At 69.2% G+C, this 57,042-nt stretch carries 51 protein-coding genes (1 of these 51 only partly in view); 19 read left to right on the plus strand and 32 right to left on the minus strand.

The window, feature by feature from the left end; genetic code table 11:
• Positions 1–115: 115 nt before the first annotated feature.
• Positions 116–1,063 carry an EamA family transporter gene (locus ASD30_RS23995; RefSeq protein ID WP_056688283.1) on the minus strand — a complete coding sequence of 316 codons (948 nt, stop codon included), beginning with the start codon at positions 1,061–1,063 and terminating at the stop codon, positions 116–118.
• Positions 1,064–1,087: 24 nt separating this feature from the next.
• Positions 1,088–1,864, minus strand: coding sequence for an enoyl-CoA hydratase/isomerase family protein (locus tag ASD30_RS24000; protein ID WP_056688287.1), 777 nt, complete (start codon positions 1,862–1,864; stop codon positions 1,088–1,090).
• 195 nt (positions 1,865–2,059) lie between these two features.
• Here ASD30_RS24000 and ASD30_RS24005 point away from each other — a divergent pair, with 195 nt between their 5' ends.
• Genes ASD30_RS24005 through ASD30_RS24015 form a run of 3 tightly spaced genes read left to right on the plus strand, consistent with a single transcriptional unit; the run spans position 2,060 to position 4,127 of the window.
• Positions 2,060–2,581, plus strand: a complete 522-nt coding sequence (locus ASD30_RS24005) for an aromatic-ring-hydroxylating dioxygenase subunit beta (protein ID WP_235532668.1) — start codon at positions 2,060–2,062, stop codon at positions 2,579–2,581.
• Positions 2,578–3,381 (plus strand): SDR family NAD(P)-dependent oxidoreductase, encoded by an 804-nt coding sequence (locus ASD30_RS24010; RefSeq protein ID WP_056688290.1) that lies wholly within the window; start codon positions 2,578–2,580, stop codon positions 3,379–3,381. Before ASD30_RS24005 ends, ASD30_RS24010 begins: the two co-directional genes overlap by 4 nt.
• Positions 3,382–3,407: 26 nt before the next feature.
• Positions 3,408–4,127 carry a dienelactone hydrolase family protein gene (locus ASD30_RS24015; protein WP_056688293.1) on the plus strand — a complete coding sequence of 240 codons (720 nt, stop codon included), beginning with the start codon at positions 3,408–3,410 and terminating at the stop codon, positions 4,125–4,127.
• Between the two features lie 73 nt (positions 4,128–4,200).
• On the opposite strand, the gene ASD30_RS24020 is transcribed toward ASD30_RS24015, so the two are convergent.
• Positions 4,201–5,520, minus strand: coding sequence for an aromatic ring-hydroxylating oxygenase subunit alpha (locus tag ASD30_RS24020; protein WP_056688296.1), 1,320 nt, complete (start codon positions 5,518–5,520; stop codon positions 4,201–4,203).
• Positions 5,521–5,717: 197 nt separating this feature from the next.
• On the opposite strand from ASD30_RS24020, the gene ASD30_RS24025 reads away from it, so the two are divergent.
• Genes ASD30_RS24025 through ASD30_RS24035 form a run of 3 tightly spaced genes read left to right on the plus strand, consistent with a single transcriptional unit; the run spans position 5,718 to position 8,357 of the window.
• Positions 5,718–6,044 carry a non-heme iron oxygenase ferredoxin subunit gene (locus ASD30_RS24025; RefSeq protein ID WP_056688299.1) on the plus strand — a complete coding sequence of 109 codons (327 nt, stop codon included), beginning with the start codon at positions 5,718–5,720 and terminating at the stop codon, positions 6,042–6,044.
• Positions 6,031–7,269: an NAD(P)/FAD-dependent oxidoreductase gene (locus tag ASD30_RS24030; protein ID WP_056688302.1), complete on the plus strand. Its 1,239-nt coding sequence runs from the start codon at positions 6,031–6,033 to the stop codon at positions 7,267–7,269. Before ASD30_RS24025 ends, ASD30_RS24030 begins: the two co-directional genes overlap by 14 nt.
• Before the next feature lie 26 nt (positions 7,270–7,295).
• The gene (locus ASD30_RS24035; RefSeq protein ID WP_056688305.1) at positions 7,296–8,357 is read left to right on the plus strand and encodes an extradiol ring-cleavage dioxygenase; all 1,062 of its coding nucleotides are present in this window, start codon (positions 7,296–7,298) and stop codon (positions 8,355–8,357) included.
• Here ASD30_RS24035 and ASD30_RS24040 read toward each other — a convergent pair.
• Complete coding sequence (locus tag ASD30_RS24040) at positions 8,354–9,163, minus strand: IclR family transcriptional regulator (RefSeq protein WP_056688307.1); 810 nt, start codon at positions 9,161–9,163, stop codon at positions 8,354–8,356. The genes ASD30_RS24035 and ASD30_RS24040 overlap by 4 nt on opposite strands.
• A 136-nt stretch (positions 9,164–9,299) precedes the next feature.
• Between ASD30_RS24040 and ASD30_RS24045 the strand changes: the two genes are divergently transcribed.
• From ASD30_RS24045 to ASD30_RS24055, 3 genes are all read left to right on the plus strand, one after another.
• The gene (locus ASD30_RS24045; RefSeq protein ID WP_056688310.1) at positions 9,300–10,349 is read left to right on the plus strand and encodes an amidohydrolase family protein; all 1,050 of its coding nucleotides are present in this window, start codon (positions 9,300–9,302) and stop codon (positions 10,347–10,349) included.
• A complete protein-coding gene (locus ASD30_RS24050; RefSeq protein WP_056688313.1) occupies positions 10,346–11,518 on the plus strand; it encodes an FAD-dependent oxidoreductase in 1,173 nt (390 codons plus the stop codon). The genes ASD30_RS24045 and ASD30_RS24050 overlap by 4 nt, the downstream gene beginning before the upstream one ends.
• Positions 11,519–11,605: 87 nt before the next feature.
• Positions 11,606–12,448, plus strand: coding sequence for an alpha/beta fold hydrolase (locus ASD30_RS24055; RefSeq protein WP_056688316.1), 843 nt, complete (start codon positions 11,606–11,608; stop codon positions 12,446–12,448).
• Positions 12,449–12,564: 116 nt separating this feature from the next.
• Here the strand turns inward: ASD30_RS24055 and menB are convergent, their stop codons facing one another.
• The 8 genes from menB to ASD30_RS24095 all read right to left on the minus strand — a co-directional run bounded on the left by menB (position 12,565) and on the right by ASD30_RS24095 (position 22,023).
• The gene (menB, locus tag ASD30_RS24060; protein WP_056688318.1) at positions 12,565–13,395 is read right to left on the minus strand and encodes a 1,4-dihydroxy-2-naphthoyl-CoA synthase; all 831 of its coding nucleotides are present in this window, start codon (positions 13,393–13,395) and stop codon (positions 12,565–12,567) included.
• 69 nt (positions 13,396–13,464) lie between these two features.
• Positions 13,465–14,580, minus strand: coding sequence for a hypothetical protein (locus tag ASD30_RS24065; protein WP_056688320.1), 1,116 nt, complete (start codon positions 14,578–14,580; stop codon positions 13,465–13,467).
• Positions 14,581–14,608: 28 nt separating this feature from the next.
• Positions 14,609–15,664 (minus strand): phosphotransferase family protein, encoded by a 1,056-nt coding sequence (locus ASD30_RS24070; RefSeq protein ID WP_056688323.1) that lies wholly within the window; start codon positions 15,662–15,664, stop codon positions 14,609–14,611.
• Between the two features lie 4 nt (positions 15,665–15,668).
• Positions 15,669–17,390, minus strand: a complete 1,722-nt coding sequence (locus ASD30_RS24075; RefSeq protein ID WP_056688326.1) for a PEP-utilizing enzyme — start codon at positions 17,388–17,390, stop codon at positions 15,669–15,671.
• Between the two features lie 11 nt (positions 17,391–17,401).
• On the minus strand, positions 17,402–18,223 hold the full coding sequence (locus tag ASD30_RS24080; protein WP_162251052.1) for a tyrosine-protein phosphatase: 822 nt from the start codon (positions 18,221–18,223) through the stop codon (positions 17,402–17,404).
• An 11-nt stretch (positions 18,224–18,234) separates the two neighbouring features.
• A complete protein-coding gene (locus tag ASD30_RS24085; protein WP_056688331.1) occupies positions 18,235–19,311 on the minus strand; it encodes an alcohol dehydrogenase catalytic domain-containing protein in 1,077 nt (358 codons plus the stop codon).
• Positions 19,312–19,342: 31 nt separating this feature from the next.
• Entirely contained in the window at positions 19,343–20,851 is a 1,509-nt protein-coding gene (locus tag ASD30_RS24090) for an aldehyde dehydrogenase family protein (RefSeq protein WP_200951241.1), read from the minus strand.
• Complete coding sequence (locus ASD30_RS24095; RefSeq protein ID WP_056688333.1) at positions 20,809–22,023, minus strand: cytochrome P450; 1,215 nt, start codon at positions 22,021–22,023, stop codon at positions 20,809–20,811. Before ASD30_RS24095 ends, ASD30_RS24090 begins: the two co-directional genes overlap by 43 nt.
• 164 nt (positions 22,024–22,187) lie before the next feature.
• On the opposite strand from ASD30_RS24095, the gene ASD30_RS24100 reads away from it, so the two are divergent.
• Positions 22,188–22,382, plus strand: coding sequence for a ferredoxin (locus ASD30_RS24100; RefSeq protein WP_056688336.1), 195 nt, complete (start codon positions 22,188–22,190; stop codon positions 22,380–22,382).
• Between the two features lie 65 nt (positions 22,383–22,447).
• Here ASD30_RS24100 and ASD30_RS24105 read toward each other — a convergent pair whose 3' ends face one another.
• The gene (locus tag ASD30_RS24105) at positions 22,448–24,847 is read right to left on the minus strand and encodes a PEP-utilizing enzyme (RefSeq protein ID WP_056688339.1); all 2,400 of its coding nucleotides are present in this window, start codon (positions 24,845–24,847) and stop codon (positions 22,448–22,450) included.
• Positions 24,848–25,099: 252 nt separating this feature from the next.
• Between ASD30_RS24105 and ASD30_RS24110 the strand changes: the two genes are divergently transcribed.
• Positions 25,100–25,810: a FadR/GntR family transcriptional regulator gene (locus ASD30_RS24110; RefSeq protein ID WP_056688342.1), complete on the plus strand. Its 711-nt coding sequence runs from the start codon at positions 25,100–25,102 to the stop codon at positions 25,808–25,810.
• A 3-nt stretch (positions 25,811–25,813) separates the two neighbouring features.
• On the opposite strand, the gene ASD30_RS24115 is transcribed toward ASD30_RS24110, so the two are convergent.
• From ASD30_RS24115 to ASD30_RS24150, 8 genes are all read right to left on the minus strand, one after another.
• Entirely contained in the window at positions 25,814–26,878 is a 1,065-nt protein-coding gene (locus tag ASD30_RS24115; RefSeq protein WP_200951242.1) for a phosphotransferase family protein, read from the minus strand.
• 7 nt (positions 26,879–26,885) lie between these two features.
• Positions 26,886–27,647 (minus strand): SDR family NAD(P)-dependent oxidoreductase, encoded by a 762-nt coding sequence (locus ASD30_RS24120; protein WP_056688344.1) that lies wholly within the window; start codon positions 27,645–27,647, stop codon positions 26,886–26,888.
• Between the two features lie 42 nt (positions 27,648–27,689).
• A complete protein-coding gene (locus tag ASD30_RS24125; RefSeq protein ID WP_056688347.1) occupies positions 27,690–28,652 on the minus strand; it encodes a hydroxymethylglutaryl-CoA lyase in 963 nt (320 codons plus the stop codon).
• 3 nt (positions 28,653–28,655) lie between these two features.
• Positions 28,656–29,900 carry an acetyl-CoA hydrolase/transferase family protein gene (locus tag ASD30_RS24130; protein ID WP_056688350.1) on the minus strand — a complete coding sequence of 415 codons (1,245 nt, stop codon included), beginning with the start codon at positions 29,898–29,900 and terminating at the stop codon, positions 28,656–28,658.
• Positions 29,901–29,911: 11 nt separating this feature from the next.
• A complete protein-coding gene (locus ASD30_RS24135) occupies positions 29,912–31,090 on the minus strand; it encodes a thiolase family protein (RefSeq protein WP_056688353.1) in 1,179 nt (392 codons plus the stop codon).
• A 158-nt stretch (positions 31,091–31,248) separates the two neighbouring features.
• Positions 31,249–31,998, minus strand: a complete 750-nt coding sequence (locus ASD30_RS24140) for an SDR family NAD(P)-dependent oxidoreductase (RefSeq protein ID WP_056688356.1) — start codon at positions 31,996–31,998, stop codon at positions 31,249–31,251.
• Positions 31,998–33,164, minus strand: a complete 1,167-nt coding sequence (locus tag ASD30_RS24145) for an acyl-CoA dehydrogenase family protein (RefSeq protein WP_056688358.1) — start codon at positions 33,162–33,164, stop codon at positions 31,998–32,000. Before ASD30_RS24145 ends, ASD30_RS24140 begins: the two co-directional genes overlap by 1 nt.
• A gap of 87 nt (positions 33,165–33,251) precedes the next feature.
• The gene (locus tag ASD30_RS24150) at positions 33,252–34,331 is read right to left on the minus strand and encodes an acyl-CoA dehydrogenase family protein (protein ID WP_056688362.1); all 1,080 of its coding nucleotides are present in this window, start codon (positions 34,329–34,331) and stop codon (positions 33,252–33,254) included.
• Between the two features lie 122 nt (positions 34,332–34,453).
• Here ASD30_RS24150 and ASD30_RS24155 point away from each other — a divergent pair, with 122 nt between their 5' ends.
• On the plus strand, positions 34,454–35,227 hold the full coding sequence (locus ASD30_RS24155) for a FadR/GntR family transcriptional regulator (RefSeq protein WP_056688913.1): 774 nt from the start codon (positions 34,454–34,456) through the stop codon (positions 35,225–35,227).
• A 16-nt stretch (positions 35,228–35,243) separates the two neighbouring features.
• Here ASD30_RS24155 and ASD30_RS24160 read toward each other — a convergent pair whose 3' ends face one another.
• From ASD30_RS24160 to ASD30_RS24175, 4 genes are all read right to left on the minus strand, one after another.
• Positions 35,244–37,184, minus strand: a complete 1,941-nt coding sequence (locus ASD30_RS24160) for an AMP-binding protein (RefSeq protein ID WP_056688365.1) — start codon at positions 37,182–37,184, stop codon at positions 35,244–35,246.
• 10 nt (positions 37,185–37,194) lie between these two features.
• On the minus strand, positions 37,195–38,394 hold the full coding sequence (locus tag ASD30_RS24165) for an acyl-CoA dehydrogenase family protein (RefSeq protein ID WP_056688367.1): 1,200 nt from the start codon (positions 38,392–38,394) through the stop codon (positions 37,195–37,197).
• Positions 38,394–40,106: an AMP-binding protein gene (locus ASD30_RS24170; RefSeq protein WP_056688369.1), complete on the minus strand. Its 1,713-nt coding sequence runs from the start codon at positions 40,104–40,106 to the stop codon at positions 38,394–38,396. The genes ASD30_RS24165 and ASD30_RS24170 overlap by 1 nt, the downstream gene beginning before the upstream one ends.
• A 130-nt stretch (positions 40,107–40,236) precedes the next feature.
• Positions 40,237–41,445, minus strand: coding sequence for a LuxR C-terminal-related transcriptional regulator (locus ASD30_RS24175; RefSeq protein ID WP_056688371.1), 1,209 nt, complete (start codon positions 41,443–41,445; stop codon positions 40,237–40,239).
• Positions 41,446–41,531: 86 nt separating this feature from the next.
• Between ASD30_RS24175 and ASD30_RS24180 the strand changes: the two genes are divergently transcribed.
• Positions 41,532–42,092: a TetR/AcrR family transcriptional regulator gene (locus ASD30_RS24180; protein ID WP_056688374.1), complete on the plus strand. Its 561-nt coding sequence runs from the start codon at positions 41,532–41,534 to the stop codon at positions 42,090–42,092.
• Here ASD30_RS24180 and ASD30_RS24185 read toward each other — a convergent pair.
• Complete coding sequence (locus ASD30_RS24185; protein ID WP_056688378.1) at positions 42,081–43,337, minus strand: acyl-CoA dehydrogenase family protein; 1,257 nt, start codon at positions 43,335–43,337, stop codon at positions 42,081–42,083. The two genes, ASD30_RS24180 and ASD30_RS24185, sit on opposite strands and share 12 nt — an antisense overlap.
• 149 nt (positions 43,338–43,486) lie before the next feature.
• On the opposite strand from ASD30_RS24185, the gene ASD30_RS24190 reads away from it, so the two are divergent.
• Both ASD30_RS24190 and ASD30_RS24195 read left to right on the plus strand, forming a co-directional pair.
• Entirely contained in the window at positions 43,487–43,951 is a 465-nt protein-coding gene (locus ASD30_RS24190; protein WP_056688379.1) for a MaoC family dehydratase, read from the plus strand.
• Between the two features lie 41 nt (positions 43,952–43,992).
• Entirely contained in the window at positions 43,993–44,973 is a 981-nt protein-coding gene (locus tag ASD30_RS24195) for an NADPH:quinone oxidoreductase family protein (protein ID WP_056688380.1), read from the plus strand.
• Positions 44,974–45,152: 179 nt separating this feature from the next.
• On the opposite strand, the gene ASD30_RS24200 is transcribed toward ASD30_RS24195, so the two are convergent.
• Positions 45,153–46,241 (minus strand): phosphotransferase family protein, encoded by a 1,089-nt coding sequence (locus ASD30_RS24200; protein ID WP_056688383.1) that lies wholly within the window; start codon positions 46,239–46,241, stop codon positions 45,153–45,155.
• Positions 46,242–46,364: 123 nt separating this feature from the next.
• Here ASD30_RS24200 and ASD30_RS24205 point away from each other — a divergent pair, with 123 nt between their 5' ends.
• Complete coding sequence (locus ASD30_RS24205) at positions 46,365–47,162, plus strand: SDR family NAD(P)-dependent oxidoreductase (RefSeq protein WP_056688388.1); 798 nt, start codon at positions 46,365–46,367, stop codon at positions 47,160–47,162.
• A 15-nt stretch (positions 47,163–47,177) separates the two neighbouring features.
• Here the strand turns inward: ASD30_RS24205 and ASD30_RS24210 are convergent, their stop codons facing one another.
• From ASD30_RS24210 to ASD30_RS24225, 4 genes are all read right to left on the minus strand, one after another.
• Positions 47,178–48,161, minus strand: coding sequence for an NADPH:quinone oxidoreductase family protein (locus tag ASD30_RS24210; protein WP_056688391.1), 984 nt, complete (start codon positions 48,159–48,161; stop codon positions 47,178–47,180).
• Positions 48,162–48,201: 40 nt separating this feature from the next.
• Positions 48,202–49,536, minus strand: a complete 1,335-nt coding sequence (locus ASD30_RS24215) for a PucR family transcriptional regulator (RefSeq protein ID WP_056688396.1) — start codon at positions 49,534–49,536, stop codon at positions 48,202–48,204.
• Entirely contained in the window at positions 49,533–51,188 is a 1,656-nt protein-coding gene (locus ASD30_RS24220; protein ID WP_056688399.1) for an AMP-binding protein, read from the minus strand. The genes ASD30_RS24215 and ASD30_RS24220 overlap by 4 nt, the downstream gene beginning before the upstream one ends.
• Before the next feature lie 70 nt (positions 51,189–51,258).
• Positions 51,259–51,996: a tyrosine-protein phosphatase gene (locus ASD30_RS24225; RefSeq protein WP_057295007.1), complete on the minus strand. Its 738-nt coding sequence runs from the start codon at positions 51,994–51,996 to the stop codon at positions 51,259–51,261.
• A gap of 223 nt (positions 51,997–52,219) precedes the next feature.
• Between ASD30_RS24225 and ASD30_RS24230 the strand changes: the two genes are divergently transcribed.
• The 3 genes from ASD30_RS24230 to cysN all read left to right on the plus strand — a co-directional run bounded on the left by ASD30_RS24230 (position 52,220) and on the right by cysN (position 55,471).
• Positions 52,220–53,185, plus strand: coding sequence for a sulfite exporter TauE/SafE family protein (locus ASD30_RS24230; protein WP_056688404.1), 966 nt, complete (start codon positions 52,220–52,222; stop codon positions 53,183–53,185).
• 67 nt (positions 53,186–53,252) lie between these two features.
• Complete coding sequence (gene cysD / locus ASD30_RS24235; protein ID WP_056688407.1) at positions 53,253–54,182, plus strand: sulfate adenylyltransferase subunit CysD; 930 nt, start codon at positions 53,253–53,255, stop codon at positions 54,180–54,182.
• Positions 54,182–55,471: a sulfate adenylyltransferase subunit CysN gene (gene cysN / locus ASD30_RS24240; RefSeq protein ID WP_082564150.1), complete on the plus strand. Its 1,290-nt coding sequence runs from the start codon at positions 54,182–54,184 to the stop codon at positions 55,469–55,471. Before cysD ends, cysN begins: the two co-directional genes overlap by 1 nt.
• A gap of 284 nt (positions 55,472–55,755) precedes the next feature.
• Here the strand turns inward: cysN and mftF are convergent, their stop codons facing one another.
• Positions 55,756–57,042, minus strand: the 3' portion of a protein-coding gene (mftF, locus tag ASD30_RS24245; protein WP_056688410.1) for a mycofactocin biosynthesis glycosyltransferase MftF. 111 nt of this gene lie beyond the right edge of the window; 1,287 of the gene's 1,398 nt are visible here — the last part of the coding sequence; its start codon lies beyond the right edge, outside the window; its stop codon occupies positions 55,756–55,758.

Genomic DNA, 57,042 nt, shown 5'->3' on the forward strand with positions numbered 1-57,042 from the left:
TCACCACCAACACCTCGACGAAACCAGAGGCGCCCGCCCCGGGACCACCGGGACGGGCGCCTCACCCTGCCTCTTGACAGGAAGCAGCTACATATCAGGTGATAGAGAGACCCACTCAGGCCGGCGGCAGCGCCTCGACCGACTCCCGGGACTTCGCCACCGGGCGGCGTTCGGCGCTGACGATCAGAACCACGGAGGCGACCACGATGCCGCCGCCGACGAGCACCGGCGGTCCGATCGGTTCGGCGAGCACCAGCCAGCCGAGGCCCACCGCCACGACCGGATTGACGTACGCGTGCGTCGCGGTGAGGGAGAGCGGCACGTGGGTCAGCAGCCAGGTGAAGGCGAGGAAGCCGACGATCGAGACCGCCACGACGAGATAGCCGAGCGCGAACCAGGCCCGGGGCGAGTAGTCGATGCTGAACCGCTCCCCCGTGCCGATCGCCAGCGCACACGAGCAGGCAGCGGCGACGAGCTGCTGGTAGGCGGCGATGGTGAAGACATCCCGTGGCACCTTGAGCACCCCCTGCAGGTATGAGCCGACCGCCCACGCAACGCTCGAGCCCAGGCAGAGCACGACGCCGATCAGCGGCATCTCGCCCGTGACGCCCCGGCCGAGCGCCACCATCAGCACGAGCCCGGCGAAGCCGATGCCGACCCCGACCAGTGTCAGGCGTGCGGGACGGTCACCCGTCACCAGGCGGAGCAGCACCGCCCACGCGGGTACGGCGGCGACGATCAGGGCAGCCACTCCGGAAGGCAGGCCCTTGACCTGGGCCAGCGCCTGGAACCCGTTGCCGAGTCCGAGCAGCAGAACGCCGGTGACAACGAGCGCACCGAGCTGCGCCTTGGTGACGCGCAGCCCGGACCAGCCGCGGCGTACGGCGACGATGGCAACCAGGATCGTGCCCGCGAGGAGGAACCGCTGCGCCATGGCCTGGAACGGGTCCACCTCGTTGACCACGAGGCGGATCGCCAGGTAGACCGATCCCCACAGGATCCACACCGCCGCAAGGCAGAGGGCGAGGGTGGTCCGGTTGGTCCCGGGCGCCAGCTCAGGCACGGCGGCGCTGCCGGGCCGGGGAGCTCACGCGAAGTTCGGTGGACGCTTCGCGATGAACGCCGCGATGCCTTCCGCCGCCTCTCCGTCCTCGAAGAGTCCCTGCTCCTGCTTCGCCTCATAGGCGAAGCCCTGCTCCAGGGGCATCTCGAACGCGGCGTCGACGGTGCGTACGACGGCCAGCTGGGCCGGCAGCGAGGCGGTCACCAGCTCGGCGGCCAGCTCGAGAGCAGCCTTCTCGACGTCGCCGTCAGCGAGGCGGTCGACCAGGCCGATGGCGAGCGCCTCGTCGGCGCGCACCTGGCGGGCGGTGAGCATGATGTCGAGCGCACGGCCGCGCCCGACCAGTTGCGGCAGGCGTTGCGTCCCACCGGCTCCGGGGATCAGCCCGAGCTTCACCTCGGGAAGTCCCAGCTTTGCCTTGGGGCCGGCCACCCGCAGCGTGCAGGCCATCGCGAGCTCGAGTCCGCCACCGAGGGCCAGTCCGTCGACCGCGGCGATGGAGATCCAGGGAGAAGCCGCCAGCCGGTCGTTGACCGCACGCATCGTGTCGCCGTACGCCATGAACGACTCGGCGGTGATGGTCGACATGTGCTTGATGTCCGCGCCGGCAGCGAAGAACCCGTCGAGCGCAGAGGTGATCACCATGGCCTTGACGTCTCCGGCCGCCTGCGCGGCATCGATCGCCGCGTCCAGGCCCTCGAGGATCGGCAGCCCCAGCGCATTGGCCGGAGGCCTGGCCAGCGTCACGACAGTGATGCCGGGTGCCTCGGTTCGCCAGGTGACAACAGGTGCGTCGGACATGGGCCCTCACTTCGCCTTCGGATGCAGTGTGATGAATTTGGTCTGACCTTAACCGAGGACGCTCACCTGTGTCACGGGTCGACAAGAGCCCACTGTGGAGACTCCCACCGGTTCCGGAGCCCGGAACAGCCTGTTCTCCCGACGCTTCCGGCCTCCGACAGTGGGACCACGTCAGTCCAGCCTGAGGAGACCGTGGTGGAGACACAGACCGTGCAGAGGCCGACCTCTGCGGATTCGCTCGCGTTGCATCATGAGGTGGAGCAGTTCCTCTACCGGGAGGCGGACCTGCTCGACACCTGGCGCCTGCCCGAGTGGCTCGAGCTCTTCCTGCCCGAGGGCGTCTACCTCGTGCCCGCCACCGACAAGCCGGACGGCGACCCGGGGCGTGACCTCTTCATGGTCCAGGACGACAGGTTCCTGCTCGAGCAGCGGCTCAACTCCTTGATGAAGCGGTCGGCGCACGCGGAGTACCCGCACTCCCGCACGCGACGCATGGTCACCAACGTGCGCGCCACCGACCTCGGGGACGGCACTCTCGACATCCGCGCCAACTTCACCGTGCAGCGGATCCGCAACGGAGTGCTCGACACCTACGTCGGCCACTACGAGCACGTCGTGGTGCGCGATGACGACAAGGGATTCCTGTTCCGCACCCGACGGTGCGTGCTCGATCTCGACGCCCTCCGTCCCCACGGCAAGGTCAGCATCATCCTGTGAACCGGCTCGCAGGGAAGGTGGCGATCGTCACGGGAGCCAGCCCCAACATCGGCGGGACCCTCGCCGCTGGCCTGGCCGCGGAAGGGGCCCGGGTGCTGTGCGCCGACCTCGACCCCGACGTCGCCAAGGCCAGTGCAGCCCGCATCGAGGAAGCCGGCGGCGAGGCCGTGGCGATGTCGGGAGACGTCACCGACCCGGCCCATGCCGAGGAAGTGGTGGCCCGCGCCGTCGAGACCTGGGGTCGCGTCGACATCCTCGTCAACAATGCGGTGTTCTTCCAGCAACAGGGCCTGATGGACATGCCGTACGACGACTACCGGCGCCAGCTCGACGTGATCCTGGGTGGCTCGTTCCTGTTCTCCAGGGCGGCGGCCGCAGTCATGATCGAGGCCGGCACGGCGGGAAGCATCATCAACGTGCTCTCCACAGCGGCCTGGCAGGGCCAGCCCGGCAACATCGGCTACACCACCGGCAAGAGCGGGCTGATCAACTTCACCCGCTCGACCGCGATGGACCTGGCCCGGTACGGCGTCCGCGTGAACAGCTTCACCCCGACCGCCACGATGCCCACCGACCCCGAGGCGCGGGCCCAGCTGGAGGAGCTTCTGAGCCGCCCGGGCACGCGGTCGATGGACTTCAAGGCACAGTTGCCGCTCAACCGGCTGCCCACCCCCGAGGACTACGTGGGAGCCGTCGTCTATCTCGCCTCCGACGAGGCTTCGATGGTGACCGGCACGAACATCACGGTGGACGGCGGGGCCACGGCGAAGTACTGGCCCTGGCGCCCCCACGACTCCTGACCGCTTCAACACTGAATGAGGACGAGATGAACGACGTCATCATGATCGACCCGACGCGGTCGGCACTCGACACCGCGACGAGTCCGCTCCCGGTCCTCGAGATCTCCCTCCCGGGCACCCCGCACGGCGTCGTCCTGCTGTTCTGCGACATGGGAACCCTGGATCGCGATGCCGCGACCCGGATGAACCATCTGGCCGAGGACGGCTACGACACCCTCGCGGTGGAGGTGGGCGACGGTGTCCTCGAGGTCCTGCCCGTGCTGCTGCGGCGCGCAGCCGAGCGCGGTTGGTCGGCCGAGCAGGTGGCCGTGGTCGGCATCGGCACCGGTGGACGAGCCGCCCTCACGGTCGCCGCGCACGCCGAGCTCGCCGCGGCGATCAGCTTCTCTGCGCCCCTGCACGGATCAACACCGCACAAATCAACACCGCACGGATCACCACCGCACTCATCACCCCTGCCTGACCGGCCGGCGCGGACGCCGTGGTTGGGCCTCTTCGGCGCCGAGGACACCGCAGCGCCGGCAGACCGCGTGCGCACCCTTGCCGCCACGATGAGCTCTTCCGACGTCTTCACCAAGGTCGTCCGCTATCCCGGGGTCGGCCCGGACTTCCACGCCAGGCTGGACGACGGGCTGAACTACGCAGCGTCGTACGACGGGTGGCAGCGCACCGTCGAATGGCTCAATGCCCGCGTGGCGCCTCGCCTCTCGCCGCTGGCAATGGCGTGGCGCAGTCGCACGAGCTGAACGCCAACGACAAGGCGGAACATCGCAGTCATCAGGTGACTGCGATGTTCCGCCATGTGGGGAATCCGGTCGGTCAGGCCGGTGAGGCAGTTGCTGCCTCGGGCGCCTTGCGCGGTGCCTGGAACAGCTCTCCGAGGGGTTCCTTGTCCTCGGGCGGCAGCTTCTCGCCGGTGATGATCTCGTTCCAACGCCGCCACCAGGTGCGCATCTGCAGCTCGTCGGTGGTGTTGTTGACGGGCTTGTTCATGCCACGGGAGATGTCCGACCAGGGCAGCTCCTGGCGCCCGCCGTACCCGATCTGGCAGGTCTCGAGGGCCTCCACGTCGTCCGGGGAGGCGAGACCGCCCGGCCCCCAGAAGGTGAGGAAGTTGTCGAGGCGCTGCTTGCGGAGCTCGTCGCCCTCCTCGGGCGGTGCCAGCTCCCAGGCGGTGACCTCCATGTAGTCCGGGGAGATCGGGTCGATCTTGCGGACCACGACACCCATCACCAGGTCGATGATGACCAGGTTCGGGAAGATCACCAGGTTGCGGTTGCCCTTCATCCGGTCGACCCAGCCTTCGCCGTACAGCTCGCGGAACCGCTCGAACCTGGCGTCCCGCTCGACGGCGCCGGCCTCCGACAGGGGCCGTCCGAACAGGCCCTCGGTGGCCGGTGCCCCGGCGACCACGGCGTGGCCGTTGCCGAGGTCGATGCCGCGCGAGTCGCCCAGGGCTGACGGGTCCAGGCTGCCACGGGCGGCGAGGACCATCTCGAAGTAGCGCTGGTGCGTGGAGACCGCGTGGTAGCCGTCGTAGCTGTTCTCGACGAGCAGCTTCCAGTTCGCCTTCACCGAGTACTCATGGGTGCCCTCGAGGATCTCCATGCCCTGTTCGGACTGATCGCAGACGAGGTCGATGTAGTCCGTCGCTCCGGCCAGGTGGGTCTTCAGGTCCACGATGTCGGGATCGAAGCTGATGAAGACGAAACCGCGGTAGGAGTCGACCTTGGGTGGCGAGGCGAGGCCGGGCCGCTCGAAGTCCTCGCCGTACGACGCATCGCTGGGCATCGAGACCATCTCGCCGGCCGTGCTGAACGTCCAGCCGTGGTAGAAGCAGGTCAGGAACCTGGCGTTGCCGGAGGGCTCGCGGCAGAGCATCGCGCCACGGTGCGGACACGAGTTGATCCACACCTTGATCGCCCCCGACTTGTCGCGGGCGAAGATCAGCGGACGGCCGGCGACGTTGCGGGTCTTGAAGTCGTTCTTCTTCTTCAACTCGGTCTCGTGGCCGAGGTAGAGCCAGGTGTGGTTGAAGATCTTGTCCCGTTCCTGGGCGAAGACCTCCGGATCCACCATGACGTTGCGGTTCACTCGGAACCGCGGCATCTCCCGGTCGTCAATCACGTATTCGGACACCGCGCGACCCTCTCAATCTCTTGCACAGACTCTTTGGCTGGTTCCTTGAAGGTGCCCGAAGTCGCAGTTGGTGGCATCGCCACGTTCCGATCCCCGGAACTGCCGGTCTCGAGGTTCCAATGGCTGAAACCAGGCCTGTGTCGCAGTCGATGCGCCGCTGAGACTGAGGGTCCCCCGAACACCTGGAGAGGACGGACATGGAAGGCACCACGACGATGAACCGGCGCTTCGCCTGCACCACCGGAGACCTCGACCCGGGTGAGTCCATGACTGTCCCGGGCGAGGTCAAGATCGCTCTCCATCGCACCGAGGACGGCGAGTTCTTCGCCACCGCGGACACCTGCAGCCACGAGGAGTGGTCGCTCGGCGAGGACAGCGACCTGGAGGACGACGAGCTGATCTGCCCGCTGCACATGGCGCGCTTCAACCTGCGCACCGGGGAGCCCACGTGCTTCCCGGCCACGATCGCCTTGAAGACGTACGCCGTCGAGGTCGAGGGGGACGACGTCTATGTCGTCGCCTGACCCGACACTCGACACGGCGAACGACACCCGGAAGGTGCTCGTCGTCGGCGCTTCCGTCGCCGGCGTACGTACCGTCCAGGCACTGCGCAGCGCCGGCTTCACCGGAGTGATCACGGTGCTCGGGGCGGAGCGGCACTTCCCCTACGACAAGCCGCCCATCTCCAAGGAGATGCTGTCGTCCGAGAGCACCGGCGAACCTGTCCCGCTGCTCACCGAGGACGACGTGGCGAAGCTCGACGTCGAGCTGCGACTGGGCGCGGCCGCCGTACGGCTCGACCCCGCGGCGAAGGTCGTCACCACCGAGGACGGCGAGGCGCACGCGTACGACGTTCTGGTGATCGCCACCGGGGCGAGTGCCCGGAACCTGCCCAGTGGCGAGGGCCTGGCCGGCGTGCACACCCTGCGCAACGCCGAGGACGCCGTACAACTGAGGAGCGAGCTCGCCCCCGGACGGAAGGCCGTGGTCGTCGGAGCCGGCTTCATCGGTGCCGAGTTCGCCGCGGCGGCACGCGCCTGGGACGTCGACGTCACGGTCGTGGAGGCCCAGCCGATCCCCCTGGCCCACATCCTCGGCGACCGCATCGGCGCCGAGCTCGGGGGCCTGCACGAGCTCCACGGCGCAACCCTGATGACCGGTGTGACCACCAAGCGCCTCGTCGGTGAGACCAGGGTGGAGGCGGTCGAGCTCTCGGACGGCCGCACCCTGCCCGCGGACATCGTGGTCGTCGGTATCGGTGCCGAGCCGGCCACCGCCTGGCTCAAGGGATCCGGGCTCCCCGTCAGCAACGGCATCGACTGCGAGGCGTCCCTCGAGGTGACCGGCTTCCCGGACGTGTACGCCGCCGGGGACGTGGCACGGCCGCTGCACTTCCTCTACGGCGAGCCTGTGCGCATCGAGCACTGGACCAACGCCAACGACCACGCCGCCCTCGTGGCCTCGAGCATCCTCGGCACCCCCGTGCCGCGCCCCGCACTCCCCTACGTGTGGTCCGACCAGTACGGGCACCGCATCCAGATCATCGGCCTGCCCTCCCGGGGCGAGCTCGTGCTCACCCGGGGAAGCGCCGCGACCGGCAACCTCGTGGCGGCGTACGCCGGTCCGGACGGCGTCCTGGTGGGCGCACTGGTGCTCGGGAACCCACGGATGTTGATGAAGTGCCGCAAGGCCGTCATGAAGTCGGTGCACCACGCCGACTTCGAGCGCGACCTTCCCGCGGCTTCCTGACAGACCCAGACACGAGGAGAAGTGAGATGGCAGAGGTACTCGGAGTGGGCATCACCCACTACCCGCTGCTGGCCGGCGCGGACACGCACATGGCGAGCCTGCTCAAGACGGCACTGAAGGACCCCGACATTCCCGCCGAGAGGAAGGACCCGGCGAACTGGAACGACCTCGCCCGTCGGGAGTGGGGCGACGACGGCGGTGTCACCGCAGCTGCCGGCCACCGGGCCGCGCTGATGGAGGACCTCAAGGTCTGCCGCGAGGCGATCGACGAGTTCCAGCCCGACCTGCTCCTGGTGTGGGGCGACGACCAGTACGAGAACTTCCGCGAGGAGGTGATCCCGTCGTTCTGCGTGCTCGCCTACCCCGACACCGAGGTCGAGCCGTTCGGCGTGCTGGGCAAGATCATGGTGCCCAACTACTGGGGCCTGCCGGACGACACAAGCTTCACCATGCGCGGCAACCAGGACTACGCGAAGAAGCTGACCAGCGACGTTCTCAACTCAGGCGTCGACGTCGCCTACAGCTACGAGCAGCGCAAGGGCATCCATTTCCCGCATGCCTTCGCCAACACCCAGGTGTTCCTCGACTTCGACAACATCGGCAGGGAGTTCCCCTACCCGATCGTGCCGATGGCGGTGAACTGCTACGGCGAGCACGTGATCGCCCGCCGCGGCGGGATCGCCCGCTTTGCCGACATCGTCGACGAGGTCCTCGACCCGCCCGGCCCGACGCCGAAGCGCTGCTTCGAGTTCGGCAAGGCCGTGGGACGCTCGGTCATGGACAGCGACCTGAGGGTCGCCCTGGTCGCCTCCTCGAGCTGGTCGCACGCGTTCCTGCACGACAAGGGCTGGCACCTGCGCCCTGACACAGAGTCGGACCAGAAGTTCTACGACGCGATGCTCGCCGGTGACTACGACTACTGGGTCTCCCACACCAGCCGGCAGATCATCGACGCCGGGCAGCACGAGATGCTCAACTGGTTCTGCCTGCTCGGTGCGGTCTCCGAGCTCGGGATGGAGCTGGACTGGTCGGACTTCGTGCCCACCGAGATCTTCAACTCCAACAAGGCCTTCGCCCTGTTCCGTTAGATCTCCTTGGGGAACCAGTGCCCGCGGCCCTTGGCCAACCCGGCCTCCACGTCCTTGACCACCTTGGACGCGGTGTCCCTCAACGCCGACTCCAGCTGGGCCGGCATCGCGGTGCCGGTAGGGAAGCCCACCGACACCGCACCGATCGCGAACCCGTTCATGACGAGCCCCGTGGCGACACAGGAGAGGCCGAGCTGGGCCTCGTCGGTCTCGCGGGCGACGCCCTCGCCACGAGCGGTGCGCAGCTGGTCGACGAGGGTCGCCACGTCGGTGACCGACTGCGGTGTCATGCCCGGCATCGGGGAAGGCAGGAAGTCCGCCAGGTCGTCCAGGTTCTCGTGGGCCAACAGGATCTTGCCGATGGCCGTGCAGTTGGCCGGCAACCGTGACCCCACCTGGGCGATGGAGGACGGCGAGTCCGTGGGCGCCAGCTTTTCCAGGTAGACCACGTCGAACTCGCGCAGCACGGCGAACGCGACCGTCTGCCCGGTCCAGCGGTGCAGGTTGGCCAGGTAGGGCATCGCGAGGTCGCGCATGTATCCCGCCGGGGTCGACGCTCCGAGCTGGAGCAGGCCGACGCCGATCTTGTAGCCGGAACGATGGTGCTCCACCGCACCGAGGTCGACCAGCCGGGCCAGCAGTCGGTGAACCGTCGACTTGGGCAGGCCGGAGGCGCGGGAGAGCTCGCTGAGCGTCATCACCCGCTCGTGCGGGTTGAAGGCGTGCAGCAGGTCGAACGCCTTGGTCAGGATCGAAGGTGTCTCGGCGCCCTGGGGTCCCGATCCGTCAGCGCTGGAGCGGGTCATGGAGCCACCTCGGACGGGACACAGACGGGATTGTCAGAAGGTAAGCCTGCCGCGTCCCCTGCCACCACCCCATGCGAAGTTCCGACTGTCGGAACCTCCACTGTCACGTGGGCTGGCCAGTGCCTAGCGTCTCCACGTGCATCCTGTTCACGAGAACGGTGCCGCCCCGGCCGGGGTCGACATCCACGCCCACCACTTTGGTGCGGACGTCGCTGCTGCCGGGCTTCCCGACGACCCCCGCTGGCCACGCCTCGTCACGCACGGCGACGGCGCAGGTCAGATCATGCTGGGTGACCGCGTCTTCCGCCAGGTGCACGCCCCGTTGTGGGACACGGCCCAGCGGATCGCCGAGCTCGACGCGGCCGGGATCGGCGTACAGCTCATCTCGCCGACTCCGGTGATGCTCGCCTACTGGGCCGACGCGGAGCCGGCCGACGCCTACGCGCGGGCCACCAACGACTCCGTCGCCTCAGCCCTGGGCGAGTCCGGCGGGCGACTTGCCGGCCTCGGCACCGTCCCGCTCCCGTACGTCGACCGCGCCGTCGCCGAGCTGCGACGCTGTGTCGCCGACCTCGGGCTGGTCGGCGTCCAGATCGGTTCCCGGATCGCGGGGATGGAGCTCGACGACCCGGTGCTCCGGCCGTTCTTCCGGGCCGCGGACGAGCTGGACGCCGTGGTGTTCGTCCACCCGACCGACGGTGGCGGTGGTGTGATCCGGCGCGGGGGCCAGCCCTACGACTTCGGCCTCGGAATGACCACGGACACGGCGATCGCAGCCTCCGCCCTGGTCTTCGGCGGGGTGCTGCGTGAGTGTGTCGACCTGCGCGTGGTCCTGGCCCACGGATGTGGCACGTTCGCCTGGGCCTGGCCCCGCCTGCGCCTGGGCGCCGGCATCTTCACCGACGCCGCACCCGGCGAGCACGACGACCTCGTCGGCCGGCTGTGGGTCGACTCGCTGGTCTTCGACCCGGAGCACCTGCGCCTGCTGACCGAACGCTTCGGTGCCGGTCACGTGGTGCTCGGCACCGACTACCCCTTTGTCGCCGGCCAGCTCGACGGCGCCCGACGCTTCCTCGCCTCCGCCGTCGCCCGGGGAGCGCTGACCGGCACACAGGCCGCCGGCGTGCTGGGCGGGAACGGGCGCGAGCTCCTCAGGACCCGCACCAGACAAGGAGCCTGCCGATGAACGAGACCGACGTGGTGGTGGTCGGCGGGGGTCCGATCGGACTGATGACGGCTCTCGGCCTCGCTCGCGCGGGGGTCGAGGTGATGGTGGTCGACCCCGCCACCGAGCCCGAGGGATTCGGCTGGAGCGGCGTGCTGCACAACGCAGTGCTCCCCCACCTGGACTCTCTGGGCGTCCTCCCGGACGTCATCGTTGCGGGCTTCGCCGACCCGCTCTGGTCCCTGTCTGTCCTGCGCACCGGCGAGCAGATCGTCTTCGACCTCGGCGATCTCGCAGACCGCCTGGCCCACCCGTTCAACGTGTACGTCGAGTCGGCGCCGCTGATCGGGGTGCTCGAGTCGCATCTCGCCGTACAGCCCGGGGTCACCTGGCGACGTGGAGAGCAGGTGCTCGACGTACGGCAGGACGCCTCGGGTGTGGAGGTGGTCCTCGGAGCGGACGAGGCCCGGGTGCGCGCTGCGTGGATGGTAGGCGCGGACGGGGCCAACAGCGCCGTACGCCGTGCGGTGGGCCTCGGCTTCCCCGGCAGCACGTGGCCGGAGCGCTCCGTGGCCGCGCTGGTCGAGTACGACTTCGCCGAACTCGGCTACACCGCCTCGACCTTCCAGGTCGACGAGGTCAACGGGGCCGTGGTCCAGCGCGTCCGCGACGGCTTGTGGCGCTACACCTACGCCGAGGCACTGTTGCTTCCCGAGGCGGGCATCCGGGAACGCATGGAGAGGACACTCGGTGTCGTCATCCCCGGCTCTCGAGCCATGGTCGTCGACTGGACCTGGGCCCGAATGCACCAACGCACCGCATCGCGGTTCCGCGCCGGCCACGTGCTGCTGGCGGGAGAGTCCGCCCATGTCGCCAACCGGTTGACCGGCCACCGGTCCGTCAGCGGGTTCCTCGACTCCCGCGACGTGGTGGTGGCCCTGGCCGCGGTGCTGCGCGGCGATGCCGACGAGAGCATCCTCGACGGCTACGCGGAGAACCGGCGGCGACTGTTCCTCGACCACGCCTCACCGGCGAGCAAGAGGCGCATGCACCTGGTCACCGACCTCGCCGAAGGAACGTCGTACGCCGACGAGCTGGACGCGTTCCGAATGGCCAGGACTGACGCCGATTCGCACGAGGAGCTGGTGATGTTCGGTGTGGACGACCCGGAATCCGGCCACTCTTTCTAGCCGTTGGAACTCTCCGTTGTCGGTCCCTCCCCGCCTTCCTACGCTCGCAAGAGCACGCCAAGTCGTCCCGACGTCAGGAGAATCGCCGTGAGCACCGCCACCGCCCCGCTCGACCTTGCCGCCCTGGAGGCGGGTCAGTTCATCGACGCGAAGGGCACCTCGACCCACTACCACGACGTGGGAGAGGGCAAGCCGCTGCTGCTCCTGCACGGTTCCGGTCCCGGCGTCTCGGCCTGGGCCAACTGGCGGCACGCCATCCCCGCCCTGGCCGAGAGCCACCGCGTCATCGCCATGGACAGCGTCGGTTTCGGGCTGACCGAGCGTCCCGACTCAGTGCGCTACTCGCTGCGCACGTGGACCGACCACGTGTGGGACCTGCTCGACGCCCTCGGCATCGACCAGGTGTCGGTGGTCGGCAACTCACTCGGCGGACGGCTCGCACTGCAGATGGCCGAGGACCACCCCGAGCGCCTCGACCGCATCGTGCTGATGGGTGCGCCCGGGGTCGGCATGACCATGACCGAGGGCCTCAAGGCGCTGCGTGCCTACGAGCCCTCGCCGGAGGCGATGGAGTCCCTGCTCAAGAACCACTTCGCGGTGGACAAGTCGATCATCACCGACGACCTCGTGCAGATCAGGTACGAGGCGAGCGCCGCGCCCGGCGCGCACGAGGCCTATCGAAAGATGTTCTTCGACCCCGAGCACGCCGGCGGCGAGCTCGGCATCACCGAGGAGCAGGTGGCGAAGGTGACCATGCCGACCCTGCTCGTGCACGGCCTCGAGGACGCCGTCGTCCCCGTCGACGTGGCCTGGACGATGCTGCGCCTGCTCCCCGACGCGGACCTGCACGTCTTCGCGCGCTGCGGGCACTGGACCCAGATCGAGCGCTCAGCGGAGTTCAACGAGCTCGTGGCCGGTTTCGTGGGCTGAGAGCCCGGCCACCGCCCGGCGGGAGAACGACGTCGCGGAGCAGATTCCCCCGAGTGGCGCGACGACGTGTTCCCCGACCTCAGCGCAGCTGAACGCGACCCCGACGACGGACCGTCTCAGGGACGACGCGGGAACTGCGTGAAGTCAGGGGTGCGCCCCTCCTTGAACGCCTCCCGCCCCTCCTTGGCCTCCGCGTTGCCGTAGAACAGCAGGTTCGTGTCGTGGGCGAGCTGCTGGATGCCGGCGTAGCCGTCCTCGTGCGCATGGAAGCTGGCCTTCGACAACCGCAGGGCGTACGGCGAGAGGGCGAGCATCTCGCGACACCACTTCAGGGTCTCGGCCTCCAGCTCCTCGAGCGGTACGACGGTGTTGACCAAGCCCATGTCGAGCGCGGTCCGTGCGTCGTACTGCCGGCAGAGGAACCAGATCTCCTTGGCCTTCTTGGGCCCGACCAGGTCGGAGAGGATGCTCGACCCGAAGCCGCCGTCGAAGGAGCCCACCTTCGGACCGACCTGCCCGAAGCGGGCATTGTCGGCCGCGATCGTGAGATCACACACGAGATGCAGCACGTGGCCGCCACCGATCGCCCAGCCGGCCACCATCGCCACGATCGGCTTGGGGCAACGCCGCATGGCGACGTGCAGGTCGGTGACGTGGAAGCGGCCGGTGGCGCCGGGATCCAGTTGGTAGCCGCTGTCGCCGCGGACCCGCTGGTCCCCGCCCGAGCAGAAGGCCTTCTCCCCCGCGCCGGTCAGGATGATCACCCCGACCGACTCGTCCTCCCGGGCCCGCATCAGCGCGCGGTCGACCTCGACCAGCGTCTGGGGCCGGAAGGCGTTGTGGACCTCAGGCCGGTCGATCGTGATCTTGGCGATCCCGTCGTCGGTGGTCTCGTAGCGGATGTCCTCCCAGGTGCCCTGGGCCCGCCACACGGTGGTTTCACTCATGGCGTCATCATCCCTGAGCCCGGGGCACAGGACCGCCTCCGATCGAGGCCGTCACAGGAGAAGTCCACATCACCCCCGCGGCTCGAGCCCCTCGCCGAGTCCGGAGGGCAGGTGCGGCCCGATCGCGATGTGCTCGAAGAGTCCGAGCCCGACCGCGCCGTCGGAACGCACACCACGGCAGATCTGGTGCACGTGCACGTTCTCCCGGGCGGTGGGATGGAGGTCGGCGAGGTTCCAGTGGTCTGACCCGACGGCCGGGCCACCGTGGTCGGCACCGTGCGTCCAGGTCGGGTGCGAGTAGCCGAGCCCCTGCATCAGGAACGTCAGCGTGGGCTCGATCCGGATCCTCCGGTCGACAGCGCCACGCGGCCCCACGGTGAGGTCGACGAGGTGGGGTCGGCGGGTGCCGGCCACGTAGTCGATCTCGAAGTTGAACACGTCGCTGCGCGCGATGGCCTCCTCGACGCCGTACGCAGGGTCGTCGGGCCCGATGAACGGGAGTACGGCGACCGTGCGGGCCTCGCTGCGACCGTCCGGCATCTCGTTCACGGCCACCAGCAGGCACTCGTCCTCGAAGCGGAGCAGGGTCCACGCGAAGTAGATGTTGGACTTGGAGGCGGCCATGGTGTGCTCCCTCTTGGTGCCGGTCGTGCGACTACCCCACGAACGGTCGCGGAAGCCCCACCACTGGTCGCGGGTGACGTCGATGGTCTCCCCGTTGACAGTGAACTGGCCTTCGCAGTCGTTGAACTGCACCGTGCGGGTGCGTTCTGAGATGAGGGTGCCTTGGGAGTAGCGCTCCATCCGGCCGTCCTCGATCGTCTGGGTGACGCCGTGCCAGGTGAGGTCGGCGGCGACCCCGTCGTGTTCCTCGAGGACCACACGGAGTGTGCGCATCGGCTCGATCACCTCAATGCGCAGCGGACCGACCTGGGTGGTGCGGTCGCGCGGCATCGGCGCCGAGGCATAGACCGAATGCTGCTGGCCGCCCCGGGAGACGCTGAGTGCACCGTCGATGATGCCGCGGTTCGGATAGACACAGAGACCGACACCCAACTGCGTGGTGAGGTCGGTGTCGTGCATGGCCAGCCAGTGGCGGTCATAGCGCCCGGCATCCGCACCGATGGGATAGGCAATCGGATAGGAGGTCTGGTGGATCGGGAAGTCATCCCAGGGAGACAGCACGGTCAGTTCCTTCTGTTGGACGGACGGGTCAGGTGAATGCCAGGACGTCGTGGTCGATGGCGTGTTGGGCGCCGCGCTGCACCAGCGAGGCGAACATCTCGAAGCCGCGCTCTGTGGGTTGCACGAAGCCGAGGGCGGCGACCATGGCGAGCAAGACGGAGCCGCTGAGCCGGCGGTGCTCCTGCCAGGCCGTGTCGTGGTCCCAGCCGGTGACGCCGCGCTCGTGCAGCGCGTCGACGTGTCGGCCGACGAGTTCGCGCTCCACCGCGCGCCGCGGCTCCGGTTCGAGCGCCGAGCCGAGATAGAAGGCCAAGTCCCAGGCGGGCGTGGTCCAGGCCAGTGTCTGCCAGTCGACGAGCCAGGCGCCGTCGTCGCCCCACAACAGGTTGTCCAGACGGAGATCCTGGTGCACGAGCGTGCGGGGTCCGCCGACTGTGGCAGCCCAGTCGAGGACCTGCGCGCCGAAGCGCTGCACCATCTCCCGCTGCGCGGGATCCAGGCCGGCTCCGACCACGTCCCCGTGGCGCTGCCACGAGATCGCATAACGCTCGGACAGTCCCTCAATGTGGTCGTCGAGCCGGTTGTAGAACAGGTGCGCTCCACCCACCGAGTCGGCGTCGTCCCAGAACGGTGCCTGCAGCCCGGCGAGTTGCGAGGCCACCGAACGGGCCTGCTCGACGCTGCCGTCGCGCATCTGGTCGAGGGGTCTGGTGCGACCGCTGAGGTCCTCGAGCACGAGCCCGGGGTCGCCGGCTCCGTCCTGGACCAGGCCGAGCAGGCGCGGTGTGCGGACGTCGAGGTGCGGCAACAGGTCGCGATAGAAGCGCGATTCCCGTTCGTAGGCACCGATGCGAGCAGCGGTCGCGGCCGAGTCGGCGTCCGAGGACGGCATCTTGACGAAGACCGACCCCGGGCCCGGTTGCCCGTCGTACCGCAGTTCGACGCGGAAGCTGTCGGCGAGCTGGCCCGCGCCCAGCGGGACGGCCGCGACCTGCCGGATCCGTGACGCCTCGCCGAGGATGCCTCCCGCACGGAGGGCGGCATCCAGGTCGCGCGCCGTCGGCGCGGTGATGAGCGCGGTCAACGGGTCATCCCTCCAGGACGGTCACGGTGCCGGCGGTGCCGTCGACCTCGATCAGCGCGCCGTCGGGGATCTTGCGGGTGGCGTCCTCCAGTGCGACCACGCAGGGCGTGCCGAGTTCGCGGCAGACGATCGGGCCGTGCGAGAAGATGCCGCCGACCTCGGTGACCACACCCGCCGAGGTCAGGAACAACGGCGTCCACGCCGGGTCCGTCGTGGCCGCGACGAGGATGTCCTCGGCGTCGAGCTCGTCGACCTCGGTGGGACTGCTGATGATGCGTGCCCGCCCGCGGACGACGCCCGGGCTGCCGGCCGCTCCCCGCAGGACGGCGTCGTCGCGCGTCGCGACCTGCGCCCGGTCCGAGACCCGCTGCCAGGTCTCCCGGTCGGGCACGTCGCCGGTGACCATGAACGGTGGGATGTAGTCGTAGAGGGAGAGGTAGATCTTCTCCCGTTGGGCGATGAGGGAGGTCCAGGCGGACGGGTCCGCGACGAATTCGTCGAGCTCGGACTCGAGCAGCTGGAAGACCTGGAGGGGCGCCTCGAGGTGACCGGCCTCGTGGGCACGACGGCCCAGCTCCCGGGCGGTCATCCGCTGCTCGTGCAGCAGCATGGCCGCGGTGGTGCGCGTGCGCTCCCGGCCACGCACCCAGGTGCGTGCTGCGGCCACGGTCGCGTCCCAGCCGGCCACGTCGGCTTCGGCAAGCGAGTCGCGGACCTTGCTCGCCGCTGCGTCACGGGTCTCACCGGATGCGGCCATCCGGCCGCGCGCGTCGGCCTGCACTGCGCCGCGCCGCAGCCGGTCGACCAGGGCAAGGGGCAGGCGTACGTCGGTCTCCCAGGTCTCGCAGCGCAGCTCCCACTCCCCCTGGCCGCGGAAGCCCCAGTCGGCGCGCACCGCATCCAGCGCGGCCAGGACCTCGGCGGCCTCGGAGCCCAATTGCTGAAGGCGTTCGTGGAGTCCGTCGAGGCCCTCGTCGAAGGCGGCAACCACGGCCGGCGAGCGGCGTACGGCGGCAGCCACGTCGGCCAGCGCGACGGTCGGACCGGTCGAGTCGACCTCGCCCACACCACCGACCACCTCGAACGCGATGTCACTGTGTCCGGCCTGCGCAGCCAGTGCCATCACGGCACCCAGCGTGAAGCCGGTCTTGGAGGTGACCAGGGCATGCTGGCGGAACAGGTGGCGGAGCTCGGGGTTGAAGGAGCGGATCCGGTCCACCAGTTCGGTGTCGGTGAGCGCGGTCAGGTCCGGTCGGGCCGCGCGTGTCTCGAGGACCTTCTGGCGATCGGCGTCGAGGTCGCCCAGGCCGACGTCGCCGAGGACCTCCTTGTCCAGCCACTGCTGGACCTCGGCAGTGCGTTCCGGATCAACGTGCCAGTCCTCCTCGACGTACGGGAACGCCTTCGAGTCGACGCCGTAGGACAGGTCGAGCAGCTCGGGCGTGTAGCCGGGGACCCGGACGGCGAAGACCCGCAGGTAGGACATGTTGATGTAGACGTAGCCGCCCAGGAGACCCAGGAGCGCGAAGCGCACCTCGCCGTCGTAGATGTCGGGGCCCCACACCTTCGAGGCCACGAAGGCATCGCGGTAGCCGTCCTCGAAGTTCTGCAGGAAGCCGGTGGTGGCGTTCAGCGGGGTGATCGGGTCAGGGAAGACCTCACTGACGTTGCCCCTGGTGTGCACAGGAAAGCGTGGCGACGGATCGAAGTCCAGGATCCAGTCCATGGTGTCCTCTTTCAGTGGGTGACGGTCCCGAGAAGGTTGCGTTCGAGTGCTTCGAGGTCGGCCGGGTCCAGCCCGCCCGCCTCCAGGAGATAGCTGCGGGACCCGCCGTACTCCTCGTCGGCATGGGCCAGGGTTGCCTCCATCGCCTCGGGCGGTGACTCGAAGAGGACCCGCACGTCGTCGAGTGCGACGCCGAGCCCGTCGAAGACCTCGGCATGGAGTTCGACGCGGTTCGGCCGGAACTGCTGGGTCAACGCATAGTCCTGGACCACCAGCTCACGTGGCACGCCCAGCGCGTCGAGGACCAGGGCGATGGTGACCCCGGTCCGGTCCTTGCCCGCCGAGCAGTGCACCAGAATGGGCCCCTTCGCGGGGTCGGCCAGGACCCGGACCACTTCGCCGAGCACCGTGCCCTGGCGACGCAGGATGTCCTTGTAGAACGAAACCATGTCCGGGACCAGGAACGATGTGCTCGTCCCCGACAGCAGGTCGCCGAAGAAGTAGTTGTCGGTGCCCTCCCCGCCCTCGAGGATGGGCAGTGAGAGGACCTCGGCTCCCGTGGCCTCATGCCAGGCAGACGGGTCCTGCTCGTTCTCCTCGACGGAACGCAGGTCGATCACGGTGCGCAGCCCGAGCCCGACGAAATGCTCGGCGTGCACCTTCTCGAAGACACCGAGCGCCTCCTGCGCGCCGGGCCGGGAGAGTGCCTCGGAGCGGAAGACCCGGCCCGGCAGGATCATCCGTCCGTCCGTCGTCGGGTAGCCGCCGAGGTCCCGCAGGTTCGCCGTACCCGGGATCACGAGCCTGGTCGACGCGGGGTCGAAGGCAGTCACGCCGGACGACCTCACGGAGCCACCATCACCCTCAGTGCCTCGCCGGCCGCCTGTCGTCGGGCCACCTCGTTGATCTCGGCCAGCGGCACGACGCCGTCGACCATCCGGTCGAGCTGCAACTGTCCGGAGCGCCACAGCTCCACCATGCGCGGCAGCTCGAAGCGCATGTCGGAGGAGCCGTAGTAGGAGCCGAGCAGCGACTTCTGGTCGTGGAACAGCTCGGCAGCACTGAACTCCAGCATGTCGTCCGCACCACCGGCACCGACGACCACCACGCGGCCGCCACGGCGTACGGCGTCCCAGGCCTGGCGGATCGTCGTGGAGTGGGCGACGGCATCGATCGCGACGTCGTGGCCGACCCCGGACGGACTCTCTGCGAGCTGGGGATCGTCGGGAGCGAAGGCGCGCGTGGCACCGAGTTCGAGCGCGAGCTTGCGGCGGGACTCCTGTGGATCGACCGCCACCACGGTCCCGCCGGCAGCACGGGCACCTTGTACGGCGCTCATGCCGACCGCACCACAACCGATGACCAGGACCGTCTCGCCGGGCCGGACCCGGCCGGTGTTGATCGCCGCACCGAGGCCAGTGGGCACCGCGCAGCCCAGGAGGGCGGCGTACTCGAACGGGAGGTCGTCGGGGATCGGGATGACCGCATGCGCCGGGACCACCGACTCCTCGGCGAAGGTCGCCGTGCCGAGCCCCTGCATGATCGGGCGCCCCTGGGCGCTCAACGGCGCATCCGACTGGTCGAGCTCGCTGGAGCGCTTGCGGGTCGCACAGATGTAGGTCTCGCCGCGGACACAGAAGTAGCACCGGCCGCAGGCGGGCACCCAGGTGAGCAACACCCGCTCCCCCACCACGGTGGAGGTCACGCCGGGGCCGACCTCCACCACCTCACCGGCGCCCTCGTGGCCGAGGATGACCGGCATCGTCTGACCGAACTTCCCCCTCGACAACGAGAGATCGGTCTGGCAGACGCCGGCGGCACGGATCCGCACCACGACCTCGCCCGGCCCGGGGTCCCGACGGACGACGTCGTCCTGCACCTGGAACGGGCCACCGGCCTCCCAGCTCACTGCTGCATGCATCGTGCTTCCTCTCTTCAGGACGAGCGGGGTGTCAGGACGGCACCGGGTCGCCGAGGATCGCCTTGACCTCGAGGAACTCTTCGAGCGCGAAGGGCCCCATCTCCCGGCCCAGGCCGGATCGCTTGTAGCCACCGAACGGCGAGATCGGCAGCGGCGGCGTGCGGACGCCGTTGACGCGCACCTGGCCGGCCTTGATGCGTCGGGCCAGGCGGGCGGCACGCGCCTCGTCACCGGACCAGACCTCCGCGGAGAGTCCGTACTCGCTGTCGTTGGCCAGCCGGACGGCGTCGTCCTCGCCGCTGTGACCGAGCACCACGAGCACAGGCCCGAAGACCTCCTCGCGGACCACGGTCGCGTCCTCCGCGACGTCGGTGACGATCGCCGGGCGCACGAAGAGACCGTTCGGGTCGACGAGGTCGCCGCCATTCACGGTGGCGCCCTCGGCACGGGCCGCCTCGAGGAATCCGAGCACCTTGTCCCGCTGGACCGGCGAGGCCAGGGGCCCCATCGTCGTACCGTCCTCGAGTGGGTCGCCCAGGACGTAGGCGTTGGCGGCCTCGGTGGCGATGGCCACTGCCTCGGCGCGCCGGGCTTCGGGCACCAGCAGCCGGGTGGGCGCGTTGCACTTCTGGCCGGCATTGGTGAAGCAGTTCTTCACGGTGGTCCGTACTGCGGCCTCGAGGTCAGCGTCGTCGAGCACCACGGCCGGCGACTTGCCGCCGAGCTCGAGGGTGGCCCGCACCACCTGTTCGCCGGCAACGGCCCCGATGTGACGACCGATCTTCAGCGAGCCGGTGAAGGAGACCAGGTCGTAACCGCCGCCGCGCACCAGCGCCTCTCCGGTCTCGGCACCGGTGCCGGTGACCAGGTTGACCACTCCCGGTGGCAGGCTCACCTCTTCGCAGAGGCGGGCGATGAACACCGCGTTCAGCGGGGTCAGCTCCGCGGGCTTGAGCACCAAGGTGCAGCCGGCGGCCAAGGCCGGGGCCAGCTTGGCGATGATCTGGTGGACCGGGAAGTTCCAGGGCGTGATGCCGAGGACGACGCCGACAGCCTCACGGGTGATCGTGCTGCCGGAGGCGTCGCGGGACTCGAAGGCGAAGGTGCGCGCGATCTCCGCCGTGCTGCGCAGCACCTTGGCGGGCAGGGAGGCCTGCACGGCTCGCGACTCGGCCAAGGGCATCCCGATCTCGGACGAGGCCAACCGCGCGAGCTGCTCTCCGTGCGCCTCGAGGGCATCTGCCAGCGCGTCCAGGAAGTCTGCACGCTCGGCCGGCGGCCGTGCCGACCAGTCATCGAGTGCCGTCCTGGCGGCGGCCATGGCCCGGGCCCCGGTCTCTGCGTCCGCGTTCGGCACCCGGCCCATGACCGCCCCGTTCGCCGGGTTGACCACGGCGATCGACTCGCCGGGCACCTTCTCCCACTGTCCGCCGATGAACACGGCGTCCTGCGGGATCGTCAACGCTACGACACCTGCCTGCGTGGCGGTCATCAGCGTCACCGGCTCGCGCGCGTGACGGTGACGGGCATGGAGTTCCATCCCCGGAAGATGTTGTGCCTCAGGCGCTCCGCCTCGCCGGTCACCTCGAAGGTGAGCCTCCGGTCGCGGGCCTGCTTGAAGAAGTCACGGATCTCGGCCCGCGCGAGGTGCGCTCCGAGACAGAAGTGGATGCCCCACCCGAAGGTCAGGTGGTCGTTGGACTCGCGGTCGAGGCGGAACGTGTGCGGATCCTCGAACACCTCGGGGTCCCGGTTCGCCGAGTTGAACCAGAGCACGACCTTGTCGCCCCTGGCAATCTGCTTGTCACCGATGGTCAGGTCCTCGAGGGCCGTACGGCGCATCGCGGCCACCGCAGTGACGTGGCGCAGCGTCTCCTCGACCATCGGGTTGAGGAGTGACTCGTCCGCCAGCACCCGCTCCCAGGTGCCGGGGTGCTCGTGCAGGGCCAGGACTCCGCCGGACAGGGTGTGCCGGGTGGTCTCGTTGCCGGCCGCCACGAGCACGATGTAGTAGGCGGCGAGCTCCTCACGGGTGAGCAGCAGTCCGTCCTTCTTGCCGTTGGCCAGGATGCTGATCAGGTCGTTCTTCGGCTCGGCCCGACGCTGCTCGGTGAGCCCGTCGAAGTAGGACATCACCTCCTCGCGGGCTTCGGCGAGGGCTCCCTCGGCAACCGCGTGGTCGGGATCCGAGCTGGTCAGCCTGTTGGTCCAGTCGACCATCTTGGGCGCATCCCGCTCGGGCACGCCCATGACCTGCGAGAGCACCAGCATCGGCAGACGCGCGGAGACCAGATCGACCAGGTCGAAGCTGCCATGCTCCTCCGCCTCGTCGAGCAGCAGCGCGCAGGAGCGGTCGATCACGTCCTGCCACTCGCGGATCTTGGTGGCACGCAGGTGCGAGATGGAGATCTTGCGCAGCTTGGCGTGCTCGGGGTCGTCCATGTTGTGCAGGCTGGAGGCCCCCTTGCCCTCCACCTTGCGGTCGACGATCTGGGTGCCGTCCGCCGACGACAGCTGGGCGGCATTGGTGGCACCCGCGCGTACGTCGGCATAGCGGGTCAGGGCCCAGAAGCCGGGGCCGTTCTCCGACGGTTCGTTCCAGTGCACCGGGTCCTCGGACCGGAGATGGTCAAAGGCGGCGTCCTCCTGGTTGGAGACGAACAGGTCGAGGTCCATCAGGTCGACCTTGGGACGTGCTTCGGAGATGGTCATTTCGGGCCTCCGGGCTCCGCTGAGGGGTACGGCGCCCATCACTCCGGCGCCTTCACAAGCAAGATTGGGGCCTCTGTCATTAAATGTCAACCATTGATACGGTCAGACCACCATGGTTCGTGGAGACACCTCCCGAACCCCTCGGCCCCGCCAGGAGGAGCACCATGAAGATCAGCATCGACCGCGAGAAGTGCGCCTCACTCGGCGTGTGCGAGTCCATCTCCCCCGACCACTTCGAGATCAATGACGACGGCGACCTCGACGTACTGCGCGCAGACGTCGCGGGAGACGAGGCCGCGCTGATCCAGCGCGCGGTGACCAGCTGCCCGTCCGGCGCACTCAGCCTCGTGGAGGACTGAACGCGACCAGACAGGGTCGGCACCGGCGACCCGGTGCCGACCCTCGCCGAGGGCCGCGGCGACAGCTACTCGTCCTCGTCCGCGCGCTCACGACCGAGCGTGGCGAGCAGGTCTTCGTGCAGTTCCATCCACACGTCGTGATAGCTGTTGCTCATCGGACGGGCGAGGGCACTGCTGTCTCCGCCGCGGAGCCGTTCGAGCGCCTCGGAGAAGCGGCGCTCGTAGGTGGCGAACCAGGACAGACCGGACCCCGAGGCCCGCGCCAGCACCCGAACCACGTCCTCATGGATCGCGTCGAGGCGCCCAGTCAGCGCATCACCGCCGAGGCCGTTCAACTGCACGTCGGTGGTGAACTGCTTGAAGACCCGGTTCGGCGCCAGGAAGTCCTCATAGGCCGCTGACACGTCGGCCAGCGCGTCGGCCTCGACGCTGTCGCCTCGCAGGAGCACGTGGCGGGACTTGCCGGCCGGCGTGAGCATGTGGCCGGAGATGCGGCCAGAGCGGCTCTTGGTGTGGCCGGCCTCGTCGGTGCCGGCGAGCACCGTGGCGATGCGCTCGGCATCGAGTTCCGTCCGGTCCGCCACCCGGTCGGCGTCGGCGAAACCACAGACCTTCAACGCGTGCAGGACTGCGAACTCGTCGCGGGTGTCGCCCATGGAGTCGGCGACGTCCTCGGGCACCGGGTTGCCCCAGGAGCCGGTGAGGAACAGCCGGGGGATCATCTCGGTCGCCACACCGCTCACAATGGTGTCGTAGCAGGCCGAGACCGCGGGGTGGATCTCGAGCAGTCCGTGGTCGGCGACGAGTTCGTCGTACATGCCGGCGGCTCGGACGATCGGCAGCGCGAACCCGGCTGTGTAGGTCAGCGCCCCGGCCTCGATCTTCTCGCGCTGGGTCATCGCGGCGATGCGGCCGTAGAGCGCAGCCGAGGCGCCCTCGCACGTGGTGCGCAGGGCGACCATGTCGTCGAGGCCGAGCGGGCGCACCGACTCCATCGGGGTGTCCCAGGTCGATCGCTCGTAGACCGCGACGGACTCGACGTGGGGCAGGTAGTTGGCCGGCGTGGTGAAGACGGTGGACAGGTCCATCATCTGCACGTCGACACCCGAGTCCGGCGGGAAGAACATCGCGATCGTGACGGACCAGGGCAGGCCCGACTGGGTGTCGCACCAGGAGTACGCCGGCTCGTTGAGGAACACGTCGCGCACCAGGACGAACCCGCCGTCCTCGAGCGGATAGGGACCGTGGTCGCCGACGCCCAGTCGGTTGTCGAAGGACAGCAGGAAGCCCATCAGCTCGGCAGATCCGTTGAAGCGCTGGAAGGTGTTGCGCGCCTCCGGATCCTCCAGCGAGATGCGGTTCTCGGCGAACCTGTCGATCCAGGAGCGCTCGAGGAGCTCAGCACGGTAGTCCTGCATGGAGGCGAGGATCGGGCCGTCGCCCCACATTCCCTTGTAGAGGCGGCGAACGACGCCGAGGCAGTCCCGGATGCGGTCGGCCTTGTAGTCGAGGTCGTGGAGGTTCAGCTCGAGCGCGATTCCCCGACCGAAGCTGGGCGCGGTGGCCAGGGCCCACAAGTGGAGCATGTTGACCTTGGTGCCGATCTCGTTGCGCCCTAGGGCACCGATCTCGATCACCTTGTCGATGCCGATCTTGTCCTCGATCACACGCAGCCAGTCGGGGTGCCGGAACCAGCACTGCATGATGCCCATCGCCTCGTACTCCTGGCGCGGGATCAGTCCGGACTCACCCTCGGTGGCGCGCGACGCGAGCGCGTCCCACTCGTTCCAGGTGTAGTAGCGGATCGCTTCGTTGACCTCCTCGACCGTGAGGTCGCGGTGCATGGTGTCGTCATCGGCGTAGAGGACTCGGGTCTTCATCTCGGCTTGCATGACCTTGTCGCCCTCGACACCGTGGGGCACGACACCGGTGAACTTCTCCAGCAGCAACTGGATCTGCGCCATCTGCTCGGGGGACATGGCCGGCGAGGCGTCCTCGCTCGGCGGCGAGTCGTCGACCGGCGAGCCCACCTCCACGCTGACCAGGCCAGCCGGACGGTTCGACACGTCGAGCCGGATCCGGACGCCGTCGGCGGGGATGGTCTCGCCGCGGCCGGTGCGGACGCCCTTGTCGAAGGCGACCGACATGATGCAGGGGATGCCGTACTCACGACAGAGGATGCCGAGGTGGCTCTCCGGAGCACCCTGGAGCGTGACGACCCCCTTGACCCCGGCGTTGAGCGCCATGGTCAGGAACGTCGTGGTGCCACCACGGGCCACCACGACGACATCGCTGACGTCACCGCTGCTCGCGAAGGCGATGACGTCCTCCGGCGTCTCGAGCCACTTGACGACGCCTTCGACCGCATCGGGCGACTCATAGACGTTGAGGCCTTGGCCGACCTGCTCGAATCCTTCACTCCCCGCGACGGAACGGGCCGGCGTGGGTTCGGTGACCTGGGACATCTGACCTCCGGTGGATTGCCTGACTGGTGGTGCGTGCTGTGACACGCGTCACTTTGGTCCGACCATAGGACTTGTTCGCCAATTCGGCAATGGGCGACCGAAGGATGGTTCTGGAGCAACCTCCAGTGGATCGGTTCCGTCGGCGCGGTATCGTCCCCGAGCATCCTCTTACAAACAGCGCTCGAGAAGTGGACTCCCTTGACCAACGACCCCGGCCTCACGACGCCCGGACCCCGCCGTACGGGTGCGCCTTTGATCACCCCAGTCAAGGTGCCGAAGCCGGCCGAGCTGTTCGCGGACATGCTGCGGGAGAAGATCTTCAGCGGCGAGTTCCCGACCGGCGAGGCGCTGCCTCCGGAGCGGACGCTGGTCGAGCAGAGCCAGCTGAGCCGCGCCACCGTGCGCGAGGCACTCGGCGTGCTCAAGCAGCAGGGCCTGCTGATCACCCGGCCCGGTCGCACCGGCGGCTCCATCGTCTCGAGGCCGACAACCAAGGACCTGGTCGGTTCCATCGACCTCTACGTCCAGGCACAGGGCTGGGATTCCGACACCCGGACCCTGGTCGAGACCCGGGAGGTCGTCGAGCCCTGGTGCGCCGCCATGGCCGCAGAGCGGCGCTCCGATTCCGAGCTCGACGAGATGCGACACCACAACAGCGCAATGGAGGCTGACCTCGACCATGTCGAGCGCTACCTGGAGGCCAGCAGCGCCTGGCACGTGGCGGTGGCGACCGCGAGCCACAACCCCTTGCTGTCGGCCCTCATGCACGCCAGCCGACAGGCCATGATCACCGGAACACAGGCCAGCCGCTTCCACCGGCACGAGGCCCGCGAGCAGTCGTGGCAGGCCCACCTGGCCATCACGGAGGCGATTGCGGCGCAGGACGCGGCCCGCGCCCACGAGCTCATGGGCGGGCACGTCAGGCCCGGCGACGGGTCCGTGACGGACCTTCTCGGCGGGTGAACCTCAGCCGAGGAACTCGTCGGCACCGAGGTCGAGCGCGATCCGCGCGCCGCGCCGCAGCAGGTCGCGGAAGACCTGGTCACCGCGTTCGGTCCGCTTGACGCTGCCGGTGGGGGGCACGAGCATCAACAGCGTCGCGAACGACGCCTCGCGATAGGCCCGCCACGCCTCGTCCTCATCGAACTCCACACCACGCGCGAACAGGTCGGCGACATGGGTGCGTACGACGTCCCGCTCGACCTGCGCCCGGGTGTCCGGTGCGAGCGAGGTGGCCATGGCATAGGCCAGGTCGAACATCGGAGCTCCCCAACCGACCGTCTGCCAGTCGAGCACCACCACGCGGTCCGGACCGAACAGCATGTTGTCGATGCGGTAGTCGTGGTGCACCAGGCTGACCGGGCCGCCGACCCGTTCGGCCCAACCACCGGCGCCGGCGACGAAGCGGTCGATCTGCGCCCGCTCCTCGTCGTCGTACCCGTCGGCGAGGTAGTCCCTCGTCTTCGCCCAGGAGCCCTGCATCCGCTCCACGATCCCCGGGATGGGAACACCGAGGCGTCGGTGCAGCCACGGCGTCTCGGCCAGCCGGGCACTCCCCCAGAACGGCGCCTGGAGTGCGGCCAGCTGGGCACGCATCTGCTCGAGGACGTCGAGTCCGACCGGCTCGAGCTGGTCGCGCGCCGACAGGGCGGAGAGGTCCTCGAGGAGCAGGGTGGGCGCGCCCGTGGAGGACTCGATCACGCCCAGTAGCGCCGGGACGTCGATGTCGCTCTCGCCGACGAACTCGAGATAGAAGCTTGCCTCCCGCTCATAGGCACCGAGGGAGGCAGCGGTGCGAGCCGCCGCCTCGTCGGTCGACGGCACCTTGGCCACCGCAGAGGCAGGGCCGGCACCCTCCCGCCACTCGAGGGCGAGAAGGAGGGTATCGGCCATCAGGCCATTGCCGATGGGGCGCGCCTCGACCCGCCGAAGGACCGCCTGCGGCGCGGCCGCTCCGGAGGCGCGCATCGCCTCTGCGAGCTGGTCCGGGGCGATCCCGGCGGATTCCGTCAGGGCGGTTCCCGTCGTCACGACGTCCTCAGGCCATCGTCAGGCCACCGCTGACCGACAGCGTCTGGCCGGTGACGAAGCCGGCGCCGTCGGAGGCGAAGAACGAGACGGCAGGGCCGATGTCCTCGGGGGTGCCGAGTCGCTTCATCGGGACGGCGCCCGTCATCCCCGCGATCACCTTCTCTGCGTCGCCACCGCCCGCGCCGTCCGCAAACTTGCGCAGCGCCGGGGTGTCGGTCGGGCCGGGGCACACCGTGTTGGCGGTGACGCCCTTGCGGGCAACCTCGCGGGCCAGGGTCTTGGTGAAGGCGATGATTCCGCCCTTGGCGCCGGAGTAGACCGCCTCCATTGACGAGCCCACTCGGCCGGCGTCGGAGCCGATGTTGATGACGCGACCGAAGCCGCGCTCCATCATGCCGGGCACGACAGTGTGGATGACGCGCAGCGCACCCTTGTAGTTGATGTCGAGGATCTTGTCCCAGAACTCCTCGTCGGTCTTCACGAACGGCATGAAGTCGTCCCAGCCGGCGTTGTTGACCACAACCTCGATCGGGCCGAGCTCGGCCTCGACCGTGGCCACCGCGGCCTTCACCGAGTCCAGCGAGGTCACGTTGATCTCGACGGCGATCGCCTCACCACCGGCGGCGGAGATCTCCTTGGCGGTCTCCTCCGCGACCGGCAGGTTCATGTCGGCGACGACGACCCGGAAGCCGTCCCGTCCGAGGGTGGTGGCGATGCCCTTGCCGATTCCCTGGGCACCTCCGGTGACCAGTGCGACGCGGTTGCTCATGTCTCTCCTTGGGTTGCTGCGGTGATTGTCAGAGGGTGGGGATCAGACGGCCTGGGACCAGAGGACCGGTCCCGCGATGATCGAGTGGCTGGTCAGCTTGCGGCCGAGGACCGACTGGGCCTCGCGTGCTGATTCGATGATGCGCCCGAGGTCGAGGCCGGTGTCGACGCCCATCTCGTGGAACATCGAGACGAGGTCCTCGGTGGCGATGTTGCCGGTCGAACCGGCCGGCACCGGGCAACCGCCGAGCTCGCCGAAGCTGGACTCGAAACTGGTGCAGCCGGCCTCGAGTGCGGCGTACGCGTTGGCCAGGCCCTGGCCGCGGGTGTTGTGGAAGTGCGCGGTCACCTCGATGCCGGGAAGTCGCTGCACGGCCGCGGCGAAGAAGCGCGAGGAGTACGCCGGGTTGCACATGCCGGTCGTGTCGCCGAAGCCGATCTCGGTGGCGCCCGCCTCGGCGAACTGCTCGGCCAGGTCGAGCACGCGGTCCATCTCGACCTTGCCCTCGAAGGGGCAGCCGAACGAGGTGGCGATCACGGCACAGAACTTGAGGTCCTCGGCGACGATGCGCGGTCCCATCACCGCCACGTCGGCCATCGTCTCCTCGACGGTGCGGTTGATGTTGCGCTTGTTGTGGGTCTGGCTGGCGCTGACGAACAGCGTCGCGTCCTCGAAGTACGCCCGCTCCTTGAGCGCGTTGTCGAGCCCCTTGCTGTTGGGGATCAGGACCATGCGCTCGACGTCGGCGGGTACGTCGATCCGGTGCAGCACCTCGACCCCGTCGGAGAGCTGCGGGATCACGTCGGGCCGGACGAAGCTGGCCACCTCGATCCGCTTGAAGCCGGCCCGGCCCAGCGAGTTGATCAGCCGCACCTTGTCGTCGGTGGAGATCGTCTCGGGTTCGTTCTGGAACCCGTCGCGCGGACCGACCTCGCGAACGTGGACCCGGCGGGTCTCCTGGTCGGTGCTGTTCGGGAACCCGGTGTTGGTCAGGTCTTGGGTCATGGCTCAGTACTCCTGGTCTGCGAGGGCCCGTTCGAGCTCCTCGCGGTGTTCTGGCGCGGCCACCTCGATCAGGCGCAGCGCTCGTTCGGCCACCGTGCAGCCGGTGAGCATGGCGACTCCGTGCTCGGTGACGACGGCGTCGACGTCTACGCGCGACGTGGTGACGACGCCGCCGTGGAGCGAGGGGACGATCGTGGACTGCCGCTGCTCCCCCGACCCGTTGGTCGAGCGGAGCGCGATGATGGAGCGGGACCCGGTGAGGGCGGCCGCGCGACTGAAGTCGACCTGTCCGCCGACGGCCCCGATGTGCACCCCGCGGGCGAGCTCGGCCCCGACCTGGCCGAGCAGGTCCACCTCGATGGCCGAGTTGATGGAGACCAGCGACCGGAGCTGGGACAGCACTCCCGGCGCGTGCGTGTAACTCGCCGGCCGGAACTCGACCGGGAACTCATGCAACCGGTCGTAGTAGTCGCGGGTGCCGAATGCGGCGCCGGTGATCACCAGGCCCGCGTCGATCTCCTTGCGGGCACCGGTGATCACGCCCTTCTCCACGAGGGTGAACACGCCGTCGGCGGTCATCCCGCTGTGGAAGCCGAGGTCGGCGTGACCGGCCAGGGCGTCGAGGACCGCCTCGGGCAGTGATCCCACGCCGATCTGGATCGTGTCGCCGTCGTCGATGATCGAGGCGACGTTCTTGGCGATGCCGAGCTCGACCTCGTCGGGTTCGCGCTTCGGCGACTCGACCAGGGGACGGTCGGTCTCGATGATCGCGGCGAACGCGGAGAGCGGCAGCTTCGGCCCACCGACGGTGGCGGGCATCTGCTGGTTGATCTCGGCGATCAGTGTGCGGGTGTGCGGGATCGCGTCGGCGACGTACTCGACTCCGATGCCCAGCGTCACGAGGCCGTCGCTGTCGGGCGGCGAGACCTGCATCAACCCCACGTCACAGGGAAGCTGGCCCTTGGCGAACATCCTCGGCAGCGCTGAGTAGTGACAGGGCACGACGTCGAGCAGGCCGTTGCGGCTGAGCCGACGGAGCTGGCCCAGTCCCCCGTAGGAGATGACGGTGAGCAGCTCGGGCAGGTCACCCGAGAGGCGCGCGTTCCAGGTGAGGCCCGAGAACGCCCGGATCGGGCCGACCTCGTCGACCGCGTCGAGCACCTGGTTGACCAGCTGCTCGGGCTCAGCGCTTCCCTGTCCCCACCAGACCCCGTCCCCGGGGTGCAGGAAGGCTCCGACGTCGAGCATGGCCGTCGCCCTCAGACCCGCTGGACGAGGGTCGCCGTGCCGAGTCCGCCACCGCAGCACATGGTGACCAGGCCGATCTCGACGTCGCGCCGCTCCATCTCCGCGAGGAGCGTGGCGAAGAGCCGGGAACCCGAGGCGCCGACGGGGTGGCCGAGGGCGATGGCTCCGCCGTTGACGTTGACCCGGTCCATGTCCGGCTTCAGCTCGCGCTCCCAGGCGAGTACGACGGGGCTGAACGCCTCGTTGATCTCGACGAGGTCGATGTCGCCCATCGCCATCGCGTTGCGCTCGAGCAGCTTGCGGGTGGCCGGGATCGGGCCGGTGAGCATGAGGGCCGGGTCGACGCCGACGGTGGTCTGGTCGAGGACCCGGGCCCGCTTGGTGAACCCGTGGCGCTGCACGGCCTCGTCGGAGGCGAGCAGGAGGCCGGCAGCCCCGTCGGTCAACGGCGACGAGCTGCCCGCGGTGACCTTGCCGCCGTCAGGGCGGAAGATCGTCTTCAGCCCGGCCAGCGACTCCACGCTGGTGCCCGGCCGTACCGACTGGTCGCCGGTGCGGGTCTCGCCATCCAGCTGCATCGGGATGATCTCGCGCGCGAAGCGTCCGGCCTCGTGGGCTGCGGCAGCCAGCGCGTGGGAGCGCACCGCGAACTCGTCGATTTCCTGGCGGGAGATGTCCCACTGGTCGGCGATCCGTTCGGCGGCCTCGCCCATCGACGGGAAGTCGTAGAGCTCGCGCAGCTCGGCGGGCCACGCGGCGCCGTACAGCTCCTCGATCCGGGCGACCGCGTCCATCGGGATGCGGCCCATGTTCTCGACGCCCCCGGCGAGCACGACGTCGTGGGTGCCCGAGGCGATCAGGGCGGCGGCCATCTCCACGGCGGTCTGCGCCGACCCGCACCGTCGGTCCAGCACGGTTGCCGGGATCTCGGCCGGGTAGCCGGCCTGCAGCCAGGCGTTGCGGGCCACGTTGCGAGACTGCTCCCCGAAGGGAGCGGTGCAGCCGACCACGAGGTCCTCGACCTGGTCGGCGGGCACGCCGGTTGCCTCCAGCAGCGCGGTGTAGACCGCACCCAGCATCACGTTGGGGTGGGTGTCGCGGAACCAGCCCTTGTCGGGGTGGGCCTTGCCCATCGGCGTACGAAGCGCCTCGACGATCCAGGCGTCGCGCCCGGTGCCTGCGAAGCTCATAAGTCATGCCTCCTTGGAGCTGGTCGTGGCGAGCGACGTTCGCCGGAGTGCCTGGCAAGGCGGAAGAGGGAGACGGGACGGAGTCCCGGCGACTGATGAGAACGCAGTCCAGGTGCCCGGCGAACGCCGCGCAGCAGGCCAGAGCCGAGGAGTCATGGCTAGATCACCGTCCCGCCGTCGACGGGGAGCACCTGGCCGGTGATGTATCCCGCGGCGTCGGAGGCGAAGAAGACGAACGCCCCGGCGATCTCGTCGGGGGTGGCCCAGCGAGCGAGCGGAATCCGGGCCAGGGTCATCGCCGCGAGCTTCTCGTTGGACCGGATGTTCTCGGTCATCGCGGTCGCGGCCAGCGGGGCCAGCGCGTTGACGGTGATGCTGCGCTTCGCGAGCTCCTTTGCCAGGGACTTGGTGATCCCGATGATCGCGGACTTCGCGGCGCTGTAGTTGACCTGTCCGATGGTGCCGACCAGCCCGGCCGCGGACGTGACGTTGATGATGCGGCCGGTGCCGTCCTCGGCCAGCAACGGCGCGGCGGCCTGGCTGACGGTGAACGCGCCACCGACGTGGACGTCGAGCACGAAGCGGAACTGCTCCGGTGTCATCTTGTGGAACATCGCGGGAGAGATGGCCCCGGCGTTGTTGAGCAGGATGTGGAGGACGCCGTCGGTCAGCGCTGCGGCGCGACGGGCGGCCTCGGCTGCCGCTTCCGCGTCACGTACGTCGAGGGCGAACGACTCGGCCCGGCCACCGGACTCGGTGATCTCCTTGGCCACGGCCTCGGCCGCGGACCCGTCGAGGTCGGTCACCAGGACGGCGGCGCCGGCGGCGGCGTACGCCCGGGCGACTGCGGCACCGATGCCGTTGCCGGCTCCGGTGAGCAGTGCGGAGCGTCCTTGCAGTGAGAACATCAGTAGCTCCTCGGCAGGCCCAGCACGTGGGACCCCAGGTAGTTGAGAACCATCTCCTGACTCAGGGGGGCGATCTTGGTCAAGCGTGCCTCCCGGAAGTAGCGCGCGACGTGGTACTCCTCGGAGTAGCCCATGCCTCCGTGGGTCTGCAGGGCCCGGTCGGCGGCCTGGAAGCCGGCATCTGCGCAGAGGTACTTGGCCGTGTTGGCCTCACGGCCGCAGGGCAGGCCCTTGTCGTACATCCAGGTGGCCTTGCGCAGGATCAGCTCGGCGGCGTCGAGGCGCGCGAGCGAGTCGGCGAGCGGGAACTGGATGCCCTGGTTCATCCCGATCGGACGGCCGAAGACCTCCCGCTCGTTGCCGTAGCGCACGGCACGCTTGAGCGCCGCACGGCCGATGCCAAGAGCCTCGGCGGCGACCAGGCAGCGCTCGGGGTTGAGCCCGTCGAGGATGTACTTGAACCCCTGGCCCTCCTCGCCGATGCGGTGCTCCTCGGGGATCCGAAGGTCGTCGATGAAGAGCTCGTTGGAGGTGACCGCGTTGCGGCCCATCTTGCGGATCGGCCGGATGTCGACGTGGGCGCGGTCGAGGTCGGTGAAGAAGAGGGTGAGCCCGTCGGTCTTCTTCGGGGAGTCCTCGTACTTCGCGGACCGGGTCAGCAGCAGGATCTTCTCCGACTCCATCGCCTTGGAGATCCAGACCTTCTTCCCGTTGACCACGTAGTCGGAGCCGTCGCGCTTGGCGAAGGTGGTGATCCGCGTCGTGTCGAGGCCGGCGCCCGGCTCGGTGACGCCGAAGCAGACGTGCAGGTCGCCGTTGACGATGCGCGGGAGGTTCTCCTTCTTCATCTCCTCCGAGCCGTGCACGATCACCGGGTGCATGCCGAAGATCGACAGGTGCATGGAGCTGGCGCCGTTCATTCCGGCGCCGGAGGCGGCGACTTCCTCGAGGAGCAGCGAGGCCTCGGTGATGCCGAAGCCGTGGCCGCCGTACTCCTCAGGGGTGGTGATGCCGAGCCAGCCGCCGTCCGCGAAGGCCTGGTAGAACTCGGACGGGAACTCGTGCGCCTCGTCCTTCTCCATCCAGTACTGGTCGTCGAACTTGGCGGAGAGCTCGGCGACCGCCTTGCGGATCGTCTGCTGGTCCTCGGAGAGCTCGAAATCCACGGTGCCCGTCCTTGGTCTCGTCGGTGCGGCCCGAGATGTTCCCGAACCAACTAATGGAGTGACTATAACAAAAGGTAAGACCAAAAACTATACGAGCTGGAGTCGATCGGCAAGCCGTTCGTTCCACTCCTTCGGAGCCCCGAACAGCTGCTCGTCCAGCCGCGCGCGCTTGTAGAACAGGTGCAGGTCGTGCTCCCACGTGTAGCCGATCGCACCGTGCATGGTGAGTGCGGTGTCTGCCGCCCGGGAGGCCGCCGCGGTGACCTGCGCCTTGACTGCTGCCGCGCGCAACGGAGCCTCCGCGTCGTCGATCTCCAGCGAGGCCGCGGCGAGATAGACCCCCGAGCGGCCGGCCTCGAGGTCGACCAGGATCGAGGCGGCGGCGTGCTTGACCGCCTGGAAGGAGCCGATCGGCACGCCGAACTGGCGACGCTGGAGGCTGTACTCCACGGCGAGGTCCAGCATCCGCTGCATCGTCCCCAGTGCATCAGCCGCGACGAGCACGCCGGCGAGGTCGACGACCCGGGCCAGTCCGACCACCGGATCCCCGTCGACCGCTTCGGACACCACGCCGTCGAGTCGTACGTCGGCCAGGGTGCGGGTGCGATCCAGCAGGCGACGCGGCGTGATCGTGAGTCCCGCAGCGCCGGCGGAGACGATCCGCAACTGGGGGCCCGCCGACGACTCGATCGGCACCAGGAGCGTCTCGGCACGATCGGCCCCGAGGACCTGCAGCACGTGTCCACTCAGCCTCCCGTCGGCGCCCATCGACACCGTCGGACCCGCGTCGGGAAGGTGCCCGGACGGGACCAGCAGGGCGACCGGCGAGCCGGCGACCGCCGCCTTGACCAGGTCGGGGTGGCGCTCCAGCAGCGGTACGGCGAGCACGGTGGCCAGCCACGCCGAGCTCGGGACCCCGGCCCGGGCAAGCTCCTCGGCGGTCAGGGCGAGCTCGACGACGCCTCCACCCTGGCCGCCCAGGGACTCGGCGATGCCGACACCTGCCATGCCGCCCTCGTTCCACCTCTGCTCGAAGGGCCCGTGATCCCCGCGCTCGTCATCGGCCTCGAGCCAGGCTCGGACCTGCTCCGGTCCCGCGACGTCGGCCAGCCAGCCGGACAGTGCCTCTCGGTAGGCGTCCTGCTCCTCAGACAGCTTCCACTGCATGGCTCTCCTCAGGGTGTGTGTTTGTCCAGTCGTTCGCCGGTCGATGCGTAGTCAGGCGGCCGACGACTGTTACTTTGGGTATGACCAATCGAACGATGGAACTTCTCAAGAAGCGGTGGGCGATGACTGAATCCACAGAGGCCGGGCCCCAAGGCATACGGCGTCCGGTACAGCTCACCCCGATGCAGGTCCCGAAGGCCTCCGACGTGCTGGCCGACGACCTGAGGGAGCGCATCCTGCGCGGCGACTTCCCCGAGGGCACGGCGCTTCCGCCCGAGCGCGAGCTCGTCGCACAGACCCGGATGAGCCGCACCACGGTGCGCGAGGCGCTGCGCATCCTCGAGGTGCAGGGACTCGTGCAGATCCGCACTGGCCGGGCCGGTGGCGCGTTCGTGCAGACCCCGGGCGAGGAGTCGATCGCCAGCTCGGTGAACCTCATGATCCGCGGCCGGCAGATCCGCATGGATGCGCTGCTCGAGACCCGCGAGGCCGTCGAGCCGGCCTGTGCCCGGCTCGCCGCGCAGTACCGCACGGCCGCCGACCTCGAGCGCCTCGAGCGGGCCAACGAGGCGATCGCCAACGCGGGGCCGCTCTCGGAGTTCCTGACCGCCAACGTCGAGTGGCACGTGGCGGTCGCGGTCGCGTCGCACAACGACCTGCTCAACGGCTTCATGCTGGCCCTCTCGCGCGCCATCTACGAATCCACCGACAACAAGGGCTTCATCGACGACGCCGTGCGCAAGACGACGGTCAAGGCCCACAAGAGCATCACCGACGCGATCCGCGCCCAGGACCCCAACGCCGCCGTACGACGCATGCAGCGCCACGTCCACACGTACGCCGAAGCGGTGCTCGAAGTCGAGGAGCGCACCGCCATCGAGGTCGCCGAGATCTGAGCCCGGGCTGCGGGCCTCACCGCAGGTCCTTGACCAGCTCGCGGATCTCGTCGACGGCCTGGGGGTTCTCGGCTCCCGAGAGGTCCCCGGGGTCGGTGTCCATCACGGCTGCCCGGATCGCTCGCCGCAGGATCTTGGCAGACCGGGTCTTGGGCAGCCGTTCGACGCGCACGACCTGGCTCGGAGCGAACGGCTTGCCGACGCCGTCGGCCACGAGACCACGTACGCGCGCGGCGACCTCGGCGTCGTCCTGCGCGACGTCACCCTTGGCGACGTAGAAGACCCAGACGGCCTCACCCTTGGTCGCATCGGGGATGCCGACCACCGCGGACTCGGCGATCGCCGCGTCGACCGCGACGACCGACTCGATCTCGGCCGGCGCGACGCGCTTGCCGGCCACGTTCATCACGTCGTCGCTACGACCCAGGATGAACCAGCTGCCGTCGTCGTCGACGAGCGCGAAGTCCCCGTGCCGCCACAGGTTCTCGAAGGTGGACCAGTAGGCCTCGTGGTAGCGCTCCCCCTCGGGAGTGTCGTTCCAGATCCCACGGGTCATCGACGGCCACGGCTGTCGGCAGACCAGTTCCCCGATCTGTCCCCGCACCGGCTGCGCGTCGTCGTCGACCACGTCGACGTCCATGCCCAGGGCCGGACCGCCGAGGGAGCAGCTGCGGATCTCCTCGACCGGGTAGGGGCAGAGGAACGAGCCGCCGACCTCGGTGCCCCCGGAGAAGTTGATGATCGGGACCCGGCTGCCGAAGACGTCGCGGGCCAGCCACTCGTAGGACTCCGGGTCCCACGGCTCGCCGGTGGAGCCCAGCACCCGGACGCTGGCGAGGTCGCGGTCGGGTACGCCGCCGGCCGCGCGCAGGGTGCGGATCAGGGTCGGGCTGACCCCGAGCATCGAGACCCCGTGCCTCTCGACGAGCTCCCAGAGCCGGCCGGTGTCGGGCACGTCCGGCGAGCCTTCGTAGAGCAGCAGCGTGCCACCGGTGCCGTGGGTGCCGAAGATCGAGAGCGGGCCCATGATCCAGCCCATGTCGGTGATCCAGCAGAAGGTGCGCCCCGGCCCCATCTCGAATCCGTAGGACACCTCCGAGGCGGTCTTCGCGACGAAGCCGGCGTGCGTGTGCACCGCGCCCTTGGGCTTGCCGGTCGTGCCCGAGGTGTAGGCCAGCAGCAGCACGTCACCGGCCGCGGTCGGCTCGACGGCGTCGTCGGGTTCACCGGCGACCAGGTCGCTCCAGGCCACCTCGCCGGCGCGCAGCTCGAGGCCGGACCCGAGGTTGTCCACGACCACCACGTGCTCGACGCTCGGGCAGCTCTCCATCGCGGTGCGCAGCTGCGGCAGCATCGAGGCGACCTTGCGGCGGCGGATGGTGCCGTCGGCGGTGATCACCGCCTTGGCGGCGGCGTCCTGGATCCGGCTCGCGATCGCCGGGGCGGCGAACCCGGAGAACAGCGGCACGAGTAGAGCCCCGAGGCTCGCGACGGCGTACGTCGCCACCACGGCCTCGGGAGTCATGGGGAGGTAGATCGCGACGGCGTCGCCCTTGCCGACGCCCAGCGACCGGAGCCCGCCGCGCACCCGGGCCACCCGGTCGGCCAGCTCGGCGTAGCTGAGGGTGTGCACGGTTCCGTCCTCGGCCTCGTGCACGACGGCGGGCGCCTCGGGCGTGCGCGTGACCCACTTGCCGAGGCACGCGTCGACGGCGTTGAGGCCGCCGTCGACGAACCACTCGGGCCACTTGACTCCGCGGCTCAGGTCGACGACCTGCGAGTACGGCGTGTGGAACGGGATCTCGAGGTCCTCGACCACGGTGCCCCAGAACGCACCGATGTCGGCGACCGACACGGCGCGGAGCTCATCGGCGCTCGTGACGTCGAGGCGGCGCATCAGTCGGGCCACGTTGGAGTTCGTCAGGTAGTCGTCGTCCGGCTGCCACACGTAGGTCATCGGGGTCTCCTCAGGAGCGGGGCATGCCGAGGATGCGCTCGGCCGCGATGTTGCGCTGGATGTACGTCGAGCCACCGGCAATTGCCGTGCCGCGCGACTGGTTGGCGAGTCGGAGCCAGGCCCGGACGTCGTCGAGGCCGGTGGCGGCCTCGTCATGGAGGTCGAACTGGCCGCCCATCGGCGCCAGGGAGAGCCGGAAGTCGGCAAGGTCCTCGACCAGGGGGCAGAAGTAGAGCTTGCCGATCGAGGTGACCGGCCCGGGAGGCGCACCCGTGTCGGCGCCGGTGATCACGCGCTGGCCGATCGCCTTGTGGATCATCGCCCGGGACCACAGGTCGGCGACCTTCTGCCGAACCTCGGGGTCGGCACCCAGTGGCTCCCCGACCGCGTCGCGCAGATGGCGGACGTCGTCGATGATGTCGGCGACGGCCTTGGTGGTGTTCACCCGTCCGGTGGCGATCGCGACCCGTTCGAAGGCGAGCGTGCCCATGGTGACCTTCCAGCCACCGTCGACCTCACCGACCACCAGGTCGTCGGGGACGAAGACGTCGTCGAGGAACACCTCGTTGAACTCGGCCTCACCGAGCATGTGCCGCAGCGGGCGCACCGTGATGCCGTCGGAGTCCATCGGGAGCAGGAAGAACGTGATGCCCTTGTGCCGCTGCTTGTCGGGGTCGTTGCCGCCGGTGCGCGCGAGCAGGATCGCGTGGGCGGCGATCTGGGCCCGACTGGTCCAGATCTTCTGCCCGTTGATCCGCCAGCCACCCTCGACCTTGACCGCCTTGGTGCGCAGGCTGGCCAGGTCGGAGCCGGCATCGGGCTCGGAGAAGAGCTGGCACCACACGTCCTCGCCGGTCAGGATCGGCTCGAGCAGTCGCTCCTTCTGGGCATCCGTGCCGAAGTGCGCGATGGTCGGACCGCAGAAGTCCTCGCCGATGATGTTGAGTCGTTCGGGCGCCCCCGCCCGGTCGCACTCCTCGGAGAAGATGGCGCGCAGCTGCTCGCCGAGCCCCTGCCCGCCGTACTGCGTCGGCCAGGTGATGCCGGCCAGGCCGGCGTCGTGCAGCAACCGCTGCCACTGCTGCCAGAACGGCACCTTCTCGACCAGGTCGCTGGGCTCGGGCCAGGCAAGCTTCGGCAGGGCCTCGTCGAGGAAGGCCCGGACCCGTTGCCGGTACTCCGCCTCCTCCGGGGTGTCGACGATCTCCATCAGACCGCCTCGGCCTGCTGTGCAGATACAGACGTGGCGTGCCTCGGCGCTGCCATTCCACCGGCCTCGAGCTTGGCCGCGATGTCGGCGCGCAGGACGTGCTTCTGGATCTTGCCCGTCGCGGTGGTGGGCAGCGCGTCGACGATCTCGAGCCGCTCGGGCACCTTCTGGATGGCCATGCCCTCGCCGAGGAGGAAGTCCCGCATCTCCTCGAGGGTGAGCTCCGGCTGGCCCTCGTGCATCACCAGGTAGCAGCAGACCTTCTCACCGAGGTAGGCGTCGGGCATCGCGACCAGCGCGACCTGGCTGACGTCCGGCCTGGAGGCGAGGGCGTCCTCCACGGCACGGACGCTGATGTTCATGCCGCCGCGGATCACGATGTCCTTGAGGCGGCCGGTGACGCGCACGTAGCCGTCCGCGTCCATCCGTCCGAGGTCGCCGGACCTGTGGAAGCCGGACGGCGTGTAGTTGGCGGCGGTCTCGTCGGGCTGGCCGATGTACTCGAGGCAGTTCATCGCGCCGCGGTAGGCGATGTCGCCCTCTTCGCCGCGCGGGACCTCGTTGCCGGCCTCGTCGACGATGGCGACCTCCTGCAGGGGCAGCGCCTGGCCGTCGGACGTGACCGACCTGGAGGGATCGTCGTCGAGGGTGCACATCGTGGTGGTGATGTTCTCGGTGCGACCGTAGAGACTGAGGACGGCCATGTTGGGGATCGCCGCACGGCCGGCCTCCACGAAGCTGCCCGGGATGGGCGCACCGGCCGAGGTCCAGAACCGCATGCTGCTGGCGTCGTGCACCTCGGGGTCGTAGACGTCCAGCAGCATCTGCAGGAAGGTCGTCGCACTCACGCAGGCGGTGCACTTGAACTTCGCGATCCGCTCGAGGCCCTCCTTGGGCTCCCAGCGGTCCATCAGGTGGCTGGCCGCACCGTGGGCGAGGGGCAGGAGATAGCTGGTGACCAGCCCGGTGGTGTGGGTGACGGGCGACGGGCCGAACTGCACGTCGGCCTCGGTGTAGTTCCAGCCCCTGCCGAGCAGGCGGGCGCCGCAGGCCATCGTGTTGAAGGTGTGCAGGCAGCCCTTCGGTCGCGACGTGGTGCCCGAGCTGAACACCACCACGAACGGCTCGTCGGGGCCGACACCCGTGCCGATCTCGGCGTCCGCCTCCTCGCGGGACAGGTCGACCAGCAGGTCCTCGAAGTCCACGGCGCCACTGACCAGGTCTCCCTCGCGGCGCACCACGACGATGGTCTCGAGGAGCGGCCAGTCGGCGCGCAGGTCCGCGAACATCCGCGCGTGGTCGAAGCCGCGGTACGTCGACGCGGTGAAGGCGGCCTTTACGTTCGCGGTCTCGAGGATGAAGCCGACCTCCTCGCGACGGTAGATCGGCATGATCGGGACGATGACCGCACCGATCCGGGCGATCGCGGCACTGATCACGAAGAACTCGGTCCAGCTCGGCAGCTGGACGGCCACCCGGTCGCCCGGACCGATGCCACGGCGTCGCAGGCCCACCGACAGGGCGAGGACCCGCTCGCGGAGCTGGCCGTAGGTGATCTCGGTCGTCGAGTCGGTGCCGAAGACCTTGTCGGGTTGCCGGTCGGCCTGCTTCTCGATCATCGCGAAGAGCGTCTCGTCGGTCCAGAGCCCCTGCTCGTGGAAGCGGGCGATCTGTTCGTCGGTGTAGCGGTCGTGCACCGTGGCGAAGGCCATGGATTCCTCCTGATCGGAACCGATGTCATCAGGCGCGGGGACCACTCGGACGCAGTCCACCTGCAGTGGTCCTGAGATTACAATGGTCAGACCGAATAGGCAATGGGTGGCCAACCGGCGGGGTGGAGCGTCAGTCCTCCCGCGCACCGATCGTCAACCGGAGGTACTGGGAGATGGCCTCGGCCCGGTTCTCCACGCGCAGCTTGCGCAGGATCTGCTTGACGTGGGACTTCACAGTGCCGACGGCGATCACCAGGCGCTGGGCGATCCGCTCGTTGGTGGCACCCGTGGCCATCAGGGTCAGGACCTCCAGCTCGCGGCTGGTGAGGAGCCCCTCGAGGACCGCCTGGCGGTCACTCACGACCGGTCGCAGCGGTCGGCTCACGGCGAGCGCGGTCGTCTCCTCCCTGGTGGCCAGGTCGATCTCGCTGGTGGCCAGGTCGTCGAGGACTGCCTCGACCGTCTGCATCACCCGCATCACCTCAGCCCGCTGGTCGCGCAGCCGGCCGAGCAGGACCGCCCGCTCGAAGATCTGCGCGAACCCGACCGCGTAGAACCAGAGGATGTCCCGGTCCAGCTCCACGACGTCGTGGCCGCGAAGGTCGGCGTGCAGCAGGCCGATCACGCGGTCGCCAGCGATCAACGGCGCAACGACGTACGACGTCTGCGCGGCCGCCGTCGCCAGGGGCTGGTAGACGCGACTGTCGGTGCTGGCGTCCGCGACCAGCCCCGGCTCGCGCCGCCGGACCACCTCACTCTCGAGCAACATGTGCGACAGACGAATCTTGGGGACCTCACGGATCCAGTCGACGAAGGCGCGCTCGTCGGGCCCCACGTGCGCCGAGTAGCTGCGCCACGGCCGCCAGGTGTCGTCCTCGACGCGGGACAGCATCAGCCTGTCGAAGCCACCGCCCGCGGCGGCCGACTCACAGACCTTCTCGAGCAGCTCGTCCTGGTCGGTGATCCGGCGCAGACGTGCCAGCTCACGGTCCAGCTGGTCCATCCGGCGCAGTCGCTCGTGGCCCAGGAGGTCGTGGATGGAGAACCGGACCTGGTGCACGGCGTGCAACGTCTCGCTCAACTCGACCACCCGTTCTCTCCCGAGCTCGTGCCCGGGGTCACTGAGACGCTCGCGCATCATCCCCGCCAGGATCGTCAGCTGCCCGTCCAACGTGCGCAGCTCGGCCGACGGAACCTGCTCCAGGTCGTCCAGCTCGTCGGCGTCGAGCGAGGTCGACGGCAGCGACTCGACCAACCGGATGGCAGCGGAGTACGCCGATTGCCCCTGGCTGATCAGATCGGCACGGCGTCGCGCTGCGGCCGCGGATGACGACTCCATCAGTCTCCCTCTCGCCCCGTGAGAATGCATTGCGACGACCACGAGCCCTGAGAACGATCGTTAGCACCCCATGCTACGGTGCCGCCGTGGGTCGCCACAGACGAATTCTCGATGCAGCCGCAACGGCCTTCCATGAGAAGGGCTTCCATGGGGTCGGTGTCGACGAGCTCGGCACCCGTGCCGGCCTGAGCGGGCCGTCGATCTACCGGCACTTCTCCGGCAAGGACGAGATCCTGGCGACCTTGCTCAACGAGGCCATGGACGAGCTCCTGGCCGCGACCCGCCCCACCGGCGAGGACCCGGACGCCGAGCTGCGGCGCGCACTGCGCCACCACATCGACTTCGCCCTCGCCAACCGCCAGCTGGTCACGCTCTACCAGCGCGAGGTCCGCTCGCTGGCCGACCCGTGGTCGAAGTCCTTCGCCGGCCGGCGCGGGCAGTACACCCGCAGCTGGGAGGCGCTGTTCGCCAGCTGCTTCCCCGATCTCTCCCCCGGGACGGTCGCCGCCACCACACAGGCCTGCCTCGGCACAGTGTTCTCCGTGGCGTCGTGGCCCGAGCGCGCGCTGGCGGCCCCCGGCGTACGCGAGATGCTCCTGGAGCTGGCCCTTCACGGTGTGTACGGCGACCGCCGCTCAGCTACCTGATCGACTGCGCGCCGAACCGAAGTCCCACATGCCCGCAGCGATCCGGCGGTACTGCAGCTCGTCGGAGCCCTCGGTGATCCGGTAGCGCCGGTGGTGGCGGTAGATGTGCTCGAACGGGTAGTGCCTGCTGTAGCCGACACCGCCGTGGATCTGCATCGCCCGGTCGGCCGCGTTGCAGGCGAGCTGGTTGCCACGGACGTTGACCATGGCGACCTTGTCGCTGACCGCGGTCTTGCCGTGCACGTCCATCTCCCAGGCAGTCTTCATGATCGTGTTGCGGACCAGTTCGGCCTCCGTCTGCAGCTCCACGAGCTGCCACTGCACGCCCTGGTAGTCACGCATCTGCTGCCCGAAGAGCTTGCGCTCCTCGGTGTACTCGATCGACCTGTCGATGCAGAACTGCGCCGCCCCGAGCGAGCTGGCCGCCTGCCGGATCCGGTTCTCGTGGACGAAGAGCTGGGCACAGTCCAGGCCACGCCCCTCCTCGCCCAGCAGCGCCGCGCCCGGCACGCGGACGCCGTTGAGGCGCACCTCGGCATGGTCGGTCGGCATGTTGAACGTCCACCAGTAGAACGGCACCTCGAAGCCTTCGGCGTTGGTCGGCACCAGGAAGGCGGAGATCCCCTCGGCCTTGCCGTCCTCCCCACTGGTGCGGGCGAACACGAGGTCGATCTCGGAGACGTCGACGACGCTGTTCCAGCGCTTCTCTCCCGTGATGATCCAGTCGTCGCCGTCCTTGACCGCCTTCGTCTCGAGCCAGGTGACGTCACTGCCGTGGTTGGGCTCGGTGAGCCCGAATGCCATCTCCATGTCGCCGGAGACGAGGCGTTCGAGGTACTGCTCCTTCTGCTCGGGCGTGCCGTACTCGTGCAGCACCAGCGCGAGCGGCACGTTGGCCACCATCGACGCCTCGTGGCTGAGCTCGGCGTGCAGGCCCGGCCCGCGACGCGCGAGGTGCTCGCGGATCGTCGCCATCGCGACGTTCGAGCCGTCCTGGCCGCCGAGCTCCTTCGGCAGCGGGTAGCGATAGAAGCCGGCTTCGTCGGCCAGCTTCCGGGCCTCGCGCATGATCTCCCGCCAGCGCCGGGTCGGGATGCCGCCGCGCTCCAGGTCGGTGCGGGTGAACTCCCGGCGGTGGTCGAAGTGCTCCGGGTTGGCCTCCTCGATCGGCTTGATCTTGGTGTCGATGAATTCGTCGAGGTCGGCGATGAAGGACGTGACGTCCTCGGGGATGGACCAGTCCATGGTGTTCCTCCAGCTCGTTGCGGTGATGGACCGACGGTAGGTCGGTCGCTCTCCGCAGGACCGTTCGTGCGAGCCGGGCGGTGTCGAGATCTCTACCGGTCGGCGTACGACGGGTCGCCGCGGTTCGCCTGCCGGGGTTCCATGGGGCCATGAAGACAGAGACGAAAGTGATGAACAGCGTCGACGAGCTCCGTGCCCTGGAGGGGCAGGTGCTCGGCACCACGGAGTGGTTCGAGGTCACGCGGGAGCGCATCCAGGGCTTCGCCGACGCCACCGAGGACTGGGAGCGGATCCACGTCGACCCCCAGCGGGGCGCCGAGTCACCGTTCGGCACGAACATCGCGCACGGGCTCTACACACTCTCGCTCGGGCCGAAGTTCCAGTACGAGATCTTCGAGATGAACGGCCACTCGCTGGCCCTCAACTACGGCTACGAGAAGGTCCGTTTCACCTCTCCGGTCAAGCTCGGGTCCCGAGTGCGGATGACCCAGGAGCTGCTCGCGGTGGAGCCTCTCGAGGGCGGGTCGAAGTTCCGCACGCTCCAGACGTTCGAGATCGAGGGGCAGGAGAAGCCGGTCTGCGTCGCCGAGTCCGTCTTCGCCTACTTCGACTGACCTGATTCGCCACCAGATTCGCCAGACCCGAGGAGCAAGAGATGCGCGCAGTAGTCGTCGAGACCCTGGACGGGCCCCAGTCCGCCGTGGTTCGTGAGGTCCCGGCACCCGAGGGCGCCCACCGGCGGGCCGACGGACGGCGGGTGCTGGTGGAGGTCCACGCGGTGGGCCTCTCCTTCATCGATCCGTTGCAGACCCGCGGGAAGTACCAGGCCGGCGTCGAGGCGCCGTACGTCTGCGGCTCGGAGCTGTCCGGGCTGGTGCTCGAGGCGCCCGAGGACTCGTGGGTGAAGCCCGGCGACCGGGTCGCCGGGATCGTGTGGCAGGGCGCGATGGCCGAGCAGGCGCTGGCGATCGACGACTTCCTGGTGCGACTGCCCGACGGGATGTCCTACGAGGAGGGCGCCGGCATCTACATGAACTACGCGACCGCCTGGTACGCCCTGGATCGCGCCGGCGCGAAGGCCGGCGAGACCGTGCTGGTCACCGGCGCTGCCGGTGGCGTGGGCACCTGCGTCCTGGACCTGTGCCGGATCGCCGGCATCGACTCCGTCGGCCTGGTCTCCAGTGACACCAAGGCCGCGACCGCCAAGGCCGCCGGCGCCACGCACGTCGTCCGCACGGACGAGGGTTGGCTGGAGGAGGTCCGCGAGCTCACCGGCGGTGGCGTCCAGGTGTTCGTCGACATGGTCGGCGGCGACGGCTTCCTCGATGTCGTCCGGTCGCTGAGGATCGGCGGCCGCGGCGTGATCGTCGGGTTCGCCGGCGGGTCGATCCCGTCGCTCAAGATGAACCGTCTGCTGCTGCGCAACCTGACCGTCACCGGCATCACGATGGACGTGATGGAGACCGAGCACCCCGGCACCCTGGACCGCGTGCGCCTGGGCGTCCAGGAGCTGCTCGACGCCGGCCAGCTCACCCCCGAGATCGGCGCGAGCTATCCGATGGAGAAGGCGTCCGATGCCTTGGCCGCACTGGAGGACCGCACCGCCGTCGGCAAGGTCGTCGTCACCATCCCCTGACCCGGCACTCTCGGTGGTCGAGTAGCGAGCCGGTTCTTTCGGTGGTCGAGTAGCGAGCCGGTTCTTTCGGTGGTCGAGTAGCGAGCCGGTTCTTTCGGTGGTCGAGTAGCGAGCGCCAGCGAGCGTATCGAGACCCAGCCAGCACGACGGTCTCGATACGCCGACTCGTTCCTCGCCGGCTACTCGACCAGCGAGGAACTGCGTCGGTTCCGTTGGTCGAGGACCCGATGTCCGGCGTCCAGTACTTCGCCGAGGTGCCGGGCCGCCACCTCGAGCTTCGGGTCCGGGCTCTCCCGCTTGCGCTCGCGCTTCCAGATCACCGCGATCGTGGAGGCGGTCTTGTAGTGACAGACCCCCAGGAACCAGTCGAGCTCTGATGTCGCCGCCCTGACCTCCTCCTCGGAGGCGCCGAGCTCGCGTCGCGCGGCGGCGTACACGTCGATCAGCTCCTGCTGCGAGGGCATCTGCGAGCCCGCGGCCCGATCGGCCTGCGACCGGTGCTCGTGGAAGACCTGGGCGGGCTCGACGTGCATGAGCAACCAGGCCAGGTCGGAGCGTGGGTCGCCGACGGACCAGATCTCCCAGTCGATGACGGCTTCGAGTCCGGAGTCGGTGAACAGCATGTTCGCCACCCGGTAGTCGCCGTGGAGAAGCCGCGGATCGATGCCCTCCGGCGTACGTTCGGCCAACCTGGCGTGGAGCTTCTCGTGGCCGGCACCGATGTCGGGGTCCACGGTCGCGAAGAGTCGCTGCCACCTGTCCAGCTCCTCAGTGACCGGCGAGACCGGCTCGTCACCCACACCCAGTGCCTGCGGCGAAACACTCTGCATCCGGGCCAGGGCGCGGGCCGCGACCCGCATCCTCTCCGCAGCCACCTCGGGCAAGGGCGGGGTGTCCGACACGTCGAGCATCGGCTCGTAGGAGTCGCCCGGCAGCAGCTCCATCGCGAACAACGGGGGTACGCCGGGCGGGTCGCCGCCGTCCTCGAAGAGCACGCCGGGCACGGGGAAGCCGGCCAGGCCGTCCAGCTGCTGCAGGACCCGCGCCTGACGCAGCACGTCACGGTTGCGAACCGGTGCCAAGTCGGGAGGTGCCACCTTGAGCACGATCGGTCGCACGCAGTTCTCGTCGAGGAGTTCGGAGGCGTAGGTCAGGCTCGAGACCCCGCCTTCGAGCTGACGAAGACCGCGCACGGTGGCCGTCGTCGACGTACGCCGGGCGGCGCGCGTCGCACGCTGGATGAGGTCATCGGGGTCGAGTTCTCGCACACCCTCACTGTGCGCAGCGCCAAGGCCTCCGGCAACAGGCACACCAGCTCCGGATGGAGGTGCCCACACCAGCCCGGCCCGCGGGCGTCGTGGCGGACGGCCGGATCGGCGTACAACGGGAGCATGCTCCCCCAGACATCACAGGAAATCGCCGCGTCCACCTGGTCGGACCGGTTCCGCCTCGACGGCAAGGTGGCCGTCGTCACCGGCGCCTCCAGCGGCCTCGGAGTAGCGATCGCCCAGGGCCTTGCCGCGGCCGGGGCCGACGTCGCCATCGGTGCACGACGGGTCGAGATGCTCGAGGAGACCCGCGCACTGGTGGAAGAACTGGGCCGGCGCTGTGTCGCGGTCGAGACCGACGTGACCAAGGTCGACGACTGCAACCGCCTGGTCGAGGCCGCCGTCGAACAGCTCGGTGGCTGCGACGTGCTGGTCAACAACGCCGGCATCGGCGGGGAGTACCACGCCGCAACCGAGGACCCGCCGGACCACTTCCGCCATGTCGTCGACGTGAACCTGATGGGCTCCTACTGGATGGCGCAGGCGGCCGGGCGCGTGATGCCCGCGGGCAGCGCCGTGGTGAACCTCTCCAGCGTGATGGCCGTGACCACCGCCAAGATGCCGGCCGCCGGCTACAGCGCGGCCAAGGCCGGCGTCCTCGGCATGACCCGGGACCTCGCTGCACAATGGGGAGAGAAGGGCATCCGGGTCAACGCGATCCTGCCCGGTGTCTTCCTCACCGAGGCGACGGCCGACTACAGCCCCAACTACCAGGCCAAGATCATCAAGGCACGAGTCCCGGGCGGACGCCTGGGCGATCCTGTCGAGATCGCCAGTACGGCGGTCTTCCTGGCCAGCCCGGCGTCGTCGTACATCACCGGCGTCGGCGTGCCGGTGGACGGCGGCGTGCTGCTCTTCTGACCCGCAGAGACGCGTTCAGGGGAACTCGACGACGACCTTGCCGCGCGCCTCACGCCGGTCGAGGATGCCCAGCGCCTCAGCGGCCCGGTCGAAGGGCAGTCGGTCTCCGATGAACGGGCGCACCCTGCCGTCCTCGGCCGCTGCCTCGAGGCCGGCCACGAGCTCGGGCGCGTAGCCCGGGAAGCGCTTCTCCCACGGGTCGAGTGCGACGCCGAGGACGCTCAGGTTGCGCAGCAGCAGCCGGTTGACCTTCACCTCTGGGATGGACCCCTCGGCGAAACCCACCACCATCAGCCGACCGCCCACGTCCAGAGCCCGCAACGAGTCGACGAAGCGGTCACCGCCGACCGGGTCGACCACCACCGCCACACCGTGACCGGTCAGCTCGCGGACCCGGGCCGCCCATGGTTCCGTGCTGCGCAACACGTGGTCGGCCCCGCAGGCACGGGCGACCTCTTCCTTGGCATCGCTCGACACCACCGCAATCGACGGTTTCGCCTTGCCCCGCAGGAGATCGAGGGTCGCCGTACCGACACCGCCGGCGGCTCCGTGCACCAGCACGGACTCGCCTTCGGTGAAGCCGGCGCGATGCAGGGTGAACCACGCGGTGGCGTAGTTGAGGAAGAACGCGGCCCCCTCCGCCCAGTCCATGTGGGCGGGAAGGCGGACCGTGTAGCGCGGGATGCCGAGCACCCGCTCCGCCATCGCGCCCCACACACTGAGCCCGGCCACCCGGTCGCCCGGACGGAACCGTGAGGACTCCGGCGCCTCGAGGACGACGCCGGCGTACTCGCCGCCAGTGACGTAGGGCGTCTCGGTACCGTGCTGGTAGAGCCCCTTGCTCTGCAGGACGTCGGGGAAGTTGACGCCAGCGGCGCGTACGTCGACCAGCAGGCGCTCGCCCTCGGCCCACGGGTGTGCCCCGGTCGGCTCGGGTACGTCGTCACGCAGCATGGCGGCGTCCGGTCCGGTGGTGGCGGGGATGACGACGCCGCGCATCAGCAGGCGGCTCCGGGGCGGGCGACCAGTGCTCGTCGCGTCATGCGGTGTTCTCCGTCTGTGTCTTCTTGAGGGCGGGAGCGTGCCGCTCCTCGAAGGGCGGGATCGCGGGGTGGCCCTCCAGTCGGAGGACCAGCAGCGCCGTCTGCGCGCTGAGCTGGTGGTTGGCATCGGCGGCGACCTCGAGGCCGGTGAGGTCGTGCACCTTCGCCAGGCGCAGCCGCACGGTGTTCTCGTGGATGCCGAGACGGGCCGCGGACTCCCGGACGCTCCGCCCGGTGTCGAAGAAGCACTGGAGGGTGCGGAGCAGGTCGGCGGTGCCCGGGGCTCCGGTCAGGAGGGCTCCGAGCACGTCGTGCACGTAGCGCCGGACGGCGCCGACGTCGCTGTTGGCCACGAAGAGGCGGGCGGGCCCGAGGTCGTCGACGGCGATCACCCGCTCACCCGACGTGGCGAAGCGGTCGACGCAGAGGACGACCTCGCGGGTCTCCCGGTAGGCGCGCTGGAAGGCGCCGGCCCGGGTCACGCCGGAGAGTCCGACGATCGCGTCGGGCTCGCCGAGCTCGGCCATCAGGAGCCGCATGACGCCCTTGACCTCGTGCACGAAGGCAACGTGCGCCGACGCCTCGGGCGCCTCGATGAGCAGGATCGTGCCCTCGCGGCCACGGCTGGCGAGCACCTCGACGCCGAGTCGTGCCGCGACCCGGTCGGAGATCATCTCCTCGTCGCGCGGCTCCGTCCCGATCCCCTCGGCGATGTAGACCAGAACCCGGTCGGCGTCGGCCTGCACGCCGAGGTACTCCGCCGCGTCAGCGAGGTCGTCCTCGCGCGTCGAACCGCGCACCAGCTGCCGGGCCAGGGCCGAGCGGGCATTCCAGGAGGCGCGGGCGACCCGGCGCTGGACGACGTACTCGCTGGCGAGGTGGAAGGCAGCCCGCTTGGCGAGGAGCTGGTCGTTGTGCCCGAGCCGGCCGGACACCTCTGCCACGACGAGCCACGCGAAGAGGCAGCCGTCCCGTGCCACCGGCACCATCAGGTGGCGCCGGGCGATGCCACGGGCCGGCTCCGCGGACACCAACAGGGGCTCGGGCGAGGAGAGATCCGTCGGGCCGTTGCGGGCCAGGAGCAGGTCGAGCTCGGGCGGCCGGAAGTCGGAGCCGCGCACCCGCGCGGAGCGGGCGACCACACGGCGGCGAGTGTCCATCAGCCAGATGGGGTTGGCGGTGAGCTCCGCGACGGTGTGCACCAGCGCTGCGATGCCTCCACCGGCTGCCGCCACCGCACTGAGCTTGAGCTCGACCGCGTGTCGGCGCTGCAGCTCCTCGTGTCGGCGCAGCAGGTCCGAGGGCTCGGGCAGCTGGTGCGCGGCGGTCATGACAGCTTCTTCGCGATGTCCGCGCGCAGCACGTGCTTCTGGATCTTCCCGGTCGCGGTCATCGGCATCGCCTGCACGATCTCGAGCCGCTCGGGCAGCTTCTGCGTGGCGACCTTGTGGTCCTTCAGGTGACCGACGACGTCGTCGAGGGTGATCTCGCCGTCGGGGTCGGCCGGGACGACGTACACGCAGACCTTCTCGCCGAGTCGTTCGTCGGGCATCCCGACCACGGCCACGTTGGCGATCTGGGGGTGGGCGAGGAGGTGGTCCTCGAGCTCGCGGGCACTGATGTTCATGCCGCCACGGATCACGATGTCCTTGAGTCGGCCGGTCACCCGCACGAAGCCGTCGGCGTCCATCCTGCCAAGGTCCCCGGAGCGGGAGAAGCCGTCGGACGTGAAGAGCGCCGCCGTCTCCTCGTCGTTGCGGAAGTACTCGATCATGTGACTGGGGCCCTTGTAGGCGATGTCCCCCTCGTCGCCCCGCGGGACCTCGTTGCCAGCGACGTCGACGACGTGGATGGCAGCACCCTCGAGGGCCGAGCCGTCGGAGGTCGCCGACCTCTCGGCGGGGTCATGGACGGTGCACATCGTGGTGAGGAAGTTCTCGGACCGGCCGTAGAGGCTCAGGGTCTGGCATCCGGCGAAGAGGGCGCCGGCCTTCTCGACCACGGAACCGGGGATCGGCGAACCCGCGCACACCCAGCGGCGCAGGCTGCTGGCGTCGTGCTTGTCGGCGTCGTAGGCGCCCATCAGCATCTGCAGGAACGGGGTGGCGGTGACCGCCGTGGTGCAGCCGTGCTGCTCAATCAGGCGCAGCGCCTCCACCGGGTCCCAGGCCTCCATGAGGCAGGACTGGGCTCCCGCCAGCAGGGGCAGGACGACGCTGGTGACCAACCCGGTGCTGTGAGTGATCGGCGACGGCCCGAACTGCACGTCGTCGGCGCTGTAGTCGAGGCTCTTCGCGATCGCCGCGGCGCTGGCCCGCAGCGTGTTGAAGGTGTGGAAGCAGCCCTTGGGGCGCGACGTCGTACCCGAGGTGTAGACGATCAGGAATCCGTCGTCGGGGTTGCTGTCGGGGCCGATCTCTGCCTCGAGGGCGTCGAGGTCACCGTCGGCGACCAGGCCGTCGAGGGGGGAGCCGAGCGCGGGGGCCAGGTCGGCGTCCGCCCGGGCGATGTACGTCGCACGCAGGTCGGGGCATTCCTTGGCCAGCTCGGCGAACATCTCGGCGTGATTGAAGCCGCGCACCTCGCCGCAGGTGATCGCGACAGCAGCGCCCGAGTGCTGCAGCACGTAGCCGACCTCGTCGTCGCGGTAGATCGGCATGATCGGCACGACGATCGCGCCGATCCGGGAGAGTGCCGCGGCGACGACCGCGAACTCCGTCCAGTTCGGCAGCTGGACGCCGACCCGCTCGCCCTTCCGTACGCCGGCGCGGTGCAGGCCGGCGGCCAGGCGGAGGGCCCGCTCGCCGAACTCGCGGAACGTGAAGGAGCTGGTGCTGTCGAACACGAACGTGGAGTCGGGGCGCTCCTCGACCTGCTGTGCGACCAACGCGTTGAAGCTCGTCCGCTGCCAGAAGCCCGCTTCGTAGTAGGACGCGATCTCTTCATCCGTGTACCGATCGTGGACGTTCTTCAGGGCAGCCATGACGTGTTCCTCTTTCGGGCCGGGGTGAGGTGACGATCACTCATGTCGCAGATTAGAATGGTCTGACCCTTTATGCAAGGCTTTCGTCAGTTTCGAGCATCGCCGTACGGAACTCCTCGATCTCCTCCGCGTTGATTCCGTGCGCGAGCAGCCACGCGACTGCTCCGCCCTCGGCATCGAGCCAGGCCAGGAAGCCGCGCATGTTCTCGGCTCTCGGCCGCTGGCCCTCCAGCCCGTCCTGGCCGAGCATCTCGGCGTAGAAGTCGATCCCGCCCAGGCGCTGCATGACCGGCTCCAGGCCGGCCTCGGTCAGCACGTAGTCGGCCACGACCTGTTCCGCGTCGACGCCGAGCACGGACAGGACGAGCGCCGCGACAGCGCCCGTGCGGTCCTTGCCGGCGGCGCAGTGGAAGAGCACCGGATGCGCACCGACGTCCATCACGCGGCGTACGGCCAGCACCACGGTCTCGGGCCGGTGCGTGAGGTAGGCGTGGTACTTCGCGTGCCAGGACGACGCGCCCCCTGCGGAGAGCGGAATGCGGTGATGTTCCACGCCGTGGTCGGCCCACGACACCAGCTCGAGGTCGGCCTCCGCACGACGGCGCAGGTCAACGACCGACCGCAGCCCGAGCGCACGCACTCCTTCACCGCCGGCGACGTCGGCGAAGCCCGGGTAGTCGCTGCGGAAGATACGGCCCCGCCGCACCTTCCGGCCGTCGGCGGCGACCAGCCCGCCCAGGTCCCGCACGTTGTGCGAACCCTCCACCGATCGGATGCGGTCCACGGGCAGTGACTCGGAAGCACTCATGCCCGCATGCTCGACGGCCCGGGACAGCCGCCACAACCGTCGGCTTCCGGGCCGGTGTCGGTCGCCACAGCGGCACGGCTCATCAGGCCTCGAGGCGACCCCGACACAGAAGATTCCGGGAGAGTCCCAGTCAGCGGCGGGATTGCGTCATGATCGGTTCCACCTATTACGCTCACTGGAGCCGTCTAGACCTATCGGCTCACTCGACTATGGGACTGCCTACATGCCTGACGTGTTCACCACCGCCGCGCTCGCGGTCCTCTTCGTCTCCTTCGGAGTGGGCATCGTCGTCGGCCTGACCGGCATGGGCGGCGGCGCCCTGATGACACCCGCCCTGATCTTCCTGGGCATCAACCCGACTGCTGCGGTCGCCAACGACCTGGTCAGCGCGTCGGTGACCAAGTCCGTCGGTGCCGGAGTGCACTGGCGCCACGGGAGCCCGAACCTCAAGCTCGCGGCCTACCTCATCATCGGGTCGGTGCCGTTCGCCTTCGCCGGGGCGTTCATCATCGACCACTTCGGCGCGGCCCACGAGCAGGAGGAGTTCGTCAAGACCGCGATCGGCTGCGCACTGCTCTTCACCGCGGCGACGTACACCTTCCGGATGTACATCCAGCTGCGCCAGGTCACCAGTGGCAACGAGGCTCCGTCCGAGCAGATCGAGATCAAGCCGGTCCCGACACTGCTGGTCGGCATGTTCGGCGGCCTGCTGGTCGGCATCACCTCGGTCGGCTCCGGTTCCCTGATCATGGTGGCGCTGCTGCTGCTCTACCCGACGCTGAGCGCGGTGAAGCTGGTCGGCACCGACCTGGTGCAGGCGGTCCCGCTGGTGCTGGCCGCGGCGATCGGCCACGTGCTGGTCTCCGGGGTCGACTGGGAGATCCTGATCCCGCTGCTGATCGGCGGCATCCCCGGCACCTTCCTCGGCGCCCGCATCGCCCACTGGGTCAGCCAGTCGGTGATCCGGCGCGGCATCGTGATCGTGCTGAGCCTGACCGGGCTCAAGCTGCTCGGCGTCTCTCCGGAGCTGGTCGGCATCATCGGTGCCGCCCTCCTTCTGCTCGGTCCGCTGGCCTGGGGCTTCGTGCGCCAGACCCGCGGACTGCCGGCGTTCGACAACAACTCCGGCGCCTGGCGTGTGCCGGACACCACAGCCCAAACCACCACCAAGCCCACAAACCGCGACTGAAAGAGACTCGCGCGCAGCAGACCGATACGATGACGGCTGCTGTTCCAAGAGGAGAGGTCCCAAACAAATGGCAGAGCCGGTCAAGGCCGCGACTCACGCCGACTACCAGCTGAGTCAGCTCGACCAGCTGGAGGCGGAGTCCATCCACATCTTCCGGGAGGTGGCGTCGGAGTTCGAGAAGCCGGTGCTGATGTTCTCCGGGGGCAAGGACTCGATCGTCATGCTCCGCCTGGCGGAGAAGGCGTTCTACCCCGCGAAGATCCCGTTCCCGATGCTTCAGGTCGACACGGGGTTCGACTTCCCCGAGGTGCTGGCCACCCGTGACAACTGGGTGAACCGCCTGGGTGTGCGCATGGTGGTCGCCAGCGTCGACGACGCGATCAAGAACGGCGTCATCGTCGACGACGGCAAGACCAGCCGCAACCGCATGCAGATCGGCACCCTGCTCAACGCCATCGAGGAGGAGGGCTTCACTGCCGCCTTCGGTGGTGGCCGCCGTGACGAGGAGAAGGCCCGCGCCAAGGAGCGCGTCTACTCCCACCGTGACGAGTTCGGCCAGTGGGACCCCAAGATGCAGCGCCCCGAGCTGTGGAGCCTCTACAACGGCCGCATCCACGAGGGCGAGCACATGCGGATCTTCCCGCTGTCCAACTGGACCGAGCTCGACATCTGGCACTACATCGACCGCGAGCAGATCGAGATCCCGTCGATCTACTTCTCGCACCAGCGCCAGGTCATCGAGCGCGACGGCATGCTGCTCTCCGCGAGCGACGCCGTACAGCCGAAGGGCAACGAGACGATCGTCGAGAAGACGGTCCGCTTCCGCACCGTCGGCGACATGACGCTGACCGGTTGCGTGGAGTCCCCCGCGGCGACGACCGCCGAGATCATCGACGAGATCGCCATCGCCCGGGTCACCGAGCGTGGCGCCACCCGTGGTGACGACCGCTTCTCCGAGGCAGCCATGGAAGACCGCAAGAAGGAAGGTTACTTCTGATGGCCGAGCAGACCACCAGTCACGCGATCAACCCCGACATGGACCTGCTGAGGTTCGCCACCGCCGGTTCGGTCGACGACGGCAAGTCGACCCTGATCGGTCGCCTGCTGCTGGACTCGAAGTCGATCTTCGAGGACCAGCTCGAGGCGGTGGAGTCCACCAGCCAGTCCAAGGGCTACGACTACACCGACCTGGCGCTGCTGACCGACGGACTGCGTTCCGAGCGCGAGCAGGGCATCACCATCGATGTCGCCTACCGCTACTTCGCGACGCCGAACCGCAAGTTCATCATCGCCGACACCCCCGGCCACGTGCAGTACACCCGCAACATGGTCACCGGTGCCTCCACCGCCGACCTGGGCCTGGTGCTGGTCGATGCCCGTCAGGGCCTCACCGAGCAGTCGCGCCGCCACGCGGTGATCCTCTCCCTGCTGCGGGTGCCGCACCTCGTGCTCGCGGTGAACAAGATGGACCTGGTCGACTTCGACGAGGAGATCTACGAGAAGATCCACAAGGAGTTCACCTCCTTCGCGACCAAGCTGAACATCCCCGACCTGGAGATCATCCCGATCTCGGCGTTGCAGGGCGACAACGTGGTGACCCGCTCCGAGAAGATGCCGTGGTACTCCGGTCCCACGCTCATGCACCACCTCGAGCACGTCCACGTCGCCTCCGACCGCGACCTGGTCGACGTCCGCTTCCCCGTGCAGTACGTCGTACGCCCCAAGTCCGACGACTTCCACGACTACCGCGGGTACGCCGGCATGGTCGCCGGCGGCGTGCTGAAGAAGGGCGACGAGGTCGTCGTGCTCCCCTCGGGGATGACCTCGAAGATCGCGGCCATCGACCTCTTCGACACCGAGATCGACCAGGCCTTCCCGCCGATGTCGGTCACCGTGCGCCTCGAGGACGACGTCGACGTCTCACGCGGCGACATGATCGCCCGGGTCAACAACGCACCCAAGCCCTCCCAGGACATCGACGCGATGGTCTGCTGGATGACCAACGAGCCCCTGCGCCCCCGCCAGAAGCTCGCCATCAAGCACACCACCCGCACCGGCCGCGCCATGGTCAAGGACGTCCAGTACCGCCTCGACGTCAACACCCTGCACCGCGACCAGGACACCAAGGAGCTCGGACTCAACGAGATCGGCCGCGTCCAGCTGCGCACCACCGTGCCACTGCTGTGCGACCCCTACTCCAAGAACCGCGCCACCGGCTCGTTCATCCTCATCGACGAGGCCACCGGCGTCACCGTCGGCGCCGGCATGATCAACAACGCCAGCTGAAATCGCTGGTTGCGGTTCGCCGCGACCCGCGCTGGTTGAGGAGGTCGCTCTGCGACCGTCTCGAAACCAAGGCACCAGAGACCCGCTCGCCCCGTGAGGGACGAGCGGGTCTCTGCTTTCCACCGACCCGTCGCCAGTTCCGATCGACCCGTCGCCAGTTCGGGCTGCGCCGAGTGGACCGTGCAACATGCAGTTCGGCCTTCTCGTCGTACGACGCACGCTCACCGGCGTACGGCGCGTCGCGAACTGCATGTTCAACGGTCCGCTTCGACGGCCTGGTTGCCTCAGCGCGTGAGCCTCGGCAGCAACGCCCGGGCCGACCGCGCCCGGAACGCTCCCGACCAGACCCCGGCGCCGTAGGCCAGGTCGTCGAGGCGCCGCGCCACCAGAAAGTTCACGGGGTCCAGGTCGGGTCGGGTACGCCGCCACTCGTGGGCCGCATCCGCGACAGCGGCCACCGCGACGACACGACGGACCCGCGACGACACCAGTGCCGCGGGAAGCACGACGGGCCACCAGTGACGCAGGGCCAGCGCGCCGACCTGCTGGAGCGAGGACGACGCCCCGTCGTACGACAGTCGGGCGGCGAGCTGCGTGGTGGCCGGCCAAGCGATGCCCTGCCCGGTCGTGGGGCGGCACCGCTGCACGAGGCGGCCGGCGGCGAGCGCCCAGACGGCTCCGGCGACGGGCAGGCTCCAGCGGCGTTGGGCGACCACGGCCGCGGCGAACGCCACCGTCCATGGGGTGAAGACCGCGGGCGCTACGGCGGGTCCGTGGCGCTCGGCCAAGGGCGCCGCGCTCGTGCCGTAGACCGCCTTGCGGACCAGCCAGGAACGGGGAGAGACCCGGTGCTCGTGCTGCACCGAGACCCCCGGCTCGTAGCGGACCCGGTGGCCCGACGAGGCGAGCCGCCAGACCAGGTCGACGTCCTCCCCGACCCGCATCTCCTCGGAGAATCCGTCACAGGCCGCCAGCGCAGTCCGTCGTACGACGACACACGCGCTGGGCAGCCATGCCACTCGGCTCATCGGTCGCACCAGCGCGGGGTCCGGGCCACGGTCGAGGGACGACATCGCCGCCTCGTAGCGATCCAGCACGTCGACCGTGCCGCGCGATCGAGCCGTCTCGGACTGCAGTCCCAGGATCCGCGGCGCGACCAACGCCAACCCGGGATCGGCGAAGTGGCGCAGCAGCACGTCGAACGTCCCGGGATCGGGCACCACATCGGAGTCGACGAACGCGACGTACGGCGTACGGCTCGCCGCGAACCCACGGTTCCGCGCGGCAGCCGGGCCCACGTTCACCGACAACGCCACGACCTCGGCGCCGTGCTTCTTCGCCGTGGCTGCCACCAGGTCGGGCCGCTTCGAGGCGTCGTCCACCACCAGGACGTGTACGTCGCGGGGCAGGGCGCCGAGCAGGCGGTCGAGCTGTCGGGGGCGATCGCGCACCGGCACCACGACCGACAGCTCGTCCAGGGAAGGAGTGGGCAGCGTCGCCGCGACCGGGTCCATCATGCCCGCGTCGAGGAGCCGCTCAGCCAGTACGGCGGTCACGGACGACACTGCGAG

The organism is Nocardioides sp. Root140 (assembly GCF_001426745.1).
Taxonomy (GTDB): domain Bacteria; phylum Actinomycetota; class Actinomycetes; order Propionibacteriales; family Nocardioidaceae; genus Nocardioides.

Bases quoted from the DNA above. Each gene is read 5' to 3' on its own strand.
- ASD30_RS24225 (WP_057295007.1), bottom strand. From the start codon at position 51,996: ATGAGTGCTTCCGAGTCACTGCCCGTGGACCGCATCCGATCGGTGGAG.
- ASD30_RS24215 (WP_056688396.1), bottom strand. From the start codon at position 49,536: ATGACCGCCGCGCACCAGCTGCCCGAGCCCTCGGACCTGCTGCGCCGA.
- ASD30_RS24095 (WP_056688333.1), bottom strand. From the start codon at position 22,023: ATGACCATCTCCGAAGCACGTCCCAAGGTCGACCTGATGGACCTCGAC.
- ASD30_RS24135 (WP_056688353.1), bottom strand. From the start codon at position 31,090: ATGAGCTTCGCAGGCACCGGGCGCGACGCCTGGATCGTCGAGGCGCTT.
- ASD30_RS24085 (WP_056688331.1), bottom strand. From the start codon at position 19,311: ATGCATGCAGCAGTGAGCTGGGAGGCCGGTGGCCCGTTCCAGGTGCAG.
- ASD30_RS24040 (WP_056688307.1), bottom strand. From the start codon at position 9,163: ATGACCCGCTCCAGCGCTGACGGATCGGGACCCCAGGGCGCCGAGACA.
- ASD30_RS24125 (WP_056688347.1), bottom strand. From the start codon at position 28,652: ATGACCCAAGACCTGACCAACACCGGGTTCCCGAACAGCACCGACCAG.
- ASD30_RS24175 (WP_056688371.1), bottom strand. From the start codon at position 41,445: ATGGAGTCGTCATCCGCGGCCGCAGCGCGACGCCGTGCCGATCTGATC.
- ASD30_RS24050 (WP_056688313.1), top strand. From the start codon at position 10,346: ATGAACGAGACCGACGTGGTGGTGGTCGGCGGGGGTCCGATCGGACTG.
- ASD30_RS24130 (WP_056688350.1), bottom strand. From the start codon at position 29,900: ATGCTCGACGTCGGAGCCTTCCTGCACCCCGGGGACGGGGTCTGGTGG.
- ASD30_RS24150 (WP_056688362.1), bottom strand. From the start codon at position 34,331: ATGCAGTGGAAGCTGTCTGAGGAGCAGGACGCCTACCGAGAGGCACTG.
- ASD30_RS24015 (WP_056688293.1), top strand. From the start codon at position 3,408: ATGAACGACGTCATCATGATCGACCCGACGCGGTCGGCACTCGACACC.
- ASD30_RS24075 (WP_056688326.1), bottom strand. From the start codon at position 17,390: ATGGACTGGATCCTGGACTTCGATCCGTCGCCACGCTTTCCTGTGCAC.
- cysN (WP_082564150.1), top strand. From the start codon at position 54,182: ATGGCCGAGCAGACCACCAGTCACGCGATCAACCCCGACATGGACCTG.
- ASD30_RS24230 (WP_056688404.1), top strand. From the start codon at position 52,220: ATGCCTGACGTGTTCACCACCGCCGCGCTCGCGGTCCTCTTCGTCTCC.
- ASD30_RS24105 (WP_056688339.1), bottom strand. From the start codon at position 24,847: ATGTCCCAGGTCACCGAACCCACGCCGGCCCGTTCCGTCGCGGGGAGT.
- ASD30_RS24035 (WP_056688305.1), top strand. From the start codon at position 7,296: ATGGCAGAGGTACTCGGAGTGGGCATCACCCACTACCCGCTGCTGGCC.
- menB (WP_056688318.1), bottom strand. From the start codon at position 13,395: ATGAGTGAAACCACCGTGTGGCGGGCCCAGGGCACCTGGGAGGACATC.
- ASD30_RS24160 (WP_056688365.1), bottom strand. From the start codon at position 37,184: ATGACCTACGTGTGGCAGCCGGACGACGACTACCTGACGAACTCCAAC.
- ASD30_RS24220 (WP_056688399.1), bottom strand. From the start codon at position 51,188: ATGGCTGCCCTGAAGAACGTCCACGATCGGTACACGGATGAAGAGATC.
- ASD30_RS24155 (WP_056688913.1), top strand. From the start codon at position 34,454: ATGACTGAATCCACAGAGGCCGGGCCCCAAGGCATACGGCGTCCGGTA.
- ASD30_RS24100 (WP_056688336.1), top strand. From the start codon at position 22,188: ATGAAGATCAGCATCGACCGCGAGAAGTGCGCCTCACTCGGCGTGTGC.
- ASD30_RS24030 (WP_056688302.1), top strand. From the start codon at position 6,031: ATGTCGTCGCCTGACCCGACACTCGACACGGCGAACGACACCCGGAAG.
- ASD30_RS24000 (WP_056688287.1), bottom strand. From the start codon at position 1,864: ATGTCCGACGCACCTGTTGTCACCTGGCGAACCGAGGCACCCGGCATC.
- ASD30_RS24120 (WP_056688344.1), bottom strand. From the start codon at position 27,647: ATGAGCAACCGCGTCGCACTGGTCACCGGAGGTGCCCAGGGAATCGGC.
- ASD30_RS24090 (WP_200951241.1), bottom strand. From the start codon at position 20,851: ATGGAACTCCATGCCCGTCACCGTCACGCGCGCGAGCCGGTGACGCTG.
- ASD30_RS24025 (WP_056688299.1), top strand. From the start codon at position 5,718: ATGGAAGGCACCACGACGATGAACCGGCGCTTCGCCTGCACCACCGGA.
- ASD30_RS24185 (WP_056688378.1), bottom strand. From the start codon at position 43,337: ATGGACTGGTCCATCCCCGAGGACGTCACGTCCTTCATCGCCGACCTC.
- ASD30_RS24195 (WP_056688380.1), top strand. From the start codon at position 43,993: ATGCGCGCAGTAGTCGTCGAGACCCTGGACGGGCCCCAGTCCGCCGTG.
- ASD30_RS24140 (WP_056688356.1), bottom strand. From the start codon at position 31,998: ATGTTCTCACTGCAAGGACGCTCCGCACTGCTCACCGGAGCCGGCAAC.
- ASD30_RS24190 (WP_056688379.1), top strand. From the start codon at position 43,487: ATGAAGACAGAGACGAAAGTGATGAACAGCGTCGACGAGCTCCGTGCC.
- ASD30_RS24170 (WP_056688369.1), bottom strand. From the start codon at position 40,106: ATGGCCTTCGCCACGGTGCACGACCGCTACACCGACGAACAGATCGCC.
- ASD30_RS24205 (WP_056688388.1), top strand. From the start codon at position 46,365: ATGCTCCCCCAGACATCACAGGAAATCGCCGCGTCCACCTGGTCGGAC.
- ASD30_RS24165 (WP_056688367.1), bottom strand. From the start codon at position 38,394: ATGGAGATCGTCGACACCCCGGAGGAGGCGGAGTACCGGCAACGGGTC.
- cysD (WP_056688407.1), top strand. From the start codon at position 53,253: ATGGCAGAGCCGGTCAAGGCCGCGACTCACGCCGACTACCAGCTGAGT.
- ASD30_RS24210 (WP_056688391.1), bottom strand. From the start codon at position 48,161: ATGCGCGGCGTCGTCATCCCCGCCACCACCGGACCGGACGCCGCCATG.